56 protein-coding genes and 1 tRNA gene (1 of these 57 only partly in view) are annotated in these 54,174 nt (G+C 71.4%); 29 read left to right on the top strand and 28 right to left on the bottom strand.

The annotated features are described in order from the left end of the window. On the bottom strand, positions 1-239 hold the 5' portion of the coding sequence (locus ACZ5XS_RS31585; RefSeq protein WP_468657056.1) for an ABC transporter permease. Its footprint begins 2,290 nt before the window's first position; only the first 239 of its 2,529 coding nucleotides appear in the window; it begins with the start codon at positions 237-239; its stop codon lies off the left edge, out of view. Further along, entirely contained in the window at positions 239-1,009 is a 771-nt protein-coding gene (locus ACZ5XS_RS31580; protein ID WP_468657054.1) for an ABC transporter ATP-binding protein, read from the bottom strand. Before ACZ5XS_RS31580 ends, ACZ5XS_RS31585 begins: the two co-directional genes overlap by 1 nt. A 386-nt stretch (positions 1,010-1,395) precedes the next feature. Here ACZ5XS_RS31580 and ACZ5XS_RS31575 point away from each other — a divergent pair. From ACZ5XS_RS31575 to ACZ5XS_RS31565, 3 genes are all read left to right on the top strand, one after another. After that, a tRNA-Leu gene (locus tag ACZ5XS_RS31575) sits at positions 1,396-1,479 on the top strand. Positions 1,480-1,627: 148 nt separating this feature from the next. Continuing rightward, entirely contained in the window at positions 1,628-2,803 is a 1,176-nt protein-coding gene (locus tag ACZ5XS_RS31570; RefSeq protein ID WP_468657052.1) for a 4-hydroxybenzoate 3-monooxygenase, read from the top strand. Positions 2,804-2,962: 159 nt separating this feature from the next. Further along, positions 2,963-3,859 (top strand): Bax inhibitor-1/YccA family protein, encoded by an 897-nt coding sequence (locus ACZ5XS_RS31565; RefSeq protein WP_468657050.1) that lies wholly within the window; start codon positions 2,963-2,965, stop codon positions 3,857-3,859. Between the two features lie 84 nt (positions 3,860-3,943). Here ACZ5XS_RS31565 and ACZ5XS_RS31560 read toward each other — a convergent pair whose 3' ends face one another. Further along, on the bottom strand, positions 3,944-4,174 hold the full coding sequence (locus ACZ5XS_RS31560; protein WP_217242374.1) for a DUF4287 domain-containing protein: 231 nt from the start codon (positions 4,172-4,174) through the stop codon (positions 3,944-3,946). Positions 4,175-4,278: 104 nt separating this feature from the next. Between ACZ5XS_RS31560 and ACZ5XS_RS31555 the strand changes: the two genes are divergently transcribed. Further along, positions 4,279-4,590: a hypothetical protein gene (locus ACZ5XS_RS31555; protein WP_468657048.1), complete on the top strand. Its 312-nt coding sequence runs from the start codon at positions 4,279-4,281 to the stop codon at positions 4,588-4,590. Between the two features lie 13 nt (positions 4,591-4,603). Here ACZ5XS_RS31555 and ACZ5XS_RS31550 read toward each other — a convergent pair whose 3' ends face one another. From ACZ5XS_RS31550 to ACZ5XS_RS31540, 3 genes are all read right to left on the bottom strand, one after another. After that, positions 4,604-5,404 carry a hypothetical protein gene (locus tag ACZ5XS_RS31550; RefSeq protein ID WP_468657046.1) on the bottom strand — a complete coding sequence of 267 codons (801 nt, stop codon included), beginning with the start codon at positions 5,402-5,404 and terminating at the stop codon, positions 4,604-4,606. A 274-nt stretch (positions 5,405-5,678) separates the two neighbouring features. Next, on the bottom strand, positions 5,679-6,899 hold the full coding sequence (locus ACZ5XS_RS31545; protein ID WP_468657044.1) for an acetyl-CoA C-acetyltransferase: 1,221 nt from the start codon (positions 6,897-6,899) through the stop codon (positions 5,679-5,681). A gap of 159 nt (positions 6,900-7,058) precedes the next feature. Beyond that, a complete protein-coding gene (locus ACZ5XS_RS31540; protein WP_468657042.1) occupies positions 7,059-8,081 on the bottom strand; it encodes an SGNH/GDSL hydrolase family protein in 1,023 nt (340 codons plus the stop codon). A 160-nt stretch (positions 8,082-8,241) separates the two neighbouring features. Between ACZ5XS_RS31540 and ACZ5XS_RS31535 the strand changes: the two genes are divergently transcribed. Continuing rightward, positions 8,242-9,630 carry a cystathionine beta-synthase gene (locus ACZ5XS_RS31535; protein WP_468657040.1) on the top strand — a complete coding sequence of 463 codons (1,389 nt, stop codon included), beginning with the start codon at positions 8,242-8,244 and terminating at the stop codon, positions 9,628-9,630. 413 nt (positions 9,631-10,043) lie between these two features. Here ACZ5XS_RS31535 and ACZ5XS_RS31530 read toward each other — a convergent pair whose 3' ends face one another. Further along, complete coding sequence (locus ACZ5XS_RS31530; protein ID WP_468657038.1) at positions 10,044-10,874, bottom strand: helix-turn-helix transcriptional regulator; 831 nt, start codon at positions 10,872-10,874, stop codon at positions 10,044-10,046. A 148-nt stretch (positions 10,875-11,022) separates the two neighbouring features. Between ACZ5XS_RS31530 and ACZ5XS_RS31525 the strand changes: the two genes are divergently transcribed. Beyond that, the gene (locus tag ACZ5XS_RS31525; RefSeq protein WP_468657036.1) at positions 11,023-11,784 is read left to right on the top strand and encodes an SDR family oxidoreductase; all 762 of its coding nucleotides are present in this window, start codon (positions 11,023-11,025) and stop codon (positions 11,782-11,784) included. Between the two features lie 15 nt (positions 11,785-11,799). Here the strand turns inward: ACZ5XS_RS31525 and ACZ5XS_RS31520 are convergent, their stop codons facing one another. The 5 genes from ACZ5XS_RS31520 to ACZ5XS_RS31500 form a co-directional block, all read right to left on the bottom strand. After that, entirely contained in the window at positions 11,800-12,228 is a 429-nt protein-coding gene (locus ACZ5XS_RS31520) for a hypothetical protein (RefSeq protein ID WP_468657093.1), read from the bottom strand. A 77-nt stretch (positions 12,229-12,305) separates the two neighbouring features. Further along, complete coding sequence (locus ACZ5XS_RS31515) at positions 12,306-13,244, bottom strand: ABC transporter substrate-binding protein (RefSeq protein WP_468657034.1); 939 nt, start codon at positions 13,242-13,244, stop codon at positions 12,306-12,308. A gap of 10 nt (positions 13,245-13,254) precedes the next feature. Beyond that, complete coding sequence (locus tag ACZ5XS_RS31510) at positions 13,255-13,926, bottom strand: ABC transporter permease (RefSeq protein ID WP_468657032.1); 672 nt, start codon at positions 13,924-13,926, stop codon at positions 13,255-13,257. A 1-nt stretch (position 13,927) separates the two neighbouring features. Then, the gene (locus ACZ5XS_RS31505; protein WP_468657030.1) at positions 13,928-14,569 is read right to left on the bottom strand and encodes an ABC transporter permease; all 642 of its coding nucleotides are present in this window, start codon (positions 14,567-14,569) and stop codon (positions 13,928-13,930) included. After that, the gene (locus ACZ5XS_RS31500) at positions 14,566-15,612 is read right to left on the bottom strand and encodes an ABC transporter ATP-binding protein (RefSeq protein ID WP_468657028.1); all 1,047 of its coding nucleotides are present in this window, start codon (positions 15,610-15,612) and stop codon (positions 14,566-14,568) included. Before ACZ5XS_RS31500 ends, ACZ5XS_RS31505 begins: the two co-directional genes overlap by 4 nt. Before the next feature lie 141 nt (positions 15,613-15,753). Between ACZ5XS_RS31500 and ACZ5XS_RS31495 the strand changes: the two genes are divergently transcribed. The 3 genes from ACZ5XS_RS31495 to ACZ5XS_RS31485 all read left to right on the top strand — a co-directional run bounded on the left by ACZ5XS_RS31495 (position 15,754) and on the right by ACZ5XS_RS31485 (position 18,924). Beyond that, positions 15,754-17,262 (top strand): aromatic amino acid ammonia-lyase, encoded by a 1,509-nt coding sequence (locus ACZ5XS_RS31495; RefSeq protein ID WP_468657026.1) that lies wholly within the window; start codon positions 15,754-15,756, stop codon positions 17,260-17,262. Continuing rightward, on the top strand, positions 17,259-18,182 hold the full coding sequence (locus tag ACZ5XS_RS31490) for a MurR/RpiR family transcriptional regulator (protein ID WP_468657024.1): 924 nt from the start codon (positions 17,259-17,261) through the stop codon (positions 18,180-18,182). The genes ACZ5XS_RS31495 and ACZ5XS_RS31490 overlap by 4 nt, the downstream gene beginning before the upstream one ends. 220 nt (positions 18,183-18,402) lie before the next feature. After that, positions 18,403-18,924 carry a hypothetical protein gene (locus ACZ5XS_RS31485; protein ID WP_468657091.1) on the top strand — a complete coding sequence of 174 codons (522 nt, stop codon included), beginning with the start codon at positions 18,403-18,405 and terminating at the stop codon, positions 18,922-18,924. A gap of 10 nt (positions 18,925-18,934) precedes the next feature. Here ACZ5XS_RS31485 and ACZ5XS_RS31480 read toward each other — a convergent pair whose 3' ends face one another. The 5 genes from ACZ5XS_RS31480 to ACZ5XS_RS31460 form a co-directional block, all read right to left on the bottom strand. Continuing rightward, complete coding sequence (locus ACZ5XS_RS31480) at positions 18,935-19,309, bottom strand: roadblock/LC7 domain-containing protein (protein WP_217242361.1); 375 nt, start codon at positions 19,307-19,309, stop codon at positions 18,935-18,937. Between the two features lie 19 nt (positions 19,310-19,328). Beyond that, positions 19,329-19,892, bottom strand: coding sequence for a roadblock/LC7 domain-containing protein (locus ACZ5XS_RS31475; RefSeq protein WP_468657022.1), 564 nt, complete (start codon positions 19,890-19,892; stop codon positions 19,329-19,331). Positions 19,893-19,938: 46 nt separating this feature from the next. Next, positions 19,939-20,883 carry a hypothetical protein gene (locus tag ACZ5XS_RS31470; RefSeq protein ID WP_468657020.1) on the bottom strand — a complete coding sequence of 315 codons (945 nt, stop codon included), beginning with the start codon at positions 20,881-20,883 and terminating at the stop codon, positions 19,939-19,941. Then, positions 20,880-21,311 (bottom strand): hypothetical protein, encoded by a 432-nt coding sequence (locus ACZ5XS_RS31465; protein WP_468657018.1) that lies wholly within the window; start codon positions 21,309-21,311, stop codon positions 20,880-20,882. The genes ACZ5XS_RS31470 and ACZ5XS_RS31465 overlap by 4 nt, the downstream gene beginning before the upstream one ends. A 170-nt stretch (positions 21,312-21,481) precedes the next feature. After that, the gene (locus tag ACZ5XS_RS31460; RefSeq protein WP_468657016.1) at positions 21,482-22,876 is read right to left on the bottom strand and encodes a type III PLP-dependent enzyme domain-containing protein; all 1,395 of its coding nucleotides are present in this window, start codon (positions 22,874-22,876) and stop codon (positions 21,482-21,484) included. Positions 22,877-23,111: 235 nt separating this feature from the next. On the opposite strand from ACZ5XS_RS31460, the gene hutU reads away from it, so the two are divergent. The 5 genes from hutU to ACZ5XS_RS31435 all read left to right on the top strand — a co-directional run bounded on the left by hutU (position 23,112) and on the right by ACZ5XS_RS31435 (position 28,997). Further along, positions 23,112-24,776 carry a urocanate hydratase gene (gene hutU / locus ACZ5XS_RS31455; RefSeq protein ID WP_468657014.1) on the top strand — a complete coding sequence of 555 codons (1,665 nt, stop codon included), beginning with the start codon at positions 23,112-23,114 and terminating at the stop codon, positions 24,774-24,776. Between the two features lie 179 nt (positions 24,777-24,955). Beyond that, on the top strand, positions 24,956-26,170 hold the full coding sequence (locus ACZ5XS_RS31450; protein WP_468657012.1) for an allantoate amidohydrolase: 1,215 nt from the start codon (positions 24,956-24,958) through the stop codon (positions 26,168-26,170). Continuing rightward, the gene (locus ACZ5XS_RS31445) at positions 26,167-27,516 is read left to right on the top strand and encodes a formimidoylglutamate deiminase (protein WP_468657010.1); all 1,350 of its coding nucleotides are present in this window, start codon (positions 26,167-26,169) and stop codon (positions 27,514-27,516) included. Before ACZ5XS_RS31450 ends, ACZ5XS_RS31445 begins: the two co-directional genes overlap by 4 nt. A gap of 32 nt (positions 27,517-27,548) precedes the next feature. Then, positions 27,549-28,721, top strand: a complete 1,173-nt coding sequence (gene hutI, locus ACZ5XS_RS31440) for an imidazolonepropionase (protein ID WP_468657008.1) — start codon at positions 27,549-27,551, stop codon at positions 28,719-28,721. Positions 28,722-28,781: 60 nt separating this feature from the next. Continuing rightward, a complete protein-coding gene (locus tag ACZ5XS_RS31435; protein WP_468657006.1) occupies positions 28,782-28,997 on the top strand; it encodes a hypothetical protein in 216 nt (71 codons plus the stop codon). 27 nt (positions 28,998-29,024) lie between these two features. Here ACZ5XS_RS31435 and ACZ5XS_RS31430 read toward each other — a convergent pair whose 3' ends face one another. Both ACZ5XS_RS31430 and ACZ5XS_RS31425 read right to left on the bottom strand, forming a co-directional pair. Then, complete coding sequence (locus ACZ5XS_RS31430; RefSeq protein ID WP_468657004.1) at positions 29,025-30,563, bottom strand: ricin-type beta-trefoil lectin domain protein; 1,539 nt, start codon at positions 30,561-30,563, stop codon at positions 29,025-29,027. A 275-nt stretch (positions 30,564-30,838) separates the two neighbouring features. Further along, the gene (locus tag ACZ5XS_RS31425) at positions 30,839-31,744 is read right to left on the bottom strand and encodes an RNA polymerase sigma factor SigF (protein WP_468657002.1); all 906 of its coding nucleotides are present in this window, start codon (positions 31,742-31,744) and stop codon (positions 30,839-30,841) included. Positions 31,745-31,983: 239 nt separating this feature from the next. On the opposite strand from ACZ5XS_RS31425, the gene ACZ5XS_RS31420 reads away from it, so the two are divergent. The 4 genes from ACZ5XS_RS31420 to ACZ5XS_RS31405 all read left to right on the top strand — a co-directional run bounded on the left by ACZ5XS_RS31420 (position 31,984) and on the right by ACZ5XS_RS31405 (position 35,379). Continuing rightward, the gene (locus tag ACZ5XS_RS31420) at positions 31,984-32,370 is read left to right on the top strand and encodes an STAS domain-containing protein (RefSeq protein ID WP_383858610.1); all 387 of its coding nucleotides are present in this window, start codon (positions 31,984-31,986) and stop codon (positions 32,368-32,370) included. A 218-nt stretch (positions 32,371-32,588) separates the two neighbouring features. Continuing rightward, the gene (locus ACZ5XS_RS31415) at positions 32,589-33,131 is read left to right on the top strand and encodes an ATP-binding protein (RefSeq protein WP_217242347.1); all 543 of its coding nucleotides are present in this window, start codon (positions 32,589-32,591) and stop codon (positions 33,129-33,131) included. Between the two features lie 171 nt (positions 33,132-33,302). Further along, positions 33,303-34,010, top strand: coding sequence for an LPXTG cell wall anchor domain-containing protein (locus ACZ5XS_RS31410; protein WP_468656999.1), 708 nt, complete (start codon positions 33,303-33,305; stop codon positions 34,008-34,010). Between the two features lie 286 nt (positions 34,011-34,296). Further along, a complete protein-coding gene (locus ACZ5XS_RS31405) occupies positions 34,297-35,379 on the top strand; it encodes a hypothetical protein (RefSeq protein ID WP_468657090.1) in 1,083 nt (360 codons plus the stop codon). A gap of 327 nt (positions 35,380-35,706) precedes the next feature. On the opposite strand, the gene ACZ5XS_RS31400 is transcribed toward ACZ5XS_RS31405, so the two are convergent. Further along, the gene (locus tag ACZ5XS_RS31400; protein WP_468656998.1) at positions 35,707-37,203 is read right to left on the bottom strand and encodes an oligopeptide:H+ symporter; all 1,497 of its coding nucleotides are present in this window, start codon (positions 37,201-37,203) and stop codon (positions 35,707-35,709) included. A 309-nt stretch (positions 37,204-37,512) separates the two neighbouring features. Here ACZ5XS_RS31400 and ACZ5XS_RS31395 point away from each other — a divergent pair, with 309 nt between their 5' ends. After that, positions 37,513-38,190 carry a response regulator transcription factor gene (locus ACZ5XS_RS31395; protein WP_217242344.1) on the top strand — a complete coding sequence of 226 codons (678 nt, stop codon included), beginning with the start codon at positions 37,513-37,515 and terminating at the stop codon, positions 38,188-38,190. 40 nt (positions 38,191-38,230) lie between these two features. After that, complete coding sequence (locus ACZ5XS_RS31390) at positions 38,231-39,505, top strand: ATP-binding protein (RefSeq protein WP_468656996.1); 1,275 nt, start codon at positions 38,231-38,233, stop codon at positions 39,503-39,505. Between the two features lie 51 nt (positions 39,506-39,556). Here ACZ5XS_RS31390 and ACZ5XS_RS31385 read toward each other — a convergent pair whose 3' ends face one another. After that, positions 39,557-40,099: a GtrA family protein gene (locus ACZ5XS_RS31385; protein WP_468656994.1), complete on the bottom strand. Its 543-nt coding sequence runs from the start codon at positions 40,097-40,099 to the stop codon at positions 39,557-39,559. A 152-nt stretch (positions 40,100-40,251) separates the two neighbouring features. On the opposite strand from ACZ5XS_RS31385, the gene ACZ5XS_RS31380 reads away from it, so the two are divergent. Genes ACZ5XS_RS31380 through ACZ5XS_RS31365 form a run of 4 tightly spaced genes read left to right on the top strand, consistent with a single transcriptional unit; the run spans position 40,252 to position 43,527 of the window. Beyond that, positions 40,252-41,403, top strand: a complete 1,152-nt coding sequence (locus tag ACZ5XS_RS31380; protein WP_468656992.1) for a 5-(carboxyamino)imidazole ribonucleotide synthase — start codon at positions 40,252-40,254, stop codon at positions 41,401-41,403. Then, positions 41,400-41,924 carry a 5-(carboxyamino)imidazole ribonucleotide mutase gene (gene purE / locus ACZ5XS_RS31375; RefSeq protein WP_217242340.1) on the top strand — a complete coding sequence of 175 codons (525 nt, stop codon included), beginning with the start codon at positions 41,400-41,402 and terminating at the stop codon, positions 41,922-41,924. The genes ACZ5XS_RS31380 and purE overlap by 4 nt, the downstream gene beginning before the upstream one ends. Positions 41,925-41,929: 5 nt before the next feature. Next, the gene (locus ACZ5XS_RS31370) at positions 41,930-43,108 is read left to right on the top strand and encodes a dipeptidase (RefSeq protein ID WP_468656990.1); all 1,179 of its coding nucleotides are present in this window, start codon (positions 41,930-41,932) and stop codon (positions 43,106-43,108) included. Between the two features lie 59 nt (positions 43,109-43,167). Further along, positions 43,168-43,527 carry a MerR family transcriptional regulator gene (locus ACZ5XS_RS31365; RefSeq protein ID WP_468656988.1) on the top strand — a complete coding sequence of 120 codons (360 nt, stop codon included), beginning with the start codon at positions 43,168-43,170 and terminating at the stop codon, positions 43,525-43,527. An 8-nt stretch (positions 43,528-43,535) separates the two neighbouring features. Here the strand turns inward: ACZ5XS_RS31365 and ACZ5XS_RS31360 are convergent, their stop codons facing one another. Further along, positions 43,536-44,219, bottom strand: coding sequence for a response regulator transcription factor (locus ACZ5XS_RS31360; RefSeq protein WP_468656986.1), 684 nt, complete (start codon positions 44,217-44,219; stop codon positions 43,536-43,538). 161 nt (positions 44,220-44,380) lie between these two features. Between ACZ5XS_RS31360 and ACZ5XS_RS31355 the strand changes: the two genes are divergently transcribed. Further along, a complete protein-coding gene (locus ACZ5XS_RS31355) occupies positions 44,381-45,511 on the top strand; it encodes a dipeptidase (RefSeq protein ID WP_468656984.1) in 1,131 nt (376 codons plus the stop codon). Between the two features lie 45 nt (positions 45,512-45,556). Here ACZ5XS_RS31355 and ACZ5XS_RS31350 read toward each other — a convergent pair whose 3' ends face one another. Together ACZ5XS_RS31350 and ACZ5XS_RS31345 are read right to left on the bottom strand one after the other, a co-directional pair. Beyond that, the gene (locus tag ACZ5XS_RS31350; RefSeq protein WP_468656983.1) at positions 45,557-45,949 is read right to left on the bottom strand and encodes a VOC family protein; all 393 of its coding nucleotides are present in this window, start codon (positions 45,947-45,949) and stop codon (positions 45,557-45,559) included. A gap of 45 nt (positions 45,950-45,994) precedes the next feature. Next, entirely contained in the window at positions 45,995-46,354 is a 360-nt protein-coding gene (locus ACZ5XS_RS31345) for a VOC family protein (protein ID WP_217242334.1), read from the bottom strand. A 119-nt stretch (positions 46,355-46,473) separates the two neighbouring features. Here ACZ5XS_RS31345 and ACZ5XS_RS31340 point away from each other — a divergent pair, with 119 nt between their 5' ends. Continuing rightward, positions 46,474-46,965: a CGNR zinc finger domain-containing protein gene (locus tag ACZ5XS_RS31340; RefSeq protein ID WP_468656981.1), complete on the top strand. Its 492-nt coding sequence runs from the start codon at positions 46,474-46,476 to the stop codon at positions 46,963-46,965. A gap of 136 nt (positions 46,966-47,101) precedes the next feature. On the opposite strand, the gene ACZ5XS_RS31335 is transcribed toward ACZ5XS_RS31340, so the two are convergent. The 3 genes from ACZ5XS_RS31335 to ACZ5XS_RS31325 form a co-directional block, all read right to left on the bottom strand. Further along, complete coding sequence (locus ACZ5XS_RS31335) at positions 47,102-47,935, bottom strand: cupredoxin domain-containing protein (protein WP_468656979.1); 834 nt, start codon at positions 47,933-47,935, stop codon at positions 47,102-47,104. 297 nt (positions 47,936-48,232) lie between these two features. Beyond that, complete coding sequence (locus ACZ5XS_RS31330; RefSeq protein ID WP_468656977.1) at positions 48,233-48,409, bottom strand: hypothetical protein; 177 nt, start codon at positions 48,407-48,409, stop codon at positions 48,233-48,235. A 116-nt stretch (positions 48,410-48,525) separates the two neighbouring features. Continuing rightward, on the bottom strand, positions 48,526-49,869 hold the full coding sequence (locus ACZ5XS_RS31325; protein ID WP_468656975.1) for a UDP-glucose dehydrogenase family protein: 1,344 nt from the start codon (positions 49,867-49,869) through the stop codon (positions 48,526-48,528). Positions 49,870-50,070: 201 nt separating this feature from the next. On the opposite strand from ACZ5XS_RS31325, the gene ACZ5XS_RS31320 reads away from it, so the two are divergent. Further along, complete coding sequence (locus tag ACZ5XS_RS31320) at positions 50,071-51,228, top strand: acyl-CoA dehydrogenase (protein WP_468656973.1); 1,158 nt, start codon at positions 50,071-50,073, stop codon at positions 51,226-51,228. Between the two features lie 177 nt (positions 51,229-51,405). Next, positions 51,406-51,768: a four-helix bundle copper-binding protein gene (locus ACZ5XS_RS31315; protein WP_468656971.1), complete on the top strand. Its 363-nt coding sequence runs from the start codon at positions 51,406-51,408 to the stop codon at positions 51,766-51,768. Positions 51,769-51,831: 63 nt separating this feature from the next. Here ACZ5XS_RS31315 and ACZ5XS_RS31310 read toward each other — a convergent pair whose 3' ends face one another. Then, positions 51,832-53,136: an LCP family protein gene (locus ACZ5XS_RS31310; protein WP_468656969.1), complete on the bottom strand. Its 1,305-nt coding sequence runs from the start codon at positions 53,134-53,136 to the stop codon at positions 51,832-51,834. Positions 53,137-53,255: 119 nt separating this feature from the next. Here ACZ5XS_RS31310 and ACZ5XS_RS31305 point away from each other — a divergent pair, with 119 nt between their 5' ends. After that, positions 53,256-53,813, top strand: coding sequence for an acyl-CoA thioesterase (locus ACZ5XS_RS31305; protein WP_468656967.1), 558 nt, complete (start codon positions 53,256-53,258; stop codon positions 53,811-53,813). Positions 53,814-54,174 lie beyond the last annotated feature (361 nt).

Here is a 54,174-nt window from a genome sequence, read left to right as displayed (position 1 = left end):
GCCTCGGTCAGCTCGGCCCGCTTGCCGACGGTGTCGCCCTTGTCCTCCTGGAGCTCTGCCTCCACGGCCACGTCGACCTGGCCGAAGCCCTTGGCCGAACTCTTCTGGTAGGCCTCGGAGATGGTGTTGGTGAAGACCAGGGTCCCCGACACGAAGGCCACGCCGAGCATCACGGCGAGCACGGTCATGAGCAGTCTGGCCTTGTGCGCGAGTACGTTGCGCAGGGCGGTGCGGAACATCAGCTGGTACGGCCCTTCGCGTCGAACTGCTTCATGAAGTCGAGGACCGACTCCGCAGTGGGGCCGTACATCTCGTCGACGATCCGCCCGTCCGCCAGGAACACCACCCGGTCCGCGTACGCCGCCGCCACCGGGTCGTGGGTCACCATCACCACCGTCTGCCCGAGCTCCCGTACGGAGTTGCGCAGGAAGCCCAGCACCTCGGCGCCTGAGCGCGAGTCGAGGTTTCCGGTCGGCTCGTCACCGAAGACGATGTCGGGCCGGGACGCCAGGGCACGGGCCACGGCGACGCGCTGCTGCTGGCCGCCGGACAGCTGGGAGGGGCGGTGGCTGAGACGGTCGGCCAGGCCGACCATCCCGATCACCTTCTCCAGCCACTGCTTGTCCGGCTTGCGGCCCGCGATGTCCATCGGGAGGGTGATGTTCTCCAGGGCCGTCAGGGTCGGCAGCAGGTTGAACGCCTGGAAGATGAAGCCGATCTTGTCCCGGCGCAGCTTGGTCAGCTGCTTGTCCTTCAGCGAGCCCAGCTCGGTCTCGCCGATGCGCACCGAACCGGAGGAGAAGGTGTCCAGGCCGGCCACGCAGTGCATCAGCGTGGACTTGCCGGACCCGGAGGGACCCATGATCGCGGTGAGCTCGGCCTGCCGGAAGTCGACGGAGACCCGGTCGAGGGCGACCACCTGGGTCTCGCCCTGTCCGTAGATCTTCGACAGATCCGTGGCGCGCGCGGCCACGGTGGTGGCCCGGCCGGCGATGGATGCGGTGGTCACGAGTGGGCACTCCTGAAGGACGAGGGGTTGTCGGAGGGACGACATCCATCGTCCGTGCCGCCCGCCGCCGTGGAGTCACCCCCTGTTCCGGTTCTGAAGGCAGCCTCGGGTCGGACCAGGGGCCGGCGTGTCATACCTGGGGATGACGGCCACCCCTGACGGATGCAGAGAACAGGTGGAGCCCCCTCGTTCGAGCGGTGAAATTCCGTCATTCCGCATGCGAGGTCCGGGGGCACGCGCAAGGCTGTTGGCAAGTGCGGATGGCCTGTACCGGGTGCTGATGCACCCTCAGGCATCAATAAAATAAGACAACATGGGGCCGCCCTCCCGATGGCGGGGGGAAGGAGCCCGATAGGCTCGGAACCTCGATGCGGAGCCCATGGCCTGCCCGGATGGTGGAATGCAGACACGGCGAGCTTAAACCTCGCTGCCCCTTCGCGGGCGTGCCGGTTCAAGTCCGGCTCCGGGCACTTCCGAGACCTGTGCACCCTCCATTGAAGAGTTCACCGCTCGACCGTTGACAGCGGGCGCATGCGGTCGGAAACTCATGTCGCGGAGTAAGTGAAGAAAACTTCACCACGCGAACAAGCGAACAGGGATCGAAAGGAAGGCTGGTCGATGCGCACCACCGTCGGCATCATCGGAGCGGGCCCCGCCGGCCTCCTCCTCGCCCGGCTGCTCCACAACGCCGGCATCGGCTCGGTCGTCCTGGAGAGCCGTGACCGCGCCTACGTCGAGCAGCGGCAGCGGGCCGGAATCCTGGAGCAGGGCACGGTGGACGTGCTGCGCGCGGCCGGCGCCGGGGAACGCATGGACCGCGAGGGCCTGCGCCACGACGGCATAGAGCTGCGGTACGCCACGAAGCGCCACCGCGTCGACTTCCCCGCCCTCACCGGCGGCCGGTCGGTGATGGTCTACGCCCAGACCGAGGTCTGCAAGGACCTCATCGCCCTCCAGCTCAAGGAGGGCGGCCCGCTGCTGTTCGAGGCGGAGGCGCTGGCCGTCGAGGGCGCCGACACCGGCAGCCCGCGCGTCCGGTTCCGGCACGAGGGCGTCGAGGACGTCCTGGAGTGCGACTACGTCGTCGGCTGCGACGGCTTCTGGGGAGTCGCGCGCCAGGCGGTCCCCGCCCCGCTGTCCCGGACCTTCGAACGGACGTACCCCTTCGGCTGGCTCGGCATCCTCGCCGACGTCCCGCCCTCACACGACGAGCTGGTCTACGCCCACCACGAGCGCGGGTTCGCCCTGCTGTCCATGCGCTCCCCGTCCGTCTCCCGGCTCTACCTCCAGGTGCCGGAGGGCACCGACGCCGAGGCGTGGCGCGACGACGACATCTGGGCGGAACTGGAGCGCCGCTTCGAGACCGCCGACGGCTGGCGCCTGGAGCGCGGCCCGATCACCCAGAAGTCGGTCACCCCGATGCGCTCCTACGTGCACGAGCCGATGCGGCACGGCCGCCTCTTCCTGGCCGGGGACGCGGCCCACATCGTGCCGCCCACGGGAGCCAAGGGCCTCAACCTCGCCGTCGGCGACGTCGTCACCTTCGCGAGGGCCCTGGCGTACGAGCAGGAGACCGGGTCGGCCGAGCTGCTCGACGCCTACTCCGAGACCTGCCTGCGCCGCGTCTGGCAGGCCGAACGGTTCTCCTACGACATGACCACCCTCCTGCACCGGTTCCCCGACGCCACTGCCTTCGAGGACCGCCTCCAGCTGGCCCGGCTGGAGCGGCTCGCGTCCTCCCGGGCCGCCGAGACCGACCTGGCCGAGGGGTACACGGGTTTCCCGTTCGGGTGAGCCAAGAGTGAGGACCGCCGTGGCCGGGAATCATGGGGCCGCGTAGCGTGTTGCGCAGCACGACAAGGGAAAGATCCTCCCCAAGCACTAGGGTCATTCCTTTGCCTACCTATTACTCTTGAGCCCAAGGCCCACACACGGTGGCCATGGAGGAGTGAAATGAGGAGCAGCAACCCGGTCTTCTCGCGACGGGGGTTCAGCCGCGACAACGGCTACGCGGGCTTCAACACCGCGCCGCAGGCCGGGGGCGCAGCTGTAGGCACCCAGGGCAACCCGTACGCGCAGCCGCAGGCCGGCAACCCGTACGCGCAGAACCCCTACGCGCAGCAGGACCTTCAGCACGGCGCACCGCCGCAGGCCCCGGTCACCACCGGCCGCATGACGATCGACGACGTCGTCCTGCGTACCGGCACCACACTCGGCGTCCTGATCGTCACGGCCGCGCTCGCCTGGGCGCTGCTGCCGATCGACGACGCCAACATCGGCCGTTCGTACGGCATCGGTATCGGTGCCGCGCTGGTCGGCATGGTCCTGGCCTTCGTCCAGTCCTTCAAGCGCAAGGCCTCGCCCGCGCTGATCGTGATGTACGCCGCGTTCGAGGGTGTCTTCCTCGGCGTCCTGTCCAACATCGTCGACAACCGCATCGCGGACGGCGCGGCCATGCAGGCCGTGATCGGCACCATGGCGGTCTTCACCGGTGTGCTGGTGGCGTACAAGGCGGGCTGGATCCGCGTCAACCGCCGGTTCGTCGGCTTCGTGATGGCGGCCGCGCTCGGCTTCGTCCTGCTGATGATGGTGAACCTGCTGTTCGCCGTCTTCGGCGGCGGTGACGGCCTCGGCTTCCGCAGCGGCCCGCTCGGCGTGATCTTCGGCGTCGTCGGCATCCTGCTCGGCGCCTGCTTCCTCGCCCTGGACTTCAAGCAGGTCGAGGACGGCATCGCGTACGGCGCGCCGCGCGAGGAGGCGTGGCTGGCGGCCTTCGGGCTGACGCTGACGCTGGTCTGGATCTACATGGAGTTCCTGAGGATCATCGCGATCCTCAACAGCAGCGACTAGTGGCAGCGACTGGTAGCGACCAGCACGCACCGCGTGCGTGAAAGGGCCCCGGGTTCCGTCCCGGGGCCCTTTTCGTGTGCGCGCCTACAGGAGTTTGCGCGCCGCCCTCCTCAGGTCGTACTCGTGGACGATCGCCTTCGCGTGGCCGTACGCGAGGTCGTGTTCGTGGCGAAGCCAGCTGACCTTCTCCTCGAAGCGGAAGAGAGAAGGGCCTTCTTCGACAGTGCGCAGCCAGTCGGAGACTTCACGACCGGTGCAGTGGGGGATGCGGGCGAGCATGTTGCGGTGGGTCTCCTCGGAGAGGACGTGGGACATCGGCGCCTCCGGACGCAAAGGGGATGTAAGCCGGTCCTTCAGGTCACCGTGCCTGAGCGTTCGCCCGTTGGCAACAGTCCCGGTCGGGCGCGTACTCTCGCGGCGTGGTGGATACGACGCGTCTGTGCCGTGCGGTGGATCACTTTGCCGATCGTCTCCGGGCCGCCCCGCAGAGCCGGCTGCAGCGGGGCGCTGCCGCTGAGGCTCTGGGCCTGGCCAGGGAGTTCGCCCGGTGGGCGCAGGAAGTGGAGGAGCCCGGGACCGGGCCCCGGGAGATGCCCGACGCGGGGATGTTCGCCGCCGCCGATCAAATCACCGTCGCCGTCCATGACTTGGCCCTCGTACTTACGGACGAGGGCCAGGTCGATGATGCGGTGCGGCTGGTGGAGGAAGCGCAGAAGAGGGCGGGCGTGTGAGCCCGGGTGAGCCCTAGAGGGACGCTATGACCCGGTCGGCCAGGATGTAGACGTTCTCCTCGCCGCACGCGAAGGTCAGGGTGTAGGCCCCGGAGACGCCCGAGCCGCCCAGCAGGGTCGGCGTCTCACCGGCGTGCAGGGCCGAGGCCAGGCGCTCCGCCGTCTCGCGGTGCCCCGGCGTCATGCAGAGGGTGGTGCCGTCGGCGAAGACGTAGACGTCGAGGGTGCCCAGGGGGCCCGGCCGGACGTCGGCGAGTTCGACCTGGGCCGAGGCCAGTTCCTCCAGCGTCGCCACCGTGCGCTCGTGGTCGTTGACCACCGGTGACGAGACCGGCACGAAGTCCGGGTGGGAGGGGTGGCGGCGGCGGGCCGCGGCCAGTTCCGCGGACTCTCCCCCGAAGGAGGGGGCCCCGGCGGACTCGTCGGCATCGGCGCCGTGCTCGGCGACCGGCTCCAGGCCCACGAAATCGGCCTGCCGGGGCAGGAACAGCTCGCTGTCGGGCAGACCCAGCAGCGAGGGCGCGTCGGAGGCGTCACGGGCCTCCTGCGCGGCCCAGAAGGCGCGGGCCTCGGCGAGCTCGCGCTCACGCTCCTCGGCGAGGGCCTCGGCCACGGCGGCGCGTATCTCGTCGACGTCGGCGGGGTGGCGGGCGGCCGGCACGCGGCCCCGCGCCGCGGCGGCGTTACCCGCGGCGAGTTCGGCGTGCAGGGCGGCGACCTGCCGGCGCAGCACCATGAGGGTGCGCAGGACGGCGACGCCCACGGCGCCCGTGGCGACCGTGGTGACCAGCAAGGCGATCGGCATGGCGCTCACTGACGTACTCCCGGTTCAAAGTCGACCCCCGACTTCCTACATCAGCTTGAAGGGCGGACTAACCCGCTGTCAGTGCGTAACGTCACGAAACGGACATGATTTTGGGGCTGTTGTTCGGGGGTGAAGTAGCTCTGACCTGCGCACCTCCCTCTTGGAAGGGAGATAGGTCACATCCTGAGGGAGATTGGATCACAAATCGGCCCAGAACCCTGGCGGTTCAAGGGTTCTGGGCCTGACGGTGACGGTGGGTCCCCGTGTGACTACGGCAGGTCGGTCAGCTCAGGCGCTCGATGACCATCGCCATGCCCTGGCCGCCGCCGACGCACATCGTCTCCAGGCCGAACTGCTTGTCGTGGAACTGGAGGGAGTTGATGAGCGTGCCGGTGATGCGGGCGCCGGTCATGCCGAAGGGGTGGCCGACCGCGATGGCGCCGCCGTTGACGTTCAGCTTCTCCGGGTCGATGCCGAGGTCGCGGTAGGAGGGGATCACCTGCGCGGCGAACGCCTCGTTGATCTCGACCAGGTCGATGTCGCCGATGCCGAGACCGGCGCGGCGCAGCGCCTGCTGGGACGCGTCGACCGGGCCGAGGCCCATGATCTCGGGGGAGAGGCCGGAGACGCCGGTCGACACGATGCGGGCGAGCGGGGTCAGGCCGAGCTCGCGGGCCTTGGTGTCGCTCATGATGACGAGGGCGGCGGCGCCGTCGTTCAGCGGGCAGCAGTTGGCGGCGGTGACCATGCCGTCGGGGCGGAAGACCGGCTTGAGGCCCTGGACGCCCTCCAGGGTGACGCCGGCGCGCGGGCCGTCGTCCTTGGAGACGACCGAGCCGTCGGGGAGGGTCACCGGGGTGATCTCGCGCTCCCAGAAGCCGTTCTTGATGGCTTCCTCGGCGAGGTTCTGGGAGCGGACGCCGAACTCGTCCATGTCCTGGCGGGTGACGCCCTTCCAGCGGGCCAGGTTCTCGGCGGTCTGCCCCATCGCGATGTAGGCGTCCGGGACGAGACCGTCCTCGCGCGGGTCGTGCCAGGTGGTGCCCTCCTGCTGCGCGACGGCCTCGGTGCGGGCCTCGGCCTCGGCGAAGAAGGGGTTGTGCGTGTCGGGAAGGCTGTCGGAGTTGCCCTTCACGAAGCGGGAGACCATCTCGACACCGGCCGAGATGAACACGTCGCCCTCGCCGGCCTTGATGGCGTGCAGGGCCATGCGGCTCGTCTGGAGCGAGGAGGAGCAGTAGCGGGTGACCGTGCAGCCGGGGAGGTGGTCCATCCCCATCTGTACGGCGACGATGCGGCCCAGGTTGTTGCCCTGCTCGCCGCCGGGCAGGCCGCAGCCGAGCATCAGGTCGTCGATGTCCCTCGGGTCCAGCTCGGAAACCTTGGCCAGGGCGGCCTGGATGATCGTGGCGGTCAGGTCGTCGGGGCGCAGGTCCTTCAGGGAGCCCTTGAAAGCGCGGCCGATGGGGGAGCGGGCGGTCGAGACGATCACGGCTTCGGGCATGACGGCTCCAGTCAAGAAGGGGCGGCGCGCAGCGCCTCGTTGAGGGGCGGTGGTCGGGCGACGGGTGGGAGTACGAGGGTTGTGCAGGGCTGTGTGGGAAGTTACCCGTACGTATGGTCAGGGTCACGCTTAGAGCAGTGTGACCCTGACCGCAATTTACTAAGCGCTTGCTTGGGTCTCCGGTTCGACTGCCGAGACCCGCCGCCTACGGCGCCGCTTGAGCAGTGCCCACGGCCCCTTCGGCCCGGTCGGCATCGCGGCCGCGACCTCCGTGCCCGGCTCCGACGCCGCCTCGGCGGCCGCGCGCGCGACCGGCAGGAAGCCCTCGCGGCGGGAGGCGTCCGGACGCTCCTCCTCGGCCGGCCACAGGCCCAGCGCGGCGCACACCGTCGGCAGGACGGCCATCGCCGCGGTGGCGTAGCCCTCCGCCGAGGGGTGATAGTTGTCCGGGCCGAACAGCTCACGCGGATTCGCCGCGAACTCGGGACCCAGCAGGTCGCCGAGCGAGACGGTACGGCCGCCCTGCTCGACCGCGCCGATCGTCTGGGCGGCCGCCAGTTGCCGGGACGCCCGGCGGGCCAGCCAGCGCAGCGGCTGCTGCACGGGCGCGATCGTGCCCAGGTCGGGACAGGTGCCGACCACCACCTCGGCGCCGGCCGTGCGCAGCCGTCGTACCGCCGACGCCAGATGGCGTACCGAACGGGTCGGCGGCATCCGGGTGGTCACGTCGTTCGCGCCGATCATGATCACGCAGATGTCCGGGATCCGGGCCGGGTCCGCCAGGGTCAGCGCCACCTGGCGGTCCAGGTCGTCGGAGGTCGCCCCGGGAAGGGCGACGTTACGCAGGACCACCGGGCGTTCGGCCACCGCCGCGAGCCCCGACGCCAGCAGCGCGCCCGGCGTCTGGCCGCTGCGGCGGACCCCCTGGCCGGCGGCCGTGGAGTCGCCCAGCATCACCAGGCGCAGGGGCGGCTCTCCGGGGGCGGTGTAGGAACTGCCGTACCGGCCCTCCGCCTGCGGGACGTGCGGCGCCGTCCCGTTGCCCACCTGGCGCTTGGCCAGCTGCACCTCCGCCAGCACCAGTCCCATGGCCGCCGCGCCGACCAGACCGACCCCACCGCCGCCGTACGCGGCGCCGGCCGCGATCCGCCGGGCCACCCTCGCCCTCGACATGCTCGTCATGCGTCGCCGCCACCTCCTCGTGTCCGTACATCCACTCCTTGCCCCGTACGGACGGTCGCCCAATCTCAACGGGGAGTGAACGACCGTCACGGATCCCTGGGAGGCCATAGGCTGGCGGAACCAAACAGGATCACTTTTTTGCAAGCATCCGGAGACAACGGTGCAATTCCACGACTCGATGATCAGCCTCGTCGGCAACACCCCGCTGGTGAGGCTCAACAGCGTGACCAAGGGCATTCGGGCGACCGTCCTGGCCAAGGTGGAGTACTTCAACCCCGGCGGTTCCGTGAAGGACCGCATCGCCCTGCGCATGATCGAGGCGGCCGAGGAGAGCGGAGCGCTCGAGCCCGGCGGCACGATCGTCGAGCCGACCAGCGGCAACACGGGTGTCGGGCTGGCCATCGTGGCCCAGCAGAAGGGGTACAAGTGCATCTTCGTGTGCCCCGACAAGGTGAGCACCGACAAGATCAACGTGCTGCGGGCGTACGGCGCCGAGGTCGTCGTCTGCCCGACCGCCGTGGACCCGGAGCACCCCGACTCCTACTACAACGTCTCCGACCGGCTGGTCCGTGAGACGCCCGGCGCGTGGAAGCCCGACCAGTACTCCAACCCGAACAACCCGCTCTCCCACTACCACTCGACCGGCCCCGAGCTGTGGGAACAGACGGAGGGGAAGATCACCCACTTCGTGACGGGCGTGGGCACGGGCGGCACCATCTCCGGCACCGGCCGCTACCTGAAGGACGCCAGCGACGGCAGGGTCAAGGTCGTCGGCGCCGACCCCGAGGGCTCCGTCTACTCCGGCGGTTCCGGACGGCCGTACCTCGTCGAGGGCGTCGGTGAGGACTTCTGGCCCACCGCCTACGACCGGACCGTCGCCGACGAGATCGTGGCGGTGTCGGACAAGGACTCCTTCCAGATGACCCGCCGGCTGGCCAAGGAGGAGGGCCTGCTGGTGGGCGGCTCCTGCGGGATGGCCGTCGTCGCCGCGCTGAAGGTCGCCGAGCGGCTCGGGCCCGACGACGTCGTGGTCGTCCTGCTGCCCGACAGCGGACGCGGCTACCTCAGCAAGATCTTCAACGACGAGTGGATGGCCGACTACGGCTTCCTGGAGGACGAGGGCCCCAGCGCCCGGGTCGCGGACGTCCTCAACGACAAGGTGCACGGTGCCATCCCGTCCCTCGTCCACATGCACCCGGACGAGACCGTCGGCCAGGCCATCGAGGTGCTGCGCGAGTACGGCGTCTCGCAGATGCCGATCGTCAAGCCCGGCGCCGGTCACCCGGACGTGATGGCCGCCGAGGTCGTCGGCTCCGTCGTGGAACGTGAGCTGCTCGACGCCCTGTTCACCCAGCGGGCCTCGCTCGACGACCCGCTGGAGAAGCACATGTCCGCCCCGCTGCCCCAGGTCGGCTCCGGCGAACCGGTCGCCGACCTGATGTCCGTACTGGGGGTGGCCGACGCGGCGATCGTCCTCGTCGAGGGCAAGCCGACCGGCGTCATCAGCCGGCAGGACCTGCTGGCCTTCCTCGCCAAGGCCGGGAAGTAGGACCCCGCGTTCACGGCAGGATCCGCCGGGCGGGGCCTGCGCGGAAACGCCCGGTGAACTGCGCGTGTCCAGGACGAAGTTGCGGTTCGCCGGCCGAGGAGCGGACTTCGCAGAAGTGGTACGAGGGCGTCACGTCCACGCAGCACACGCTTAACACGGGTCCGGCACATTAGTGGTTGTCGGCAGGGCGGGAGCGGCTCCCCGCCCCGGCCGACACCAAAACGGCGTCACGGACCTCCGGAGCGGCTCCCGGACCTCCACAGACGCCTAGGACGCGGAGTCTGGCCCTGACCCGGCCCGCGTCCCTCGCGGGGACCGCCGTCGTCCCGCCCCCCGGCAACGGGGGTGCGGCGGTCCCCGCGCATAGCTTTTTCCAGCGGGTCTTCCTCAGCGGGTTCCTCAGTGAGTTTTCCTCAGCGGGCCCGACTGGTCGACCAACTTCCCAGGAGTGCCAGCCGCTCCGCCGTCTCCGAACCGGCTTCCGGCGTGTAGACGACGATCGTCTGCTCCGGGTCCGCCGGAACCGTGAGCGTCTCGTACGGGAGGGTGAGCAGGCCCGCCACCGGGTGGCGGACGCGTTTCACCCCGAACCTGCACTCCCGGATCTCGTGGTCCGCCCACAGCCGGCGGAAGTCCTCGCTCCTGAGGGAGAGTTCACCGATCAGGGCGGCCATCCCGGGTTCGTCGGGGTGGTGGCCGGCGTTCAGATGCAGCTGGGCGACGGTCTGCGCGGCCACCGCGGACCAGTCCGGGAACAGGTCGCGGGCGGCGGGATCGAGGAAGACCTGACGGGCGACGTTGCGCTCGCCGGCCGTCATCAGACCAAAACCGCTCAGGGCGTCGGCGAGGGCGTTCCAGGCGAGGACGTCCAGGCGGCGGCCGACCACGAACGCCGGGACCCGTTCCATGCCGTCCAGGATCAGCTGGACGCCGGCGCGGACGCGGGGCGCCGCGGGACGGCGGCTTCCGGTCCGGGACGGCCGGGCCACCGTACGCAGGTAGGCGTGCTCCGTCTCGTCCATGTGCAGGACGCGCGCGATCGCGTCCAGGACGGCGTCCGACACGGACGGTCCCCGCCCCTGTTCCAGCCGGATGTAGTAGTCGACGCTCACTCCGGCCAGTTGCGCCACCTCCTCGCGGCGCAGTCCCGGGACCCGGCGGCGCCCGTACGAGGGCAGCCCCACTTCCTCGGGCTGGATGCGGGCCCGACGTGAGCGCAGGAAGTCTCCGAGTTCGCCGTCCATGGGGGCGAGCCTAGGCGAGGGCGGGACCGGGAGCCTGGTACTGGCAGACCCAGGACAAGCTCATCCCTGGGTGGCCCGGGCGGGGCGGACGAGGGTGGGTGGCGTCGCCGGACGGACCGGCGGCGAGCGAACCCCCGAGGAGTCCTTCATGTCGTACGAGAACCTGGCCGGACGTACTGCCGTCGTCACCGGTGCCGCCAGCGGGATCGGCGAGGCCGTCGCCGTGCTGCTGGCCGGGCAGGGGGCGCGGGTCGCGCTGCTCGCCCGGCGCGCGGAGCGGCTGGAGGCGATCGCGGAGAAGATCCGGGCCGACGGGGGACAGGCGCTGGCCGTGGTCGCGGACGTCACCGACGACGCGTCGGTGGAGGCGGCCGCGGCCCGGATCCACGAGGCGTACGGGCCCGTCGACCTGGTCGTCAACTCCGCCGGGGTCATGCTGCCCAACCCGGTCGAGGCGGGCCGCATCGACGAGTGGCGGCGGATGCTCGACACGAACGTCACCGGCGTCCTCCGGGTCGTCCGCGCCTTCACCGGCGACCTGGTGGCGACGGCCGCGGAGGGCCGTACCGCGGACCTGGTGAACATCTCGTCCGTCGGCGCGCACCTCTTGTTCCCCCACTACGCGGTGTACTGCGCCACCAAGGCCGCGCTGACCCACCTCTCCCAGTCGCTGCGCACCGAGTTCGGGCCGCGTGACGTCCGGGTCACCAACGTCGAGCCGGGGCTGACGGACACCGAGCTGAAGACCCACATCGACAACGCGGAGCTGTCCGGGCAGCTGGACGGGATGTTCGACACGCTGGGCGGGCTGGCCTCGGAGGAGGTCGCCGATGTGGTGGCCTACGCGGCGAGCCGGCCGCGGCGGGTCAACCTGCGGCAGATCATGGTGCTGCCCACCCGGCAGGCCTGAACCCAGGCCGCCAGGTCAGTCCTCCCAGTCGCTGTCCTGGGACGATCCGCGCCTGCGGGGACGGAACAGGTCCGGGTTGGAGCGGGCGGCCTGGACGGCGTTCACCCCGACGATGCCGATCCAGGCGACGATCAGACCCGGGAGGTGGGCGACGCCGCCGCCGATCGCGGACAGCGGGATCGCCAGCACCAGCGAGACGAGGCCGAAGCCGAAGCGCTCGCCCCAGGAGTCGGTCGGCTTCGGCGACCGCGAACCCCGGGCCACCACCATCTGCTGCTCGGCCATCTGCCGGCGCACCCGGCGCTCCACGGCGCCGTCGATCCGCTGGTCGACCTTCTCCAGGAACGAGTCGACCAGCGCGGACTCGTACTCCACGCCCAGTTCCCTGCGCGCCTGCAGGGTGGCGTCGAGTTCCTTCTTGAGTTCCGTGTCCTGCGCGTCCATTCCGGTCATGCGATCCACGGTAAGGAGCCGGAACGGCTGCCGCACTGGGGTTATCCCCCCGGTTCGGCGGGGGGTCTTCAGGCCCGCCGGGTCAGTCCGTGTTGCTCGGCGTACGCGTTCGCCACGTCCTCGGGGTCCTTCTTGTCCTTGTCGACCTGGCGGTTGAGCTCGGTGAGGTCGTCCGTGGTCAGGACGTTGCCGAGCTCGGCGAGGGCCTTGCGGACCGCGGAGTCGGCCTTGCGGTCGGCGATGAGGGGGACGACGTGCTGGCCGGGGATGAGGTTCTTCGGGTCGGTCAGCACGACCCAGTCGTTGGCCACGATGTCGGTGTCCGTGGTGAAGAGGTTCGCCACGTCCACGTCGCCCTTCTTCAGGGCTCCCTTGACCAGCGGGCCGGAGGAGTCGAGGGACTTGAACTCCTTGAACTCCACCCCGTAGACGTCCTTCAGGCCGATCACGCCGACCTCGCGCTTCTTGACCTCGGGCGCGGCGCCGATGACCAGCTTGCCGTTCTGCTTCCTGAGGTCGGCGAGGGAGGTCAGGCCGTACTTCTCGGCGGTCTCCTGGGTGACGGCGAAGGCGTCCGAGTCCTCGGCCATGCCGTACGGCAGCACCTGGAGGCCGGCGGGCAGGGCGACGGCGAGGGCGTTCTGCATCTCGCCCTCCTCGGTCGCCGTCGCCTTCGGGGCGAGGTAGTGCAGGAGGGCGCCCTGGTACTCGGGGAGGAGGTCGATGTCGCCGCCCTTGAGGGCGGGGATGAGGATCTCGCGGGTGCCGAGGTTGGGACGGACGGTGGTCTTCACACCGGCCGCCTGCAGCACGGCGGCGTACAGGTGTCCGAGGACCTGGTTCTCGGTGAAGTTGGCGGTGCCGATGGTGATCCCGCCCTTGCTGGAGCCGCTGCCACCGGAGGTGGAGCCCTGGCTGTCGAGGGACGTGATGCCGCTCGCGCAGGAGGAGAGGGCGGGGACGGAGGCGGCCGCGAAGAGGCCGCCGAGGAGCGTACGACGATTCATTCGGGGTTCCCTAGGCGGTGCGGTGGGTGCGGTGGCGGAAGAGGAAGCGCTGGAGGCCGGCGAGGCAGAGGTCCAGGGCGACGGCCACCGCGGCTACCAGCACCGCGCCGCCGAGCACCTGCACGAGGTCGCGCTGGGCGAGGCCGTCGAAGACGTAGCGGCCCAGGCCGCCGAAGGAGACGTACGCGGCGATCGTGGCCGTGGCCACCACCTGGATGAGGGCCAGGCGCAGGCCCGTCATGATCAGGGGCAGGGCGAGCGGGAACTCCACCTGGAGCAGGACCTGGTGGCCGCGCATGCCCTGGCCGCGCGCCGCGTCCTTCACGTCCGGGTCGACGGCGGTCATCCCGGCGTAGGTGTTGGTGACGATCGCCGGGACCGCGAGGGCGACCAGGGCGACGTACACGGGCAGCATCGACAGACCGCCGGCCAGGAAGACCAGGACGACCAGGCCCACGGTCGGCAGGGCGCGGCCGAAGGACGCGAGGTTGATCGCGAGGAACGCGCCGCGGCCGGTGTGGCCGATCAGCAGGCCCAGCGGGAGGCCGATGACGGTCGCGATGAGAGTGGCCAGGAGCGAGTACTGGAGGTGTTCGGCGAGGCGGTGGCCGATGCCGTCCGAGCCGGACCACTGGGTGCCGCTGGTCAGCCAGCCGCCGAGGTTGGAGAAGAGTTCGTACATCTCAGGCTCGCCGCCTCTTCCACGGGGTGAGGACGTACTGGAGGGCGACCAGCAGGGCGTCCGCGACGACGGCGAGGAGGAGGGTGAGGACCACTCCCACGATCACCGGGGTCGGGTAGTTGCGCTGGAAGCCGTCGGTGAACAGCTGGCCCAGGCCGCCGTCGCCGATGTAGGTCGCGACGGAGACCAGGGAGATCGACATGACCGTCGCGATCCGGACGCCCGCCATGATCACGGGGAGCGCGAGCGGGAGCTCGACGGTGAGGAGCGTGCGCAGGGGGCGCGTGCCCATCGCCTTCGCGGCCTCCTTCGTCTTCGCGGGGACCGAGTCGAGGCCCTCGACGGTGTTCCGGAGCAGGACGACCAGGGTGTAGACCGTCAGGCCGATCACGGTCGTGGTGCGGGTGAGGCCGCTGACCGGCAGCAGCAGCACGAAGATCGCGATCGACGGGATCGTGAACAGGACGTTCGACGCGCCGAGCAGGAACCCGCGCAGGAAGCGGACCCGGTGGGCGACCACCGCGAGCGGGAGCGAGATCAGCAGGCCGAAGAAGACCGCGCTCAGGGCCGCCTGGAGGTGGGAGACCGTGAGGGTGGTGAGGTCGTCGGTGTGGCCGGATATCCACGACCAGTCGATGGTCACGCGGCCGCACCCGTCTCCGCGCGGGCCTCGGTGTGGGCCTGGCCGGCGTGGGTGTGGATGTCGTCGCGGGACGAGACTCCGGTGAGGACGCCGTGCGCGTCGACCCGGGCGATCAGGCCGCCGGGGGAGGCGACGGACTCGTTGAGCGCCGCGAGCAGGGAGTCGCCGTCCTTGAGCGGCCGTACGGGGATCTCGGCGTCCTTCGACGCCCAGTGCAGCGGCCTGCTCGCCTCGTCGACGACGAGGGCCCAGGGACCGCCCTCCGGGGCCGGGCCCTGCGGGACGTTCGCGAGGGTCTTGAGCGAGAGCAGCTTGAGGCCGCGCTCGGCGCCGAGGAAGTCGGCGACGAAGTCGTCGGCCGGGCGGGCCAGGAGCTCGGAGGGGGTGGCGCACTGCACCAGGTGACCGCCGGTGCGGAAGATCGCGATCTGGTCGCCGAGCCGTACCGCCTCGTCGATGTCGTGCGTGACGAAGACGATGGTCTTGTTCAGCTCCTTCTGGAGCCTGAGCAGTTCGTCCTGTAGCTGGGTGCGCACCACCGGGTCGACCGCGCCGAACGGCTCGTCCATGAGGAGGACCGGCGGGTCGGCGGCGAGCGCGCGGGCGACGCCGACGCGCTGCTGCTGGCCGCCGGAGAGCTGGTGCGGGTAGCGGCGGCCGGCCTCGGCGGTGAGGCCGACGGTCTCGAGGAGTCCGGCCGCCCGGGCCCGTGCCCTGCGGCGGCCGTGGCCGAGCAGCAGCGGCACGGTCGCGATGTTGTCGAGCACCGTGCGGTGCGGGAAGAGGCCCGACTGCTGGATGACGTACCCGATGGAGCGGCGCAGTTCGGCCGCGTCCTGCCGGGTGACGTCCTTGCCGCCGACGCGGATGGTGCCGGAGGTCGGTTCGACCATCCGGTTGATCATCCGCAGGGTGGTCGTCTTGCCGCAACCGGAGGATCCGACGAGGACGGTCACGCCGCCTTCCGGCATGTCGAGGGTGAGGTCGTGGACTGCTGTCGTGCCGTTGGGGAAGCGCTTGTGGACCGCGTCGAACTGGATCATGAGTTGTCCCTTGCCCGGCTGTATAACGTCATGCAGAGTTCTCGGTAGGTGAATAGGTTGTCAACGGCCCGGTGTAAATCCGAGGTAACGGATGACCGAGAAGCAAGATTAGGTGTCCGTATCGAGGAGGTTTTGGGCTTGATGTCGTCTCGAATCGTGGACACGCCGTGGATTGCGGGCCCGGGGCTCGTCGTCCTCGACGGGGTCGGTCTCGGCGTCACCGACGTCGTGCGCCTCGCGGACGGGGCCGCCCGGCCGATCCCGGGCAGCGAAGCGGTGCGGCGCGTCGAGGATTCCTGGGACGCCGCCCGCCGGATCGCCGCCACCGGACGCGTCTACGGCCGCTCCACCGGCGTCGGCGCCAACCGGAACGAGGACGTGCCCACCGACGCGGCCGCCGAGCACGGTCTGCGACTGCTGCGCAGCCACGCCGGCGCCATCGGCGAGGAACTCCCGGCCCGGCAGGTGCGCGCCATGCTCGCCGTCCGCACCAACCAACTGCTGGCCGGCGGCGCGGGCCTGAGGCCCACCGTCGTCACGGCCCTGTGCGAGGCGCTGGAGAGCGGGGCGTACCCGGTCGTGAACGAGTTCGGCTCGGTCGGCACCGGCGACATCGCCGCCCTCGCCCAGGCCGGCCTCGCCCTGGCCGGCGAACACCCCTGGCGGGGCACGGGCGCGCCCGACGCCCAGCCGCTCGACAACAACGACGCCCTGGCCTTCATCAGCAGCAACGCCCTCACCCTCGGCCAGTCCGCCCTCGCCCTGCACGAACTGCGCGGGCTGCTGGAGGCCACCCAGGTCGTCGGCGCCCTCTCCCTGCTGGCCGTGGACGGCTCGCACGAGGCGTACGCCGCCCCCGTGCACGCCGCCCGCCCGCACCGCGGCTCCAGCGAGGTCGCCCGCCGGATGCGCGAGCTGATCGGCGCCGCCGACCGGCCGACCCCGCCGCTCGGCCGCATCCAGGACCCGTACGGCTTCCGCTGCCTGCCCCAGATCCACGGCCCGGCCCACGACGCGGCCGACGCTCTGGAGCAGGTCCTCGCGATCGAGATCAACGCGGCCGCCGAGAACCCCCTGATCTGTCCCGAGGACCTGGCCGCCTACCACCACGGCGGCTTCTACCAGGCCCAACTCGCCCTCTCCCTGGACCACTTCAGGCTGGCGATGACACAGGTGGCGCGGCTGTCCACGTCCCGCCTGTCGTCCCTGAACGAGCCCGCCTTCACGCGGCTGCGGCCCTTCCTCGCCGGCCAGGAGGCCGCCTCCTCCGGCGTGATGATCCTCGAGTACGCCGCCGGAGCCGCCCTCGGCGATCTGCGGGCCTTCTCCGCGCCCGCCTCCCTGGGTCACGCTGTACTCTCCCGGGGCGTCGAGGAACAGGCCAGTTTCGCCTCGCTCGCCGCACGTCAGACACTGCGCGCGTGCGGCGCGTACCGTCTCGTCGTCGGCTGCGAACTCGTCGCCGCCGTACGGGCGCTGCGCCAGCGCGACCTCAGGCCCGACCCGGACCTTCCGGTGGGCCGCGCGCAGGAGCTCGCCGAGTCGGTGCTCGACGAGGACCCGGCCGACCGGCCGCTCACACACGACGTGACGACCGCGGCCGCACTGCTCGACCGGTTCACGGACATCTGGAGGGGGAGCGAGGCATGAGCGCGGAGACGGGTGCGGGCGGACCGGAGTCGGGTGCGGTGGGCGCGGGGTCGGGTGCCGGTGGGGCGGGTGTGGGTGTGGCCGTGCCGGACAGTCCCGCCGCCCGGCTGCAGGCCCTGTTCGAGGGGCACCGGCTGACACCGACCCAGCGGCGCATCGCGCACAGCATGGTGCGGCGGGCCGCCGACGTGCCGTTCCTGTCCAGCGTGGAGCTGGCCGAGCTGGCCGGGGTCAGCCAGCCCTCCGTCACCCGCTTCGCGGTCGCCCTCGGCTTCGACGGCTACCCCGCTCTGCGCAAGCACCTGCGCGAGGTCGCGCCCACCGAACAGACGGCCGCCTCGGCGTCGTACAACGAGTACCAGCAGGCCGTCGAGGCCGAGATCGAGAACCTGCGGCACCTCGCGGAGGTGCTGGCCGACCCGCGGCCCGTGCAGAGGGCGGGGCGGCTCCTCGCGGCCTCGCGTCCGCTTCCCGTGCTCGGGCTGCGGGCGGCGGCCTCGCAGGCATACGGCTTCGCGTACTTCGCCGCCAAGGTCCACCCGGACGTACGGCTGCTCAACGAGGGCGGCACGATGATCCACGACCGGATCGACGCCGCCGTACGCGCGGGCGCCTCGACCCTGCTGTGCTTCGCGCTGCCCCGGCATCCGCGCGAGGTCGTGGACACCCTGGCGTACGCCAGGGAGGCGGGCCTGACGGTCGTCAGCGTCGCCGACTCGGCCTTCGCGCCGGTCGCCAAGGTGTCCGACCTGCTGCTGCCGGCCGCCGTCGGCACCGGGCTGGCGTTCGACACGGTCTGTGCGCCGATGCTGCTGGGCCGCGTCCTGCTGGAGGCGATGTGCGACGACCTGCCGGACGCGCAGGCGCGGCTGGAGGAGTTCGACGCCAGGGCGGCGTCTCGGGGGCTGTTCGTGGAGTGACGGGGACCGTGTGACCGGCGCAGCCCCGGTTGTCCCACGACTCGCCGAGCGTCTTGGCCCGTCTCTCAGACTCGTCTCACGTTCACTCGCTAATCTGTGCGACCAGAAAATCGTGCTGAGGCGACGAGGAGGCGGGATCGTGTCACGCGGAGTTCGCGAGGGGCGCGGAGGGCAGGGACTGGCTCGGGTGGCCGTCGTGGTACGGGCGGGAGCAGCACCGATGTGGTGGCTCGGCGTGTTCGCGGCGGGCATCGGCCTGCTGGTGCCGGGCATCACCGGCCGGCGGATCGGGGTGATGGCCGGGGCCGTCCTGTTCGTCGTCGCCGCGGCCGTCGTGTCGTACCGCGGCCGCAAGCGGTACGCCGGGCTGGCGAGTTCCGCCGTCCGCGCCGGGAAGCACGACGTGCTCCAGGACCGTGCGGTGAGCGCGCGCAACTGGCGCCGGGGCCACCTCTGGTGGCTTTCGCTCGCCTTCCTCGCCGCGCTGGGCAGCGCGTTCGCCATGCCCGCCGCGGGCGGCATGCTGCTCGCCGGATGCGGTACGGGGCTGTGGCTGAAGGCCGCCTGGCTGGGGCGGCGCGAGCAGGCCGGGGACGCGCTGCTGTGGGTGCGTGTCGACTGGCTCGCGGCGAACGGCGGCCGTCCGGCCGGCAAGACGGTCAAGGCCTATCGCAGTACGGGCATCGCGGCCGGCGACGCGGCCCCGGGTGGAGCGCGCCGCCGCACCGCGGCCCTGGTCTAGTCGGGCCTGGTCAGACCTCCAGGTCCTCTTCGATCCTCTTCAGCTGGTGGCGGGCCATCGCCAGGTTGGCCCGCTTGGCGTCCAGCACCAGGTAGAGGAAGAGACCGTTGCCGCCGCGTCCGCTGATCAGCCGGATCAGGTGGTACTGGTCGGAGAGGGTGATCAGGATGTCCTCGATCTGGGCCTTGAGCCCGAGGTGTTCCATGGTGCGCATCTTCGAGCGGACGACGTCGGTGTTGCCGGCGGCGGCGACGTTGAGGTCGAAGCCCTTGCTTCCCCCCAGCGTCCCCAGCGCCATGCCGCTGGTGTAGTCGACGAGCGCGACGCCGGTGGCGCCCTCGATCGAGGCGAGTGCTTCTTTGAGTGTGGTTTCGGTGTTGGCCATGACTGTTCCTCGGTTCCTTTCAACTTTCGCTTGTGGTGCGTGCGTTGGTGGTCGTGGCGGTCGTGGTGGCCCGTGGTGTGCGCGGGGCTCTGGTCCGGGCGGCGGTCGCGGCCTTCGCGGGTGCCTTCGTAGGTGCCTTGGCGGGTGCCTTGGCGGGAGGCTTGGCAGGAGTGGCCGGGTCGGCCGGGTCGGCCCGAGGCGCCGGGGGTGCCGTCGCGGTGTCGACGAGTTCGCCGATACGGGCGCCCGACCGCCGGCCCTCCAGGTGCAGGCGGCCGACGTTGACGCGGTCCTGGGCGAGCAGCGTCAGCAGGGCGCCGTGGCCCGCCGCGTAGGTGGCCACATAGCCGTAGACCCCGCGCACGAGCAGCTCGCGGAAGTCCCCCTGACCGGTCACGTCGGCCAGCTGTGCGGCGAGGCCCCGGGCCGTCGTGACGAGCGCGGCCACGTCCGCCGGGGCGACGCCGGGGGTGTCCTGGGCCAGGACGAGACCGTCGGCGCCGGTCGCGAGGGCGCCGGTGAGCTGGGGCACGCGGGCTCTGAGCCGGCGCAACTCGTCCAGGATGTCGGCCTCCGCTGCCATCAGATCGCTCCTCTCGGCGCGGGTCCGCTGCTGCTGCCGTTGCCGTTCAAAGGGCCTCCAGCGCATCCCTGAGCCTCTTCAGCAGCGTGATGTGGGGGTCGGTGACGTCGACGGGGATTCCGGCGAGCGGGTCCGGTGCCGCGGGTGGCTCCGGTGTGACGGGCGCCTCGCACGGCCCGGGCACCTCGTACGTGCCCGGTGTCCCGTACGTGCCGGGTGTCTCGGCGGCGGGCGCAGGTGGGCGGGGTCGGGGTCTGACCACTCCGGCCGCCGCCAGGCGCCGCAGGTCCACGAGTGTGTGGAAGGCCGGACGGCCCAGCTCCCGCGCGATGTCCGTCGCCGTGCGTACGTCGTCCAGCTCGGCCAGGACCGCCCGCTGGCGGGAGGTGGGTGCCGGGGGCGCGGCGCGGTGCGTCCGGGCCAGCGGGGCCTCGTCGGTCGTCGGGTCGGGCCAGATGCGGTGCAGCATGTCCCGGCGGCGCAGGGTCTCGCGCTCCAGGGCGGCCACGGGCACCGGGCACCCGCAGGCGGGCGCGGGCCCCGCGTCCTCGCCGTCCTCGCCGTCCTCGGGGCCGTAGCGGAAGCGGCCCGGCGTGCTGCTGGGCGCGAGGGCGAAGTACGCGGCGTCGTACAGCGCGGTCAGCCGGCACAGCTCCAGCGCGCCCGGGGTGAGGTGCCCGTCGTCGACCAGGAGGTGGCCGGCGCGATGCCGGTCACCGGTCTCGGCCAGCGCCTGCCGCCAGGCGCCGGCGTCCAGGGTGCCGCGGGCGGTGAGCAGGACGTCGAGGCCGGGGGCGGACGGGCTGTCGGCGTGCACCACCCGGCCCTCGGCGAGGTGGAGCGTGCCGCGCTCGCGGACCAGGACGCCGGTGGCCCGTTCGGCGGCCAGCCGGGTCAGCATGGGCGAGACACCGCCCCAGCCCCGGTCCCGGACCGCCGCTCTTTCCCGCACCGGCAGCCGGGGTGGCGGGGTGGTCTGTACGGCGGTCATCCCAGCACCAGCCGTCCGGCCATCTCGCCGAGCCGGATGCGGGCCAGCGCGAGGTTGCCCTCCGAGCGGGCCAGCCACAGGTGCAGACACACGCTGCTGTCGAAGGGCGTCCGCACGAACCGCAGCACGTGATAGCTGTCCCGGTTGCTGATGATCAGGTCCTCGACCGGCGGATCGATGCCGTCGTCGTGTCGTGGCTCGCCGGTCCTGCCGACCTCTCCGTCCTCACCGGTGTCGGGTGCGAAGGCGTGCTGCTCGGCGGCGAGCCGGGCGAGCTCCGCGGCCTCCACCGCGGCCGTCTCCTGGTCGCCGCCCGGGGATTCCCCGACGACGCCCAGGGCCAGGCCGCTCGTCCAGTCGACCAGTGCGGCGCCCCGGGCACCGGGCAGTCGCATGGCTTCGAGCAGGCACTCGTCGATTCCGGGCACCGTTGTTCCCCTCCCGCCTGGGGTTCGGCTGAGTGACGCCGAAGCTACGCAACGTGTGCGTGCGGGGTGAGGATTCTGGCATTTTCCGGTGGAACATGCGGCGAGTGACTAAGGTGGGTCAACTGACCTTTTTTCCTTGGACAGTTGATCACCAGATCCCCCGGAGCGCGTCAACGGCGTCCCGGTGTACGGAGTGTGGTGAGTGCGCCCGCGTGCGCCCCTCCCGACTCGGCCACGATCTCCTCGACGGTCTGCGCCTCCCGCACGGTCGCGAAGGCGGTGCCCCCGGCCCCGTCCGGCGCGAAGCCGTAAACCCCCGGCCGGGCCAGGGAGTTGTACGCGTAGTGGTGCGCGAAGTAGTAGGCCCCCGTGTCCAGCGCCGCCGCGTAGTCGCCCTGTTCGAGGAGCGGCAGCGCATACCCCTGGGCGAGCAGGTCGCCCGCGAAGCACGCCGGCCCGGCGACGTCCTGCACGACCTCGGGCCCCTCCTTCGGCCGCCCCTTGCCGTCGTACGCGGCGATCCTCAGCGGCCACGCCCCCGGCGCGTACACCGTCCGCGTCGCCACCTGCACGCCCGCGTGCGTCACCGCGACCGGCCGGCCGCCCGCGCTCTTGGCGTACTCGACGCGCGCCACCACCGTCCCGTGCTTGGCCAGCAGTGACCGCCCGAACTCGGTCACCAGCCCGTACCGCCCGTCGAACAGCCCCGGCACCGCCTCCTTCAGCACCCGCGCGTAGTCCGCGTACGTCGGTGTCGTCACGTCCGACGTGAAGTTGACCGGCAGCCCGCCGCCGATGTCGATCGTGTCGATCCGCGGGCGCCCGATCCGCCGGTTGATCTCCTCCGCGAGCGCGTACGTCGCCGCCACGCCCTCGGCCATCAGCGACAGCGGGACGCCCTGTGACCCGGAGTGCGCGTGCAGCCGGGACAGCCAGGGGCGCTCGGCGTAGGCCCGCACCACCCACTCGCGCGCCCCCTCGTCCCGCAGCGCCACCCCGAACTTCGAGGTCGCCGTGGCAGTGGAGAGCGCTTCGATGGCCCCGGCCCCGACCTGCGGGTTCACCCGGATCCCGAGGGGGGAGCGACTGGCCGCCGACCTCATCAGAGCGTCGATGCGGTCCAGCTCCTGCGGGTTGTCGGCGTTGACGGCGATTCCCAACGCCAGCGCCTCCCTCAGCTCGGCCGGCGTCTTGGCGGGCGAGTCGAGAACCGTCCGGTCCGGCGGCAGCCCCGCCGCCCGCGCCAGGGCCAGTTCGCCCGGGCTCGCCACCTCGACGCCGATGCCCTCCTCGCGCAGCAGCCGCAGCACCGGCACCAGTGGGGTCGCCTTCACCGCGAAGGCGTGCAGTACGGGCGTGCCCGGCGCCGTGACCTCGTCGAACGCCGTCCGCAGGGCCGCGGCCGACTCGCGGATCCCGGTGACGTCGAGCAGGCCGACGATGGGCGCGTCCGGCCGGAGCAGCCCCTGCTCCACGGCCGCGCGGACCGCCTCGTCCCGGCGGACGACCCGTTCCCCGTCGGTGTCGCCGCTCGGGTCACCGGCGTTGCTGTTGTCCTGGTCCACGACGTCCCCGTCCTGTCGCTGCCTGCGCCCGCGTGCCGGGCCGGCCGCCCATGTGTGTGTCCCTTGTGCGTCCCTGCGTCCCTCTGTCCCTGTGTCCTCTGTTCAGCGAAACATCCATGCCTCACCCATGCCGACGCAAGAACGTATTGACTAGTTCTATTCAGAGAGCCAGGATGTGAATATCGACAGTAAGAACCCCGTCGGGAGCAATCCACCAGGAGCCAGGAGGCAGACCATGTCAGGACCCCGCCCCGTACGAGCACCGCGCGGTACGGAACTGAGCGCCCTGGGATGGCAGCAGGAAGCCGCCCTGCGGATGCTGCAGAACAACCTCGACCCGGAGGTCGCCGAGCACCCCGACAAGCTCGTCGTCTACGGCGGCACCGGCAAGGCGGCCCGCGACTGGCGCTCCTTCGACGCCATGGTCCGCACCCTGCGGACCCTCAAGCAGGACGAGACGATGCTCGTCCAGTCCGGCCGCCCGGTCGGCGTCATGCAGACCCACGAGTGGGCCCCGCGCGTCCTCATCGCCAACTCGAACCTCGTGGGGGACTGGGCGAACTGGGAGGAGTTCCGGCGCCTGGAGCAGCTGGGCCTGACCATGTACGGGCAGATGACCGCCGGTTCCTGGATCTACATCGGCACCCAGGGCATCCTCCAGGGCACCTACGAGACCTTCGCCGCCGTCGCCGCGAAGAAGTTCGGCGGCACCCTCGCCGGGACGATCACCCTCACCGCCGGCCTCGGCGGCATGGGCGGCGCCCAGCCGCTCGCCGTGACCATGAACGACGGCGTCGCGATCTGCATCGACTGCGACCCGCGTGCCATCGAGCGCCGCATCGAGCACCGCTACCTCGATGTGCAGGCCGACTCCCTGGAGCACGCCCTCCAGCTCGCCGTCGAAGCCCGCGACGCCCGCCGCCCCCTCTCCATCGGCCTGCTGGGCAACGCCGCCGAACTGCTGCCGCGCATGCTCGCCGAGGGCGCCCCCGTCGACATTGTCACCGACCAGACCTCGGCCCACGACCCGCTGGCCTATCTGCCGACGGGCGTCGACTTCGACGACATGGCGTCCGCCGCGGCCAAGGACCCGGCCGGTTTCACCACCCGCGCCCGCGAGTCGATGGCCCGCCACGTCGAGGCCATGGTCGGTTTCATGGACGCCGGCGCCGAGGTCTTCGACTACGGCAACTCGATCCGCGGCGAGGCCCAACTCGCCGGGTACGACCGTGCCTTCGCCTTCCCCGGCTTCGTCCCCGCCTACATCCGCCCCCTGTTCTGCGAGGGCAAGGGCCCCTTCCGCTGGGCGGCGCTGTCCGGAGAGGCCTCCGACATCGCCAAGACCGACAAGGCGATCCTCGACCTGTTCCCCGAGAACGAGTCCCTCGCCCGCTGGATCAAACTGGCGGGGGAGCGGGTCCACTTCCAGGGCCTGCCCGCCCGCATCTGCTGGCTCGGCTACGGCGAGCGCGACAAGGCCGGTGAGCGGTTCAACGACATGGTCGCGAGCGGCGAGCTGGCGGCGCCGCTGGCGATCGGCCGCGACCACCTCGACGCCGGGTCCGTGGCGTCGCCGTACCGCGAGACCGAGGCGATGCTCGACGGCTCGGACGCGATCGCCGACTGGCCGCTGCTGAACGCCATGGTGAACGTGGCGTCGGGAGCGTCCTGGGTGTCCATCCACCACGGCGGCGGCGTCGGCATGGGGCGGTCCATCCACGCGGGCCAGGTCTCCGTCGCCGACGGCACCAAGCTCGCCGGCGAGAAGATCCGCCGGGTCCTGACCAACGACCCCGGCATGGGTGTCATCCGGCACGTCGACGCGGGCTACGACATCGCGGAGTCGGCGGCGGCGGAGCGAGGTGTGCGGGTTCCTATGCGCGAAGGTGACGAGGCGTGATCCAGCGTGATGGTGGGCGTGGCGGCAACTCCCCGGCGGGGGCTGAGGCTTCGTCGCCGGGCGCGGGTTCGGCTGTGCCCACCCTCCCCCACTCTCCACTTCGTTCGAGCGGGGGGACCCCCATCGCCCCGCGGAACGACCGCCCACAGCCTGGTGCGGGCGGTGGTTCCTTCCTGGAGATGTGGCGCGAGCTGCGCCCCATCGGTCGGCATCCGGACTCCGGCGGCTACCGCCGCTTCGCCTGGACCGGTGCCGATGCCGAGTGCCGGGCCTGGTTCCGGGCGCAGGCCGAGGCGCGCGGGCTGACGTACGAACTGGACCGGAACGGGAACCAGTGGGCCTGGCTCGGGGATCCCGCTGCCGGGGACGCCGTCGTCACCGGGTCGCATCTCGACTCCGTGCCGGACGGCGGAGCCTTCGACGGGCCCCTCGGGGTCGTGTCCTCCTTCGCCGCGCTGGATGAACTGCGCGCACGGCGGGCCGAGTTCACCAAGCCCTTCGCGATCGTCAACTTCGGTGACGAGGAGGGCGCCCGGTTCGGGCTGGCCTGTGTCGGGTCGCGGCTGGCCGCCGGGGAGCTCGGCGCCGAGCAGGCGCACCGGCTGACCGACGGGGACGGGGTGAGCTTGCCGCGTGCCATGGAGGCCGCCGGGTACGACCCCGACGCCATCGGCCCGGACCCGGAGCGCCTCGGCCGTATCGGTGCCTTCGTCGAGCTGCACGTGGAGCAGGGGCGGGCGCTCGACCTGAGCGGCGACCGGGTCGGCATCGCCGGCGCCATCTGGCCGCACGGACGGTGGCGGTTCGACTTCCGGGGCGAGGCCAACCACGCCGGGACGACCCGGCTGGTCGACCGGCGCGACCCCATGCTGTCGTACGCCGAGACCGTGCTCGCCGCCCGCCGTGAGGCGCAACTCGCCGGTGCCGTGGCCACCTTCGGCAAGATCACCGTCGAGCCGAACGGCGTCAACGCCATCCCCTCCCTGGTGCGCGGCTGGCTCGACTCCCGGGCCGCCGACCAGGAGACCCTGGACACGGTCGTGGCCGGGGTCGAGAAGGCCGCCCGTGAGTACGCGGCCGCTCACGGCGTCGACCTCGACGTCGTCCGTGAGTCCTTCACACCGGTCGTCGAGTTCGACCACGCCCTGCGCGACGAACTCGCCCGCATCCTGGGCAGGGACAGCGGCAGGGACACCGACCTCAAGGTCCCCGTCCTGGGCACCGGTGCCGGACACGACGCCGGAATCCTCTCCGGGAGCATCCCGACCGCCATGCTGTTCGTGCGCAACCCCACCGGCGTCTCGCACTCCCCGGCCGAGTACGCGGCGGAGGACGACTGCGTGGCGGGTGTTGTCGCTCTCGCCGACGTACTGGAAGGGCTGGCCTGCACGTGACCCCGACGGAGCGGACTCGTACGTACTGGCTGGAGCACGCCTGGCTCGACACCCATGTCGAGCCGGGGGTCGCCGTCGAGGTCACGGACGGCCGCATCACCGCCGTCCGCACCGACACCCCCACCCCGCCCCCCGGCGCCGAAACCCTCCGCGGCCTGACCCTGCCGGGCCTGGCGAACGCCCACTCGCACGCCTTCCACCGCGCCCTGCGCGGCACCGTCCAGGTCGGCTCCGGCACCTTCTGGACCTGGCGCGAGGTCATGTACTCCGTGGCCGACCGGCTCACCCCGGAGACCTACCACGCGCTGGCCCGCGCGGTGTACGCGGAGATGGCCCTGGCCGGCGTGACGGCCGTCGGCGAGTTCCACTACCTGCACCACGCCCCGGGCGGCACCCCGTACGCCGACCCGAACGCCATGGGCGAGGCCCTTGTCGACGCCGCCTCCGAAGCCGGTGTCCGCATCACCCTCCTCGACACCGCCTACCTTTCCTCCGGCTTCGGACAGCCGCCCAACACCCACCAGCTCCGCTTCTCGGACGGGAGCGCGGACGCCTGGGCGGAACGCTGTTCAGTTCTCAAGGACCGGGATCACGCGCGGATCGGGGCCGCCATCCACTCCGTACGGGCCGTGCCCGCAGGGCAGTTGGCGACGGTGGCCCGCTGGGCCGAGGAGCGGCGGGCCCCGCTCCACGTGCACCTGTCCGAGCAGACCGCCGAGAACGACGCCTGCCGGGAGGCGCACGGCTGCACGCCGACGCGGCTCCTGGCCGAGCACGGGGTGCTGGGCCCGCGCACCACCGGTGTCCACAACACGCACCTCACCGACGAGGACATCGCCCTGCTCGGCGACTCGGGAACCGGCACCTGCATGTGCCCCACCACCGAGCGCGACCTGGCCGACGGCATCGGCCCCGCAGCCGCCCTCCAGAAAGCCGGCTCCCCGCTCTCCCTCGGCTCCGACAGCCACGCCGTCATCGACCTGCTCGAAGAGGCACGCGCGATGGAGCTCGACGAGCGCCTGCGCACCCGCACCCGCGGTCACTGGACGGCAGCCGCCCTGCTGCGGGCCGCTTCCGCCGACGGCCACGCCGCCCTCGGCTGGGGCGAGGCGGGCACCATCGAACCCGGCGCGCTCGCCGACCTCACGACGATCGCGCTCGACTCGGTCAGAACGGCGGGCCCGCTGCCCAGGCTCGGCGCCGAGACGGCCGTATTCGCGGCGACGGCAGCGGACGTACGGCACACGATCGTGGGCGGACGGCACGTCGTACGCGACGGGGCACACTCCCTCGTACCGGATGTGCCGCGGGCGCTGTCGGCCGCGATCGACGCCCTGCGCTCCTGAACCCCACCGAAGCCCACGCCCACGAGGACACGATGAGCAGCACTGTCATCACCAACATCGCCACGCTGGTCACCAACGACCCCTCCCTCGGTGACGGCTCTCCCCTCGGTCTGATCCAGGACGCGGCCGTCGTCATCGACGGCGACCGCATCGCGTGGACCGGTGAATCAAGCAAAGCACCCGCCACCGACAGTCACGTCGACGCCGCCGGCCGCGCGGTCCTCCCGGGCTTCGTCGACTCCCACTCGCACCTGCTCTTCGCGGGCGACCGGACGGCGGAGTTCAACGCCCGCATGTCGGGGCGCTCGTACACAGCCGGAGGCATCCGTACGACGGTCGCGGCCACCCGCGCCGCGAGCGACGACGACCTCGAACGCAACCTCACCCGCTACCTCGCCGAGGCCCTCCGCCAGGGCACGACCACCTTCGAGACCAAGTCCGGCTACGGCCTGACCGTCGCCGACGAGTCCCGCGCCCTGCGCATCGCCGCCGCCCACACCGACGAGGTCACCTACCTCGGCGCCCACATCGTCGCCCCCGACCACGCCGACGACCCCGCCGCGTACGTCGCCCTCGTCACCGGCGAGATGCTCGACGCCTGCGCCCCGTACGCCCGTTGGATCGACGTCTTCTGCGAGAAGGGCGCCTTCGACGGCGACCAGGCCCGCGCGATCCTCACGGCGGGCAGGGCGAAGGGGCTCCATCCGCGCATCCACGCCAACCAGCTGTCCTACGGCCCCGGCGTGCAACTGGCGGTCGAACTGGACGCCGCCAGCGCGGACCACTGCACGCACCTCACGGACGCGGACGTCGACGCGCTGGCCGGCGGCAACACGGTGGCGACCCTCCTCCCCGGCGCCGAGTTCTCCACCCGCGCCGAGTGGCCGAACGCCCGCCGCCTCCTGGACGCCGGCGTCACGGTCGCCCTCTCCACCGACTGCAACCCGGGCTCGTCCTTCACCTCCTCCGTGCCCTTCTGCATCGCGCTCGCGGTACGGGACATGGGAATGACGCCGGACGAGGCGGTGTGGTCCGCGACGGCGGGCGGCGCGCAGGCGTTGCGCAGAGAGGACGTCGGCCGCCTCACACCGGGGGCGTACGCCGACCTGACGCTCCTCGACGCACCGAGCCACGTGCATCTGGCGTACCGGCCGGGGGTGCCGCTGGTGAGCGGGGTGTGGCGGCGGGGCGTGCGCGAGGTCTGAGCTTCGCTCGCGTACCGCCTGCCTGCGCCCCTGCTTTCGCGGGTAACCCCGAAGTGCTCGGTGCGTGAGGAAGGCCGGGAGGAAGGTCGTGAGGAGGGGCGCGCTCAGGAGCGAGCGGCGGTCGTCCCGCGCACTCTCCAGTGGCGCCGGATCGACGTTCCCGCCCAGGTCCGCGACCGTGTCCTGTCCTCCACCGACATGGACGAGCTCGACACCCGGCTCGATCGCTCCCACCGGGTCACCGGCGCGTGGGAGCCGTTCCCTGACCGCTCTTGAGTCATACGGCTGCGCGGAGTGGGTGGCTCACCCCGCCCCCGCCCGCCAACGCTGCCCCGCAGCCCCGCTCAACGGCTCGAGCGACAGCCCCTCGCCCACCGGCGTGAGCGCCGTCGCGATGGCGATGTCCGGGCGGATCACGCCGTCCTCGTCCACCGTGAACCTGAGGTTGTCGCCGTTGCGGCCCTCCACGGACTCGCACTCCCAGATGCCCACGCCCTTGTCCACGCCACCCCGGCTGTCGAGGCAGAAGTCGGGGTCGGCGGACGACTGAAGGACACCGCGGCCGGTGTCGACGCGCCAGCGTTGGGTGGCCGAGGCGTCGCACGGGGCCGTGACGACGTCCGTGCGGTTCTCGAAGGGGCCGGAGACGTCCAGGCAGCGACCCGAGGCGAGGTTCACCACTTGGGCGTAGGTCCCTCCCGGCGGGCGGAACGGCGGCTGGGTCCGCGACGGCGACGGTGTCGGACTCGTCGTCCTCGTCGGGGTCGGACTCCTCGTCGGTGAGGGTGACGTGCTCGTCGCCGACGGCGAGGGTGTCGTCGAGACCGTGGCCGTCACCGTCACGGGAGGAGGGCCCGACGGCGTCGTCACCGTCGCGCCCGCCGACTCCCGCGGCGCCGGACCACCGCCCTGCGACAGCAGGAACATGACCAGCGGGGCCACCGCCACCCCGAGTGCCGCCGAGGTCAGCACCAGGCGACGGGACGGCTGCCGGGCGCCGGGCGGCGGCGTACGGGGCTTGTCGCCTCGTGCCCCTGCCTCACGCGCCGCGTACGCCGTCCCCGCCCACGGCAGCAGCCCTTCCGCCAGCGCCGTGCGCGGTGTGTCCCGCAGGGCGGACAGTTCCTCGTGCGCCGTCGTGCAGTGGGCGCAGTGCGCCATGTGGGCGTGCAGGTCGGGACTCTCACGCGGGCTGTCCGGTCGTACGGACTCCTCGATGAGCCGGCGGAAGTCGCCGCACCGGGGATCGTCGGAGGCGGCGAGGCGGGAGCGCAGGCAGGACCGGGCCAGCAACTGGAGGGCCTGGTCCGTGCCGTACGTCACGTCCTCGCGCGTCAGGTCCAGGTATCCGGCCGTGACGACCGGGCTCTCCCGCTCCACCACGCCGTACCAGATGAGCCCCTGCGCCCGCGACGGCAGCGACTGGAACGGGCCGAGGAGGGGCGCGGCCGGGCCGTCCGCCCCCGCCGTGTTCAGGACCAGGAGCAGGCTCGCGTCGAGGCCGGCCGAGCGGTCGTCCCTCGCCCAGGACGCGGCCACCCGTCCGGTCAGCAGCAGGAGCCGGTGCCGCCAGGGGACGCCGGGGTCGATGCCGCGTGCCGTCTCGCGGGCCGCGAGCGTGAAGGCCTGCGCGGCCAGCTGGCGGGCGGCGGAGTCGCCGGTGGCGCACAGGCGGGCGTAGGCGAGGACCGGGGTGCGGTGGCGGGCGCGGAGTGCCTGGAGGGCCAGGTACGCGGTGCCGGGGTCGGCGCGCAGCAGTTCGGTGAGGCGTGCGTCGGACGCGCCTGTGTACGGGCCGCCCCCGACCGCGTCGCCGTCGTCGACCCCGTCGGCCCCAGCCATCCACCCGCCTCCTCGCCCCCGCGAAGCCAGCCAACCCGGACATCCTGACGTACCGGCCAGTCTGTGAAGGGTGCCCATAGTGATGGACGGGGTCCCGCGAGGAAAGGGGTTCCTCGGGGTAACAGCAAGCTTTCGGCCGCGCCCCGCTGTCGTCGCACAAGCGCCGCGAGTGCCGCTACCGCCACAATCGCCGCTAACCGCCGCAACCGCCGCAACCCGGCCCATACGGGCCGGGTCGCTCAGTCACCGTCGGCAGCGCGTGGCGGCGCCCGCCGTCACTCCTCGACCGTCAGACCCTTCCGCAGCCGCACCAGCGTCCGCGACAGCAGTCGGGACACGTGCATCTGCGAGATGCCGAGTTCGTCGCCGATCTCGGACTGGGTCAGGCCTGCGACGAAGCGCAGCGAGAGGATCTTGCGGTCGCGGGAGGGGAGTTCGGCGATGAGCGGCTTCAGCGACTCCACGTACTCGATGCCTTCGAGCCCGTGGTCCTCGTAACCGATGCGGTCCGCGAGGGCACCCTCGGAGTCGTCCTCCTCGGGCTGGGCGTCGAGCGACGCGGCGGTGTACGCGTTCGACGCCGCCATGCCCTCGACGACCTCGTCCCTGGACAGGCCGAGGCGCTCGGCGAGTTCGCCCACCGTGGGGGCGCGGTCGAGCTTCTGGGCCAGCTCGTCGCCCGCCTTGGCCAGGTCGAGCCGGAGCTCCTGAAGCCGGCGCGGTACGCGCACGGACCACGACGTGTCGCGGAAGAAACGCTTGATCTCACCGACGATGGTTGGCATCGCGAAGGTGGGGAACTCCACACCACGGCTGAGTTCGAAGCGGTCGATCGCCTTGATCAGGCCGATGGTGCCGACCTGGATGATGTCCTCCATCGGCTCACTGCGGGAGCGAAAACGGGAGGCGGCGAACTTGACCAGGGCGAGGTTGAGTTCGACGAGCGTGTTGCGGACGTACGAGTACTCGTGGGTGCCCTCCTCCAGCGACTCGAGGCGCGCGAAGAGGGTTTTGGACAGGGCCCGTGCGTCCATCGGCCCCACCTCGTCGAAGGGGGGGATGTCCGGGAGTCCTGCGAGTGGGTCGTCCTGCCCGATGGGATCCAGATGTTCCGGGAGGGATGCCGACGTCGCCTGCTGGGTATGCGATGCGTCGAGCCGGGGTGACATGATGTCCTCCATCGTTCTCGGCATATGGCTGCCGAAGCCAGTTCGTGCACTGCGGTGTGCGGCGCCTCCAAAGCCGGCCGTGTCGAGTACGTGTCTCTACTAGCCCTACCCGGTTCCCCGAGGACACCGCAAGTGCGTTATGTGCGGTTGTGTCCGTTTGTGGGTGATTGTTCGGGTGTCGGAGAATGTGGAGAAGGCGTAGTGTTCGGGGGCGTCAGTCAGCAGCCACGGACGTCGGGAGAGAAGACGGCATGGACCGCGGGACAGTCGGCAGCGCACAGTCGGGCCGGCTTCTGGTCGAGGTTCGCGAAACGGGCTCCAGTGCCGTCGTGACCCCGGCGGGTGAGTTGGATCACCACACCGCCGATTTGTTGCGCGAGCCACTCGAGGACTGCCTCGACAAGGGATTCAGTCGACTGGTGGTCGACTGCTCACGTCTGGAGTTCTGTGACTCCACGGGGCTGAACGTGCTGCTGGGCGCACGACTGAAGGCAGAGGCGGCCGGAGGTGGCGTACATCTGGCCGGGATGCTGCCCGTGGTCGCGCGGGTTTTCGAGATCACGGGGGCCGAAGCTGTGTTCACTGTCCATGACACTGTCGAAGCCGCCCTGGCCGACGAGCCGGGCGAGACCGGCTGAGCCGGCGGGTCCCGCCTGACCATGGTGACCGTGCCCCCCTCGCCCCCCTGTGACCGGCGTTTTTCAGGCGCCACGGCTTTCGTGCCGAATACAGGGGTGTTCTGCCGGTCCGGTCGGGCAGGAGACTCCCGTACCGAGTGTTCGGTGACCGGCTGCGCAGAAACGGACTGGGCAGGATTTTGAATCGTGAACTGGTGAATCGGTGAGGTGAAGCGCTGATGAGCACCACCCGGCCTTACCCGCCGGGCGACCGCCGCCCGGAGCCCAGCGGCGCTTCCGGGGCGTCCGAGGGGGGCGCGCCCACGACCGGCGCGCCCGACGGGGGCGCTGCCGTGTCGTCGGAGGGGCGCGGGCGTCAGGTCCGCAGACTGGACTTCGACGGCCAGAGCGGTGTCGTGCCGCTCGCCCGCGACTTCACCCGCCAGGCGCTGTACGCGTGGGGCTGGCTGCCCGCCGCGACCGCCGACCAGCGGGCCGCCGCCGAGGACGTGCTGCTCGTCGTCTCCGAGCTGGTCACCAACGCCTGCCTGCACGCCGAGGGCCCGGACGAGATGTGGATCACCTGCGACAACAAGGTGATCAGGATCGAGGTCTCCGACAAGGGCACGGGCCAGCCGGCCCCGCGCACCCCGCACCGCGCCGGACGCCCCGGCGGACACGGCATGTTCATCGTGCAGCGGCTGTGCCTGGACTGGGGGGTCGTCCGCACCCCCGGCGCCTCGGGCAAGAAGGTCTGGGCGGAGCTGGGCGCTCCCGCGTAACCCGCGCGTCCTGACCGTGCTGGGCGCACCCGCGTGCCGGGCCGAGGTGAGCGCACCCGCGTAACCCGTACGGCAGATCCGGTGCGCACTTTGTCTTCCCTCTCCACGACCCCGGGCGTACCTTGACGGCCGATCTGATGTGCCGTCAGGAATGAGGGGACAGTGGGCACCGTGTCGAACCGGACGTACCAGAAACGAACCGCCGCCCTCGCTTCCGCCGCGGCCCTGGCCGGCTCGGCGGTGCTGATGGCCGCCCCCACGGCCCATGCCGAGGTCGTCGACGTCAGCTACCAGTGCAAGACGCCGATCGGCGACAAGAGCGCCGTCTCGCCCATCGACATCAAGGCCGTCAAGAGCGGCAGCGGCTACAAGGTGACGATGTCGTGGCAGAAGGGCGTCTCCTCCAGCCCCGTCGAACTGGGCAAGGGCGCGATGAATCCCAGCGCCACCATCAAGCTCGGCGGCGCCGACAGCGGGACCCTCACGGTGACCGGCCCCGCCAACCAGGCCGCGCTCCCCGCCAACACGCCCATCAAGATCAACGACCTGTCGGGCACGTACACGCCGAAGAAGACCGGCGAGGTCACCTTGACCGCGGGCGTGCTCACCATCAAGGCGCTGGGTACGACGACGACCTGCACACCGGCGAACAGTCCCGGGCCGTCGCTGAGCCTGGACGTCACGGCGGCCGGCGGGGGCGCTCCCCAGAGCGGCTCCGACTCGGGCGGCGACTCCGGTGCCGACTCCGGCGCCGGCCTCCCGCAGACCGGCCCCGAGGACTCCGCGATCGCCCTCGGCACCCTCGGCGGCACGGTACTGCTCGCGGGCGCGGCGGGAACGCTGTGGCTGACCAGGAGGAACCAGGCGGCACGCCGCTGACGGATCGACGCCGTACGCCTGCTGGAGCCGCCGATGCCGTCCGCCACGCGTGTCCGGTCCCTGACCCTGCTTCGGCTGCCGGTTCCGCCGGGGGGCAGGCGCGTGGGCCTGCGACCTCCCGGCCGGCCCGCCCTGGACGCGGGGGTGCGCGGGCGGCTCTGGGGGGCTTCCTCCTCGTCGTACGACGACCTGGGCGCCGTGGCGGCGAGGTGGCCGAACCTCCGCGTACGGACGTCGATCCGCGTACGGACGTCGAGATGACGGGAGCCATGACGTGAGCGGCACGATGCGGATTCCGGCGCTGGTGGTGGCGCTCGCGCTGGTCCTGCTGCCCTTCGCGGGGACCGCGACGCCGGCCGACCGGCCGAGCGTGGAACTGTCCGAGTCGCAGGCGGGGACCGGGGGTTCGGTCACCGTCACCGGGGACGGCTGGCGGGCGCGGGCGCTGTTGATGATCCTGATCTGCGGGCAGTCCGTGCCCTCGCGGGGGGTGGCCGGCGGCACCGACTCCTGCGCCAACGCGGACGGCAGGGCCGTGACCACCGACGCCGAGGGGCGTTTCCGCCGGGAGCTGCCGGTCGCCGAGCCGCCGGTGCCGTGTCCGTGCGTGGTCCACGTGGCGACGGTGGAGGGGGCGAAGGCGGCGGCCGACGCGGTCTTCCAGGTCGCCGGGCACGCGGTCGAACCGCTGCCCGCCGAGCCCTCGGGCGGACGTCTGTCGGTGCTCACCGACACCCGGCTCGACGGGTCGAGCGGGCTGCTGACCTGGTTCGGGGCGCCGCCCGCGCGCACCCTCGTCCTCACCGTCGGCAATGCCGGCACCTCCGCCGTCAGGAACCCCGTCTTCCAGGTCGGCACCTTCCACGGTGTGTTCGCCCCGCGCTGGGAGGAACAGCAGTGGCGCGGCACGATCCGGCCGGGGAAGAAGGCGCGGATCGAACTGCCCGTCGAGCTTCCCGGCGGCGCGCACGGCGACTACACGGTGTCGCTGAAGTACGGCGGGAAGGTCCTCGCCGAACAGCCCTGGGGCGTGGGGCGGCCCTGGGGCGTGACCCTGTTCTGGGTCCTGGTCTTCCTGGTCGTGCCGGCCGCGGTGTTCCGCGCCGGGATGGCGGTGGTGGACCGGGTACGGCCACGGCGCCCGAGCGGCACGCGTGGCGGTCGGCGTGGGCTGCCGATGGCCGAACTCTCCTTGCGTCTGCCGGGGTTGCCGGGGCCGAAGTCCTCCCCGGCCCAGCCGCCCCCCTCCGCTTCGACCCTGCCGTGGTTCGCCCCGGACGCCGATCCGGGGACGGCCGGTCGGCTCTCCACACCGCACCACGACAGCCCGACGCGTCCTGCGACTCCCACCAGGAAGGGACCCGACTGAGCAGGTGAAGGGGAGTCGCCGGCGGTGGCCCTGGGCGGCGCCGACATGGGCACGGTGCGCGTGGGAGGACCCCACGAGCGGCGCGCCCGGCGGCTTCGTGGCGTCGGGCACGGCGGGCGGCGGATCGTCGACGAGCGGCGGCCTGGCCGAGACCGGCGCCGCAGACGACGGGGCCCTCAAGGCCGGGACCGGTCGCCTCGCCGGTACGGCCGTCCTGCTGGGCGGCGCGGTGTTCACGTTCCTGCCGGGCAGGCAGACGCGGCAGCGGAGGGCCACCGCACCCCGTGGTGCGGTGGCCCTCCGTCGGTCACGTGCGGTCCGCCGGCCTCAGCGGACGCTGCCCATGAGGTCCTTGACCTTGTTGCGGTACATCCAGACCGCCACACCGGCGATCACCGCGAGGGTGGCCTCCAGGGCCACGACGCCGGTCTTGTTGAGGTCGACGCCGGCGATGGACAGGAGGCCGGTCGTGGCGTCGCCCGCGGTGACGGCGAGGAACCAGACGCCCATCATCTGGGAGGCGTACTTGGCGGGAGCCATCTTCGTGGTGACGGACAGGCCCACCGGGGAGAGCAGGAGCTCGCCGACGGTCTGGACGAAGTAGATCGCCACCAGCCACATCGCGGCCGCCTTGTGACCGCCCCCGGCGATCGACAGCGGGGCCAGGAAGAGGAAGAAGGACGCACCCACCAGGACCAGGCCCGAGGAGAACTTCACGATCGTGCTGGGCTCCTTGCCGCGCCGGTTCAGCGCGAGCCAGAACCAGGCGAAGACCGGGGCCAGCGCCATGATCAGGACCGGGTTGACCGACTGGTACCAGGAGACCGGGAAGTCCCAGCCGAGGACGGAGTTCTCGGCGGAGGAGTCGGCGAAGATCGACAGGGTCGAGCCGCCCTGGTCGTAGATCATCCAGAACACGGCCGCGGCCACGAAGAACCAGATGTACGCGGACATCGACCGCTGCTCGGTGCTGTCCAGGTCCTTGTCGCGCTTGATGCGGGTGAGGACCATCACCGGGATGATCACGCCGAGCAGGGTCAGCGGGACCAGGAGCCAGTTCAGCGTGTAGTGGCCGGTGAAGCCGACGATCCCGTAGAAGACGACGGCGATGCCGGCCCAGATCGCGGCCTTGCGGAGGGTGGCGGCCTTCTCCGCTGCCGACAGCGGCGTCGGGACCACGCTGGAGCGCTCCGCGAGGTGGCGGCTGCCGATCAGGAACTGGGCGAGCCCCAGCGCCATGCCGAGTGCGGCGAGCGCGAAGCCGAAGTGCCAGTTGACGTTCTCACCGATGGTGCCGATGACCAGCGGTGCCGCGAAGGCACCGAGGTTGATGCCCATGTAGAAGACCGTGAAGCCGCCGTCGCGGCGCGGGTCGTCCGGGCCGGAGTACAGGTGGCCGACCATCGTGGAGATGTTGGCCTTCAGCAGACCCGAGCCGATCGCGACCAGACCGAGGCCGGCGTAGAAGGTCCCGGAGGACGGCAGGGCCAGCGTGAGGTGGCCGAGCATGATGACCGCGCCGGCGACGGCGACGGTTCTGCGCGGACCCCAGACGCGGTCGCCGAACCAGCCGCCCGGCATGGCGAGCAGGTACACCAGCGACACGTACACGGAGTAGATCGCGGTCGCCGTCGCCGCGTTGAGGTGCAGGCCGCCCGGAGCGACGAGGTACAGCGGGAGGAGGGCCCTCATGCCGTAGTAGGAGAAGCGCTCCCACATCTCGGTCATGAAGAGAGTGGCCAGTCCGCGGGGGTGGCCGAAGAAGGTCGTGTCGGAACCGGGGGTGCCCGGAGTCACCGAGTCCTTCGTCAGGCTGGACGCCATGGTCGTTCCTTGCTGGTCGGGACGCGCCTGGGGTGGGGGCACACACAAAAGAGACCTTCAGCGTCAAATACTCGCCAAAGGTCCCCGCGGTGCTACAGGCGTCCATTCACCATACGGCAGGACAGAGCCGGAAATGGAAGGACTTGAGACGCGGATCACAGGTGACCGGGGAACCGTACACACCTTTTCCAAGGTCCTTACGCAGTTGCTCCCCCACACACAGAGGTTCGTGCCGATACGCCCAAAGGTAAGAATCACTCACCGCCGATCACACCCCAGCTGTGGTCACGGGCGGTCTACCATCACCTCATGACCCGTGTACTGCTGGCCGAGGACGACGCGTCCATCTCGGAACCGCTGGCCCGCGCACTGCGCCGGGAAGGCTACGAGGTCGAGGTGCGCGAGGACGGCCCCACCGCGCTCGACGCCGGCATCCAGGGCGGCATCGACCTGGTCGTCCTGGACCTCGGTCTGCCCGGTATGGACGGCCTGGAAGTGGCCCGGCGGCTGCGCGCCGAAGGCCTCGCCGTCCCGATCCTCATCCTGACCGCGCGCGCCGACGAGGTGGACACCGTCGTCGGTCTCGACGCGGGCGCCGACGACTACGTCACCAAGCCCTTCCGGCTCGCCGAACTGCTCGCCCGCGTCCGGGCGCTGCTGCGGCGCGGTGCCTCGGAGCCCGCGCAGCCGCCCGCCACGCACGGCGTGCGCATCGACGTGGAGTCGCACCGGGCGTGGATGGGGGACGACGAGCTCCAGCTCACCGCGAAGGAGTTCGACCTGCTGCGGGTCCTGGTGCGGGACGCGGGGCGGGTCGTCACGCGCGACCAGCTGATGCGGGAGGTCTGGGACACGACCTGGTGGTCGTCGACCAAGACGCTCGACATGCACATCTCCTGGCTGCGCAAGAAGCTCGGGGACGACGCGGCGAACCCCCGGTACATCGCGACGGTGCGTGGCGTGGGCTTCCGCTTCGAGAAGAGTTGAGCTCCCGCCCGCCCGGCGGGCGTCCGACAGGTAAGAGAACATGCGCCGTCGCCTGATCCAGTCCACCCTCGCCGTCGTGCTCGTGGTCATCGCCGTTTTCGGGGTGTCCCTCGTCATCGTCGAGACCCGCACCATCAGCAACAGCGCCCAGGAGCGGGTGGAGCTGGAGGCGGCACGGCTGGCCAGCATCGTGGACAGCCGCCTGCTGGGAGCCGGCAACGTCAACGCTGCGGTCCTCAAGGACCAGGTCACCGCGGACCGGTACGCCGTGATCCGGATCCCGGGGGAGCCGGTCATCGAGGTCGGCACCAAGCCCACCGGTGACGTGATCCGGGGCGAGGCCACGGGCGAGGAGGGCGAGACGGTCGTCGTCCAGGAGCCGCGCTCGTCGGTGACCCGTGAGGTCGGCCGGACGCTCCTGATCATCGGGCTGGTGGCGCTGCTCGCGGTGATCGCCGCGGTGCTCCTCGCGATCCGGCAGGCCAACAAGCTCGCCTCCCCGCTCACCGACCTCGCGGAGACCGCCGAACGCCTCGGCTCGGGCGACCCGCGGCCCCGGCACAAGCGGTACGGCGTCCCCGAACTGGACCGGGTCGCCGACGTCCTGGACTCCTCCGCCGAGCGCATCGCCCGCATGCTGACCGCGGAACGCCGGCTCGCCGCCGACGCCTCCCACCAGCTGCGTACGCCGCTGACCGCGCTGTCCATGCGCCTGGAGGAGATCACTCTCACCGACGACCCGGACACGGTCAAGGAGGAGGCCAACGTCGCGCTCACGCAGGTGGAACGCCTCACGGACGTGGTCGAGCGGCTGCTGACGAACTCCCGCGACCCGCGCACCGGCTCCGCCGTCACCTTCGACCTCGACGAGGTCATCCAGCAGCAGCTCGCCGAGTGGCGGCCCGCCTACCGCGGCGTGGGCCGGGCGATCGTCAGCTCCGGCAAGCGGCACTTGACAGCGGTCGGTACGCCGGGGGCGGTCGCCCAGGTGCTGGCCGCGCTGATCGAGAACTCCCTCATGCACGGCGGCGGCACGGTCGCGCTGCGGACCCGCGTCACCGGCAACCAGGCCGTCATCGAGGTCACCGACGAGGGGCCCGGCGTCCCCGCCGACCTGGGCGCCCGCATCTTCGAGCGCGCGATCAGCGGCCGCAACTCCACGGGCATCGGCCTGGCGGTCGCCCGGGACCTCGCGGAGGCCGACGGGGGCCGTCTGGAGATGCTCCAGACGCTGCCGCCGGTGTTCGCACTGTTCCTGTCGCGTACGCCGCTGCGGAAGACGACCGCGCAGGAGGACGAGCCGACGGTCCGCTAGGACGCGTCCGCTGCCCGGTGTACTGCCCGGCTGTCCGCGGCTGTGGCGGGTCTACGGCACGTGCTGCCCGGAGCGCGGCTTCTTCGCCTCGGTGGCCACGATCGACTCCGCGTCGGCCACCGCTTCCTCGGCCGGAAGTGCGCGGAACACCCAGCTGCGGTACGCCCAGAAACGGAAGAGCGTGGCTATGCCGATGCCGACGAACTTGAAGATGTTGCTCTGCAGCGGGCTGTCCCAGCCGAAGCCGTAGGTCGCCGCGTAGAGCACGCCGTTCTCGATGACCAGGCCGGCCATGCTGAACAGCAGGAACCGGGTGAGTTCCCTGGTGCGGCCTGACTTGTCGCGGTCACGATAGGTGAAGTACCGGAACCCGACGTAGTTGAAGGCGATCGCCACGACCGTGGCTATGACACTGGCCCGCACGACCTGGAGGTCGGTCGTGTGCCGCATCAGGTTGAACACGAGGAGGTTGACCAGCACACCGGCCCCGCCGACCGCACCGAACTTGGCGGCCTCGCGCACAAGCCGGTCGACGCGCTGCCGCGCCGCGGAGCGAGGTGTGGCCGTTCGAGACCCTGAGGAACCACGTTCCATGGCTGTTCAGGCCCCCGTCCGTTGGATTCGTCAACCCAGCCATGCTATCCACCCCCCTTCGTGATCGCCTGTGGATGAGCCCACAGCCGGGCAAAGGACCCGCTCGCGGGACGTGAAATCGGCCACCGTCGCGTGGCCGATACCCTAGGCACGTGACGTTCCCGGTAGTCGGCATGGTCGGCGGGGGTCAGCTCGCTCGTATGACGCACGAAGCAGGCATCCCGCTCGGCATCAGGTTCAAGCTCCTCAGTGACACCCCTCAGGATTCAGCGGCGCAGGTGGTGAGCGATGTCGTCATCGGCGACTACCGCGACCTCGACACGCTGCGTGACTTCGCGCGGGGCTGTGACGTGATCACCTTCGATCACGAACACGTCCCCACCGAGCACCTCAGAGCCCTGGAGGCAGACGGCATCCCCGTCCGCCCGGGCCCCGACGCGCTCGTGCACGCCCAGGACAAGGGCGTGATGCGGGCGAAGCTCGACGCGATCGGGGTGCCGTGCCCACGGCACCGGATCGTGAGCGACCCGCAGGACGTGGTGGCCTTCGCTCAGGAGGGCGACGGCTTCCCGGTCGTCCTCAAGACCGTCCGCGGCGGCTACGACGGCAAGGGCGTGTGGGTCGTCGACAACGCGGCGGAGGCCGAGGACCCGTTCCGCGCGGGCGTTCCCGTCCTCGCCGAGGAGAAGGTCGACTTCGTCCGGGAGCTCGCCGCGAACGTCGTACGGTCGCCGCACGGCCAGGCCGTCGCCTACCCGGTCGTCGAGTCCCAGCAGGTGAACGGCGTCTGCGACACCGTCATCGCGCCCGCCCCCGCCCTGGACCGGGCGCTGGCCCTGCGCGCCGAGGAGATGGCGCTGCGGATCGCCAAGGAGCTGGACGTCGTCGGCCACCTCGCCGTCGAGCTGTTCGAGACCCGCAATGACGACGGGTCCTCCGGTGTCCTCGTCAACGAGCTCGCGATGCGCCCGCACAACTCCGGCCACTGGTCGATGGACGGCGCGATCACGTCCCAGTTCGCCAACCACGTCCGGGCGGTGCTCGACCTCCCCCTCGGCGACCCGCGCCCGCGCGCCGAATGGACGGTCATGGTCAACGTCCTCGGCGGCGACTACCCGGACATGTACTCCGCGTACCTGCACTGCATGGCCCGCGACCCCCAGCTCAAGATCCACATGTACGGCAAGGACGTGAAGCCCGGCCGCAAGGTCGGCCACGTCAACACCTACGGCGACGACCTCGACGACGTGCTGGAGCGCGCCCGTCACGCTGCCGGCTACCTGAGAGGCACGATCACCGAATGAGCCCTGTTGTTGGCATCGTGATGGGTTCGGACTCCGACTGGCCCGTCATGGAGGCCGCCGCCCAGGCCCTCGACGAGTTCGAGATCGCGTACGAGGTCGACGTCGTCTCCGCGCACCGCATGCCGCGCGAGATGGTCGCGTACGGCGAGCAGGCCGCCGAGCGCGGTCTGAAGGTGATCATCGCGGGCGCCGGGGGCGCCGCCCACCTCCCGGGCATGCTCGCCTCGGTCACCCCGCTGCCGGTGATCGGCGTGCCCGTGCCGCTGAAGTACCTCGACGGCATGGACTCGCTGCTGTCGATCGTGCAGATGCCGGCCGGTGTGCCCGTCGCGACCGTCTCCGTCGCCGGTGCCCGCAACGCCGGACTGCTCGCCGCCCGCATCCTCGCCACGCACGACGAGGAACTCCTCGGCCGGATGCGGGAGTTCCAGCAGGAGCTGAACGACCAGGCCACCGAGAAGGGCAAGCGGCTGCGCGCCAAGGTCGACGGAGCGGGCAACGGCTTCGGCTTCGGGAAGTGACGGCGATGACCTCGCTGGAGGCGGCCCGGGAACTCCTCGCCGAGTTCCCGGTCGCGGACGGGCACAACGACCTCCCCTGGGCGCTGCGCGAACAGGTCCGCTACGACCTCGACGCCCGCGACATCGCCACCCACCAGGGCGCCCACCTGCACACCGACATCCCCCGCCTGCGCGAGGGCGGGGTCGGCGCGCAGTTCTGGTCGGTGTACGTCCGCTCGGACCTGCCCGACGCGGTCCCGGCGACGCTGGAACAGATCGACTGCGTACGGCAGTTGCTGGCGCGCTACCCGCGGGACCTGGCCCCGGCCCGGACGGCCGCGGACATGGAGGCGGCGCGCGCGGAAGGCCGTATCGCCTCGCTGATGGGTGCGGAGGGCGGCCACTCCATCGCCGACTCCCTCGCCACGCTGCGGGGGTTGTACGCCCTCGGTGTCCGCTACCTGACCCTCACCCACAACGACAACGTGGCGTGGGCGGACTCCGCGACCGACAAGCCGGGCGTCGGCGGGCTGTCGGCCTTCGGCCGTGAGGTCGTGCGGGAGATGAACCGGGAGGGCATGCTCGTCGACCTGTCGCACGTGGCGGCCACGACGATGCGGGACGCGCTGGACACCACGTCCGCGCCGGTGATCTTCTCCCACTCCTCCTCGCGGGCCGTCTGCGACCACCCGCGCAACATCCCGGACGACGTCCTGGAGCGGCTGCCCGCCAACGGCGGTGTGGCGATGGTGACGTTCGTACCGAAGTTCGTGCTCCAGGCGGCCGTCGACTGGACCGCCGCGGCCGACGAGAACATGCGGGCGCACGGCTTCCACCACCTCGCCACCACCCCCGAGGCGATGACGGTGCACCGCGCCTTCGAGGAGCGCACCCCGCGCCCCGTCGCGACGGTCTCGACGGTGGCCGACCACCTGGACCACATGCGCGAGGTCGCGGGCGTCGACCACCTCGGCATCGGCGGCGACTACGACGGCACCGCCTTCACCCCGGACGGCCTCAGCGACGTCTCCGGCTATCCGAACCTCATCGCCGAACTGCTCGACCGCGGCTGGTCCAAGCCCGACCTGGCCAAGCTGACCTGGCAGAACGCGGTACGGGTGCTGGGCGCGGCGGAGGACGTGGCGCGTGACCTCCAGGCCACGCGCGGGCCGTCCAACGCGACGATCGACTCGCTCGACGGCTGACCGGGCCGGCCGGATCCAGGTGCCCGCGAACCCACGTCACCCGAGGCCCGGAGGCAGTCGTGCGCATCGGTGAACTGGCCCGGCGTACCGGGGTGAGCGAGCGGTCGCTGCGGTACTACGAGCAGCAGGGGCTGCTGGCCGCCGGGCGCACGGCCGGCGGCCACCGCGACTTCGCCGAGGCGGCCGTCGACCGGGTCATCCGGATCCAGGAGCTGTTCGCGGCCGGACTGCACAGCGCGAAGATCGCGCGGCTGCTGCCCTGTATGCGGGACGCGGACGGCGGCCCCTCCGTCGTCGCCACCCCGAGACTCGTCGCCGACCTCACCGAGGAACGTGACCGCATCGACCGGATGATCGCCGACCTGGTCCGGTCCCGGGAGACGCTCGACGAGGTGATCGACGCGGCTCGGGAGCCCTGAGCGGTGCGTCAGCCGCGCGGCATGGTGTAGCCGACGCCACGCACCGTTCTGATCAGCGACTGGTCCTCGTCCTTCAGCTTGCGGCGCAGGTAGTAGACGTACGTCTCGACGGTCCCGGTGCGGAACGGCACGCCCCAGACGCGGTCCAGGATCTGCTTCTTCGTGACGACATGGCCCGCGTTGTCCAGCAGGTAGCCGAGGAGCGCGAACTCGCGGGCCGACAGCTCGATGCGGGCCTCGCCCCGCCGGACCTCGCGGCGCCCCGGGTCGACCGCCAGGTCCCCGTGCCGCAGCAGCCGGCTCTCGTCGGCCCGGTCGCGGGCCAGGAGTTCCCGCACGCTCGCGATCGCCCGGGGGAGCTCGAAGGGCTTGGTGACATGGCCGTCCGCGTCCGTCATCAGGCGCCGCACCCGCGCCCCGGCCGCGCCGTCGTCGTGGGCGGAGAGGAACAGCAGCGGCGCGTGGACGCCGACGGAGCGCAGCCCGTCGTACGTCTCGACGGCGTCGCCGTCCGGCAGGGCCATGTCGAGGACGACGAGGTCGGGCCGTACGGAGCGGCCGACGGGGGTCGCGAAGCGGCCGCGGCCGGCCGCGTACGTCTCGAAGCCGAGTTCGCCGAGCGCTGCTATCAGGGGCCGGGTGCCGGGGTCGGCGTCCACGACGAGGACACGGACCGGTCTAGGAACGTTCACAACCTGAAGGACGAAGATCCATGGCCAAAGGTGCCCGTCCTCATACCCCGAACGCCCCGCCCACCAGGAAGGCCCCCCGCCTCCGTGCGACGGTGACCGTACGGCGATCAGGACGATCACGACGTACTTCACGACGTATCTCACGACGTACGGAGCCCGCCATGGCAGACCTCCAGGACGAACTGCACACCACCACGGAGGTCGGCGAGTTCGACGACCTGCCGGAGCCCCTTCCCGAGCCCGTCCCGGCGGGGCCGTACGTCCCCGTCGCCGCCGCCCCCGGCGCGACCCGGCTGGAGCGGGCCCGGGCGATCCTCGGGGCGTACCCCGTCGCCGACGGCTACAACGGCCTGCCCTGGGCGCTGCGCCACCTGCCCTGGTACGACCTGGAAATGGGCGAGCGCTCTGTCGACACGGACGTGCCGCGGCTGCGCGAGGGCCATGTCGGCTCGCTGCTGTGGTCGCTGCACCTGCCCGAGGGCCTCGACGGCGACCGGGCCGTCGGCGCCACCCTGGACCAGTTGGACCTGGTCGAAACGGTCGTGCGCAACCACCCCGAGGGCCTGCGCCTCGCCTGCACCGCCGGCCAGATGGCCGACGTACGCAACTGCGGCCGCGTCTCCGTCCTGCTGGGCCCCGCCGGAGCCGCCGCGCTCGGCGACTCCCTCGGCATCCTGCGCGCCCTGCGCACCCTGGGCCTGCGCTTTCTCACCCTGACGGGGGTGTCCTGGGCGAGCGAGCCCGGCCTCACCCGGTTCGGCGAGGAGGTGCTGCGCGAGATGAACCGGCTCGGCGTCATCGCCGACCTCTCGGGCGCCTCCGCGGACACCGTCCGCCGCGTGCTGGCGGTGTCCAAGGCGTCGGCGGTGTGGACCCGGTCCGCCGCCCGCGCCCTGCGCCCGCACCCGGCGAACCTCCCCGACGACCTGCTCGCCGAGCTGGGCGAGGCCAAGGGCCTGTGCATGGTGCCGCTGACCGCCGAGCAGACCGGCCCGACCGTCCGGGACGTCGCCGACCACCTCGACCACGTCCGCAAGGTCGCGGGCCCGGAGTGCGTGGGCCTGTCCGGCACCTTCGACGTCGGCACCGCCCACCCCCAGGAGCTCGGCGACGCCTCCTGCTACCCGCACCTCATCTCGGAACTCCTGCGCCGCGGCTGGCCCGAGGCCGACATCGCCCTGCTGACCTGGGGCAACTTCCAGCGCGTGCTGCGCGGCGCGGACTTCACCGCCCGCGCGGCACAGATGCGCCGGGAACCGTCCACGGCGAAAATCGCCGATCTGGACGGATAGCCGGGACGAATAGCCGGGACGGACGGACGGACCGGGGCCCGGGAGCTACAGAGGGTCGATCCGGCAGAGGCAGAAGGGGTGGCCCGCCGGATCGGCGTACACCCGGAAGTCCTTCTTCTCGAAGTCCTCCCGGTCCACGATCCGCGCCCCCAGGGCCAGCACCTTCTCCTCGGCCGCGTCGATCTCCTCCCAGGTGGTCCCGCCGTCGAAGTCGACGTGGAACTGCTGCGAGTTGCGGTCCGCGCGCGGCCACTCCGGCGGGATGAAGCCGGGCGCCCGCTGGAAGGCGAGCCGCGGCCCGTCCGGGATCCGCAGGACGACCCAGTCGTCGTCCTCGGCCTCCGGCGTGCCGCCGCCGACCTGGGCGTAGAACGCGGCGAGCGCGTGCGGGTCGGGGCAGTCGATCACGACGGAACGGAAGCGGGCCACGGGTGCCATGGAATCCTCCTGGCTCGACGGACGATCAGGGCGGCGATGGGCCGGTCAGCCGGCGCAGAGACAGAACGGGTGCCCCGCCGGATCCGCGTAAACCCGGAAGCTCCGCGAGCGGTCCTCAGCGTCCAGCGGCTTCGCACCCAGCGCCAGCACCTCCTTCTCGGCCGCGTCCAGGTCCGGCACGTCCAGATCGAGGTGGAACTGCTGCGAGTGGTCGGGTGCGGGCCACTGCGGCGGTACGTACCCGGGGGCTGCCTGGAAGGCCAGCGTCTGTCCGTCCGGCAGCTTCAGGTCCACCCACTCTCCCTCGTCCTTGACGGTGCCGCCGAGCACGTCGGCGTAGAAGCCGGCGAGGGCTCGCGGGTCGGGACAGTCCAGGACGACGCAGCCCAGCTTGGCGAGAGCCATGACTTTCTCCTCGAAGTCGGAGTTGTCCCCTCGGAGTTGCCCCCCTCGGGGTTACCTGTAGAGCAGGGTAACCAGTAACGGTTACTGCATGCATCCCTATTGGAGGTAACGTCGCTGGCATGAGTGAGAGATCCCCCGCGCCCGGGGGTCTGGCCCTGATCCAGTCCCTGGTCAACACACTGGACATCGAGTCGGGCGTCGACTCGCTGGGCGGGGCGGAATTCGGGCTGACGGAGGACGGACTCCCCGCCGCCCGCGAACTGCGCGAGTCCCTGCGCGCGGCCCTGCTCGCCCACGCGGGCCACCCGCCGCACCGCACGGTGACCCCGCTGGGCGCGCTGCTCGCGCGGGCGCCCCTGGTGGTGACGGTCGACGCGGGCGACGGCTCCGCCGCCCTCGCCCCGGCCGACGAGGGCCCGCTGCTCTCACGGGTCGCGGCAGCCGTCGCCCACGCCCTCGTCGAGGGCACCTGGACCCGGCTGAAGGCCTGTGAGGCCGTCGACTGCCACTGGGCGTACTACGACCGCAGCCCGGCCGGCCGGGGCCGCTGGTGCTCGATGCAGGTGTGCGGGGCGCGCGCGAAGATGCGCCGCTACCGGGCCAGGGGCTGACCTACGCCCCCGCCTCCTCCTCACCCCGGGGCGCCGCCGCCCGGGACCCGACGACCAGCAGACACAGCACGGGGACGCCGGCATGCTCATCGTCGGCGTCTTGCCACCCGCCGCGGTACGGCCGGGTGAGGGCGCCTCATGCTCCGTGCGACCCGCCGAGGAACCCGAGGAACCCGAGGAACCCGATGTACCGGTCGTACCGGATGAGCCGGATGACCCCGAGTGGTCGTGCGTGGGCGCGGCCGTCGTCGCCGGTGCCGCCGCCTCGACCGTGATCCGGGCCGTCATGTCCGGATGGACCGTGCGGTAGTAGCCGTAGGACCCGGCCGTGCCGAAGGTGAAGCTCCAGCTCTGCCCCCTTGTTCAGCATGGGGGAGTGGATCGGGACCGGGCCCGAGGTGGTCTTCACGTCGTGCGGTGCCGTGTCCTGGTTGGTCCAGGTCACCGTGGACCCGACGGGGACGCTCAGGCTCGCGGGCGAGAAGGCGTACCCCTTCATCGCCACGCTGTACGAGGCCGCCGACGCCTGCCCGGACTGAAGCAGCGGCAGGGCGAGGAGGGCGAGGGCGGCGGACGCGGCGGCACCAAGGGCCGTACGCCGTGTCATGCGCGGGGCCGCCCTCACGACGAACTCCGCCGCGACGAGCAGCCGCAGCCGGGTGGCCGGCAGCCGCCACGGCAGCCGGAAGCCGGTGGCCCGGCGCAGCAGCCGGTACGGCAGCCGGGCGGTGCCCACGACGAGCAGCCGGTCGTCGGCCCGCTCGACCACGCGCAGCCGCAGCAGGACCGGGAAGGCGACGCCGTCGATGTCGAGGTCGCCGGTGACCTGGAGACGGCCGTCGGACTCGTCGGCCCGTTCCGAGGCGAACGCGGCCTTGAGGTGCGGGCCGTCGAACCCGAAGCGGAAGAGGGGGGTGCCGGCTTCGGTGAGGACGGTCTGCGGGTCGCTGCCGGACCCGGGGCCGGACACGGTGAGGGAGGCCCCGGCGAGCGGGACACGCCGGCGCAGGTCGGCAACGGGCCGTACCAGGCGGTGAGTTCGCCGAGCGAGCGGCCGGGGGCGACCGTGTACCGGCCGGGCGGGGGCAGCACCGGCCGGTGCCGGCGCGCGCTTCCGGCGGGGGAGGGACGGTGGGCAGGGTGACGGTCGTCATCCCGGACTCCTGGGAAAGCGGTTCCCGAAGCGTGGTGAAGGCGTGGAGAATGGGAGGGCGCCGCTCCGGCCGGCTGAGCCCCGGCCGGAGCGGCGTCCCCGTGTCACGGATCGTCAGCAGCTGGTGGTGAGGAAGTCCGTGATGGGCGTGAGCATCTGCCCGGCCCGGACGGTGTGCATCTTCACGTAGCTGTCGGCATCGAGCAGGTCGGCGACCTGCTGTCCGAGCGATTCCTCCAGGTGCGCCTTGTTGACGTGGTTCAGCAGCACGCCGAGCGTGTCGTCGAGCACCGAGCCGCCGCCTTCGAGGGCCGGCTCGAGCTTTCACCGAACCTGCGGGAATTCCCGGAATTCCATCGAACCCGTCAGGAATTCATGGAACCGGCCTTCCGGGGCCCGAATTCCTTTCAGGCGGTCGGCCGGCCCATCGCCCGGTACCGCCACCCGGCCCGCCGCCACACCTCGGGGTCGAGCGCGTTGCGCCCGTCCAGGATCACCCGGTCCGTCGCGACCTCGCCGAGCGCCGCCGGGTCCAGTTCGCGGAACTCGCGCCACTCGGTGAGGTGGAGGACGACATCGGCGCCCCGCACGGCGTCGACGGCCGAGTCGGCGTACCCGAGGGTCGGGAAGAGGCGGCGGGCGTTGCCCATGCCCTTCGGGTCGTACACCGTGACCTGGCCGCCCTGGAGGTGGATCTGCCCGGCGACGTTCAGCGCGGGCGAGTCCCGGACGTCGTCCGAGTCGGGCTTGAAGGTGGCGCCGAGCACGGCGACCCGCTTGCCCAGGAAGGAGCCGCCGCCCAGCGCCTGCCGGGTCAGCTCCACCATCTGCCCGCGCTGGCGCATGTTGATCGAGTCGATCTCGCGCAGGAAGGTCAGCGCCTGGTCGGCGCCCAGCTCACCCGCGCGGGCCATGAAGGCGCGGATGTCCTTCGGCAGACACCCGCCACCGAACCCGATGCCCGCCCGCAGGAACTTCTTCCCGATCCGGTCGTCGTACCCGATCGCCTCGGCCAGCTTGGCGACGTCGCCGTCGGCGGCCTCGCACACCTCCGCCATCGCGTTGATGAAGGAGATCTTGGTGGCCAGGAAGGAGTTCGCGGACGTCTTCACCAGCTCGGCGGTCGGGAAGTCGGTGACCACGAAGGGCGTGCCGTCGCAGAGCGGTGTCGCGTACACCTCGCGCAGCAGCTTCTCCGCCCGCTCGCTGCGCACGCCCGCCACGATCCGGTCCGGGTGCAGCGTGTCCTGCACGGCGAAGCCCTCGCGCAGGAACTCCGGGTTCCAGGCCAGTTCGGCGTCCTCGCCGGCCGGGGAGTTCGCGGCCAGGTAGCGGGCCAGCCGGTCGGCGGAGCCGACCGGGACGGTCGACTTGCCGACGACCAGCGCGGGACCGGTGAGATGCGGTGCGAGCGAGGCGATGGCCGATTCCACGTACGACATGTCGGCGGCGTACTCGCCGTGCCGCTGCGGAGTGTTCACACAGACGAAGTGGATGTCGCCGAACGCCGCCACCTCGGCGAAGTCCATCGTGAACCGCAGCCGCCCGCTGGACCCCTCGATCCCGGCGACATGCTTGCGCAGCAGATCCTCCAGCCCCGGCTCGTACATCGGGACCTCACCCCGCTGGAGCTTCTCGATCTTCTCCGGTACGACGTCCAGCCCCAGCACCTCGAACCCCAGTTCGGCCATGGCGGCGGCGTGCGTGGCGCCGAGATAGCCGGTGCCGATCACGGTGATCTTGAGGCTCATGTGGTGCTCCAGGGGGACGGCCGTGGGGGTGCGTCGGGTGCGCGGGAAGAGCATAGTCGGGGCATGACGCGGCCTCTCGACGGGCAACTTTCCCCTTGTCGCCAAGCTCACGTATCACTCCGGTGGGCGGGCCCTTAAAATTTGAGTTACTTAACGGTAATTAGCGCCAGCACCGCAGCGTTTTTTTGGAGCGTGAGCACCTTGGCCGGATCGGCTGACTTCGACCTGTACCGCCCGTCCGAGGAGCACGACATGCTCCGTGACGCGATCCGTTCGCTGGCCGAGGCGAAGATCTTGCCGTACGCCGCAGTGGTGGACGAGGAGTCCCGCTTTCCCCGGGAGGCGCTGGAGGCCCTGGTGGCCGGCGACCTGCACGCGATCCACGTACCCGAGGAATACGGCGGCGCGGGCGCGGACGCGCTGGCCACCGTGATCGTGATCGAGGAGGTGGCGCGGGTGTGCGCCTCCTCCTCCCTGATCCCGGCCGTGAACAAGCTGGGCTCGCTCCCCGTGATCCTCTCCGGCTCCGAGGACCTGAAGAAGAAGTACATGACCCCGCTCGCCAAGGGCGACGCGATGTTCTCGTACGCCCTCTCCGAGCCGGACGCGGGCTCGGACGCGGCCGGCATGAAGACGAAGGCGGTCCGCGACGGCGACCACTACGTCCTGAACGGCGTGAAGCGCTGGATCACCAACGCGGGCGAGAGCGAGTACTACACGGTCATGGCGGTGACCGACCCCACCAAGCGCTCGAAGGGCATCAGCGCCTTCGTGGTCGAGAAGTCCGACGAGGGCGTCTCCTTCGGCGCCCCGGAGAAGAAGCTCGGCATCAAGGGCTCCCCGACGCGCGAGGTCTACCTCGACAACGTCCGTATCCCCGCCGACCGCATGATCGGCGAGGAGGGCACCGGCTTCGCCACGGCGATGAAGACCCTCGACCACACCCGCATCACCATCGCCGCCCAGGCCCTCGGCATCGCCCAGGGCGCCCTCGACTACGCCAAGGGCTATGTCCAGGAGCGCAAGCAGTTCGGCAAGCCCATCGCCGACTTCCAGGGCATCCAGTTCATGCTCGCCGACATGGCCATGAAGATCGAGGCGGCCCGCGCCCTGACGTACCAGGCCGCGGCGAAGTCCGAGCGCGTCGACGCGGACCTCACCTTCCAGGGCGCGGCGGCGAAGTGCTTCGCCTCGGACGTGGCGATGGAGGTCACCACGGATGCGGTCCAGCTGCTGGGCGGGTACGGCTACACCCGCGACTACCCCGTCGAGCGCATGATGCGCGACGCGAAGATCACCCAGATTTATGAGGGTACGAACCAGGTCCAGCGGATCGTCATGGCCCGCAACCTGCCCTGACGCCCCTCCGTCCGCCGTAGCCCGTCGCCCTCCGCCTCCCACCGAGGCGGAGGGCGACGCGCGTGTGCGGCCCGCGCCGCGGAATTTCCGCGTCCGCCCGATGGCGCGGGCCGGTGGACAGGCGTAGGACGGAAGGGCACGGGGCCCGCCCCGGGCTCCCGCACCCCAGGAGGAGCCATGACCCAGCCCGGAACCACCACGGCCATGAGCAGGCAGATGCAGGACTGCGTCGAGGCGTGCATGTCCTGCCACACCGTCTGCGAGGAGACCATGAGCTCCTGCATGCAGATGGGCGGCCAGGCCCAGATGCAGGTCATGCGCACCCTCATGGACTGCGCCGAGACGACCCGCATGTGCGCGGACATGATGATGCGCCGCTCGCCCATGTCGGCTCAGATGTGCGCCATGTGCGCCGAGGCGTGTGCCATGTGTGCCGAGGCGTGTATGTCCATGCCGGACGATCCCCAGATGATGCGCTGCGCGGAGGCGTGTCGCCGCTGCGAGGCAAGCTGCCGCGCCATGGCGGGCGCCACGATGTGACACCCGCCCGAACGCGTTCAAGGGCACCCGCGGGTGCCCTTGAACAGGTGCGGTCCGGCGATGTCAGTTGCCGGAGACCGTGACCTTCTCGTCGTTGTTCAGCTGGTCGACCAGGGTCTTCACCTTCGCCTTGTCCCAGACGAGGTTGCCGCCCGTCGAGCCGGAGATCGGCATGTTCATCGACGTGCCGTCGCCGCCGTTGACGCCCTTCATCGCCCAGAACATGGAGGCCAGGTCGTACAGGCCCATGTCCTTGTCGACGATCAGCGAGTCCAGGCCCGAGCCCATGGTCGGGTAGAGCTTGAACGGGTTGAGGATCGTGCTCGGGGTGGCGACCTGGTTGGCGAGCGCGTTGAGGAACTTCTGCTGGTTCTTCGTGCGGTCCAGGTCGGAGCCGGCCAGCGCGTACCGGGTGCGGACGAAGGCGAGCGCCTGCTCGCCGTTCAGGGTCTGCTTGCCCGCCTCGAAGTCGGCGCCGGACTTGGTGTCCTTCATGCCGCCCTTCGGGATGTCGATCTCGACGCCGCCGACCGCGTCCACGATGTTCGCGAAGCCGGCGAAGCCGATCTCCACGTAGTGGTCGATGCGCAGACCGGTGTTGAACTCGACGGTGCGGACGAGGAGCTCGGGCCCGTCCTCCGCGTAGGCCGCGTTCAGCTTCACGTGGCGGCCCGTGCCCTTGTACGTCTTGCCGGACTCCGAGCCCACGAACGTCGGGATCTCCACGTCCGAGTCGCGCGGCAGGGAGACCAGCGTGTCGCCGTTGCCGCCGACGTGCAGCAGCATCATGGAGTCGGTGCGCTTGCCCTCGGCGGAGCCGGTGTGCAGCTTCTTCTTCTCCTCGGCGGACATGCCCGCGCGGCTGTCGGAGCCGACGATCAGGTAGTTCGTGCCGTCGCCCGCCTCCGGCCGGTCGATGACCTTGGACAGGTCGACCTCGCGGTTGAGCTTGGAGTCGGCCCAGAAGTACGTGCCGACGGTCGTCACGACCAGCACGCTCAGCACGACGACCGTGGTCAGCTTGATCCGGCGGCGCCAGTTCGGCGCGGGGCGCGGGCCCCGGCCGCCGCCTGCGGGACCGCCGGGGCCACCGCCGCCGTAGACCTGGCCGGTGTTGTAGCCGCTGTTGTACCCGTCGTCGTAGACGGTGTCGTCACCGCCGTTGACGTACGACGGCTGCTGCGGGACCCCGCCGTACGGCGGGGCGGGGGCACCGGGGCCCCCGTACCCGCCCTGCCCGGGCGGAGCCGCCTGGCCGCGGCGGACCTGCCGCATGACGCGGGCGCTCTCGGGCTGCGCGCTCGAGCTGCCGCGTCCGTACCGGCTGCCGCGGTTGTCGTCGGACCATGCCTCGGGCCAATCGTTCATGGGCCCCAGTGTGCAGGGCACTGGTATGTCCCTTACAAGGTTCGTCGGAAAATAAGGGCACTGCTGTTGCGAAGCTGACACAAAATCCCCGGTTGTCACCTCGGCATAAGGTGGAGGCCATGACAGACCAGGCCTCCACAGCGGTATCGGAGACTCCGGATATCCCGGGCAAGCCGACCTCGGCGTCCCGGACCACGCTCAGCCACATCATGACCAACGCCGACACGAACCTCCTGGGCACCGTGCACGGCGGTGTGATCATGAAGCTGGTCGACGACGCGGCCGGTGCCGTGGCCGGCCGGCACAGCGGTGGGCCTGCCGTCACCGCTTCCATGGACGAGATGGCGTTTTTGGAGCCGGTCCGGGTCGGCGACCTCGTCCACGTGAAGGCCCAGGTCAACTGGACCGGCCGGACCTCGATGGAGGTCGGGGTGCGGGTGCTGGCCGAGCGGTGGAACGAGTCCGATCCGGCCACCCAGGTCGGCTCCGCCTACCTCGTCTTCGCCGCCGTCGACGCCGACGGCAAGCCGCGCCGGGTCCCCCCGGTACTCCCGGAGACCGAGCGCGACAAGCGCCGCAACCAGGAGGCCCAGATCCGCCGCACCCACCGTCTGGCCCGCCGCCGGGCGATCCTGGAACTCCGTGAGCGCAGGGCGGCGGACGGCTTCGAGGACTGAGCACCACCCGTCCCCGGCCCTCCGCTGACTCCCGGCCCGTCCCATGACCGCCCGGGCCGCCACCCCATGATCGTCGGCCCCCGCAAGGACCGCCTGCGCCACCATGACTCCCCGGCCCACCTGACGACCGTCCGGGCCACCCGGGCCGCCCGTGACTCCCGGGCATCCGGTCTCCGCCCTGGCCGCGAGTCCAGGCCGCCCTGGGTCACCGCGACGGCCCGAGCCCTCCATGGTCCCTGTGGCCATCAAACGACCGTCCGGGCCGCCCGGGCCGCCCGTGACTCCCGGGCATCCGGTCTCCGCCCTGGCCGCGAGTCCAGGCCGCCCTGGGTCACCGCGACGGCCCGAGCCCTCCATGGTG

It is taken from the genome of Streptomyces sp. NPDC033131 (genome assembly GCF_055578365.1).
This window is presented reverse-complemented; position numbering and strand designations above follow the sequence as displayed.

What these genes read in the sequence shown, in the direction of transcription:
- ACZ5XS_RS31570 (WP_468657052.1), top strand. Translation starts at nt 1,628, where the DNA reads ATGCGCACCACCGTCGGCATCATCGGAGCGGGCCCCGCCGGCCTCCTC.
- ACZ5XS_RS31565 (WP_468657050.1), top strand. Translation starts at nt 2,963, where the DNA reads ATGAGGAGCAGCAACCCGGTCTTCTCGCGACGGGGGTTCAGCCGCGAC.
- ACZ5XS_RS31560 (WP_217242374.1), bottom strand. Translation starts at nt 4,174, where the DNA reads ATGTCCCACGTCCTCTCCGAGGAGACCCACCGCAACATGCTCGCCCGC.
- ACZ5XS_RS31545 (WP_468657044.1), bottom strand. Translation starts at nt 6,899, where the DNA reads ATGCCCGAAGCCGTGATCGTCTCGACCGCCCGCTCCCCCATCGGCCGC.
- ACZ5XS_RS31540 (WP_468657042.1), bottom strand. Translation starts at nt 8,081, where the DNA reads ATGACGAGCATGTCGAGGGCGAGGGTGGCCCGGCGGATCGCGGCCGGC.
- ACZ5XS_RS31530 (WP_468657038.1), bottom strand. Translation starts at nt 10,874, where the DNA reads ATGGACGGCGAACTCGGAGACTTCCTGCGCTCACGTCGGGCCCGCATC.
- ACZ5XS_RS31525 (WP_468657036.1), top strand. Translation starts at nt 11,023, where the DNA reads ATGTCGTACGAGAACCTGGCCGGACGTACTGCCGTCGTCACCGGTGCC.
- ACZ5XS_RS31520 (WP_468657093.1), bottom strand. Translation starts at nt 12,228, where the DNA reads ATGGACGCGCAGGACACGGAACTCAAGAAGGAACTCGACGCCACCCTG.
- ACZ5XS_RS31515 (WP_468657034.1), bottom strand. Translation starts at nt 13,244, where the DNA reads ATGAATCGTCGTACGCTCCTCGGCGGCCTCTTCGCGGCCGCCTCCGTC.
- ACZ5XS_RS31510 (WP_468657032.1), bottom strand. Translation starts at nt 13,926, where the DNA reads ATGTACGAACTCTTCTCCAACCTCGGCGGCTGGCTGACCAGCGGCACC.
- ACZ5XS_RS31500 (WP_468657028.1), bottom strand. Translation starts at nt 15,612, where the DNA reads ATGATCCAGTTCGACGCGGTCCACAAGCGCTTCCCCAACGGCACGACA.
- ACZ5XS_RS31495 (WP_468657026.1), top strand. Translation starts at nt 15,754, where the DNA reads ATGTCGTCTCGAATCGTGGACACGCCGTGGATTGCGGGCCCGGGGCTC.
- ACZ5XS_RS31490 (WP_468657024.1), top strand. Translation starts at nt 17,259, where the DNA reads ATGAGCGCGGAGACGGGTGCGGGCGGACCGGAGTCGGGTGCGGTGGGC.
- ACZ5XS_RS31485 (WP_468657091.1), top strand. Translation starts at nt 18,403, where the DNA reads ATGTGGTGGCTCGGCGTGTTCGCGGCGGGCATCGGCCTGCTGGTGCCG.
- ACZ5XS_RS31480 (WP_217242361.1), bottom strand. Translation starts at nt 19,309, where the DNA reads ATGGCCAACACCGAAACCACACTCAAAGAAGCACTCGCCTCGATCGAG.
- ACZ5XS_RS31475 (WP_468657022.1), bottom strand. Translation starts at nt 19,892, where the DNA reads ATGGCAGCGGAGGCCGACATCCTGGACGAGTTGCGCCGGCTCAGAGCC.
- ACZ5XS_RS31470 (WP_468657020.1), bottom strand. Translation starts at nt 20,883, where the DNA reads ATGACCGCCGTACAGACCACCCCGCCACCCCGGCTGCCGGTGCGGGAA.
- hutU (WP_468657014.1), top strand. Translation starts at nt 23,112, where the DNA reads ATGTCAGGACCCCGCCCCGTACGAGCACCGCGCGGTACGGAACTGAGC.
- ACZ5XS_RS31450 (WP_468657012.1), top strand. Translation starts at nt 24,956, where the DNA reads ATGTGGCGCGAGCTGCGCCCCATCGGTCGGCATCCGGACTCCGGCGGC.
- hutI (WP_468657008.1), top strand. Translation starts at nt 27,549, where the DNA reads ATGAGCAGCACTGTCATCACCAACATCGCCACGCTGGTCACCAACGAC.
- ACZ5XS_RS31430 (WP_468657004.1), bottom strand. Translation starts at nt 30,563, where the DNA reads ATGGCTGGGGCCGACGGGGTCGACGACGGCGACGCGGTCGGGGGCGGC.
- ACZ5XS_RS31425 (WP_468657002.1), bottom strand. Translation starts at nt 31,744, where the DNA reads ATGGAGGACATCATGTCACCCCGGCTCGACGCATCGCATACCCAGCAG.
- ACZ5XS_RS31420 (WP_383858610.1), top strand. Translation starts at nt 31,984, where the DNA reads ATGGACCGCGGGACAGTCGGCAGCGCACAGTCGGGCCGGCTTCTGGTC.
- ACZ5XS_RS31415 (WP_217242347.1), top strand. Translation starts at nt 32,589, where the DNA reads ATGAGCACCACCCGGCCTTACCCGCCGGGCGACCGCCGCCCGGAGCCC.
- ACZ5XS_RS31405 (WP_468657090.1), top strand. Translation starts at nt 34,297, where the DNA reads ATGCGGATTCCGGCGCTGGTGGTGGCGCTCGCGCTGGTCCTGCTGCCC.
- ACZ5XS_RS31400 (WP_468656998.1), bottom strand. Translation starts at nt 37,203, where the DNA reads ATGGCGTCCAGCCTGACGAAGGACTCGGTGACTCCGGGCACCCCCGGT.
- ACZ5XS_RS31395 (WP_217242344.1), top strand. Translation starts at nt 37,513, where the DNA reads ATGACCCGTGTACTGCTGGCCGAGGACGACGCGTCCATCTCGGAACCG.
- ACZ5XS_RS31390 (WP_468656996.1), top strand. Translation starts at nt 38,231, where the DNA reads ATGCGCCGTCGCCTGATCCAGTCCACCCTCGCCGTCGTGCTCGTGGTC.
- ACZ5XS_RS31385 (WP_468656994.1), bottom strand. Translation starts at nt 40,099, where the DNA reads ATGGAACGTGGTTCCTCAGGGTCTCGAACGGCCACACCTCGCTCCGCG.
- purE (WP_217242340.1), top strand. Translation starts at nt 41,400, where the DNA reads ATGAGCCCTGTTGTTGGCATCGTGATGGGTTCGGACTCCGACTGGCCC.
- ACZ5XS_RS31370 (WP_468656990.1), top strand. Translation starts at nt 41,930, where the DNA reads ATGACCTCGCTGGAGGCGGCCCGGGAACTCCTCGCCGAGTTCCCGGTC.
- ACZ5XS_RS31355 (WP_468656984.1), top strand. Translation starts at nt 44,381, where the DNA reads ATGGCAGACCTCCAGGACGAACTGCACACCACCACGGAGGTCGGCGAG.
- ACZ5XS_RS31350 (WP_468656983.1), bottom strand. Translation starts at nt 45,949, where the DNA reads ATGGCACCCGTGGCCCGCTTCCGTTCCGTCGTGATCGACTGCCCCGAC.
- ACZ5XS_RS31345 (WP_217242334.1), bottom strand. Translation starts at nt 46,354, where the DNA reads ATGGCTCTCGCCAAGCTGGGCTGCGTCGTCCTGGACTGTCCCGACCCG.
- ACZ5XS_RS31340 (WP_468656981.1), top strand. Translation starts at nt 46,474, where the DNA reads ATGAGTGAGAGATCCCCCGCGCCCGGGGGTCTGGCCCTGATCCAGTCC.
- ACZ5XS_RS31325 (WP_468656975.1), bottom strand. Translation starts at nt 49,869, where the DNA reads ATGAGCCTCAAGATCACCGTGATCGGCACCGGCTATCTCGGCGCCACG.
- ACZ5XS_RS31315 (WP_468656971.1), top strand. Translation starts at nt 51,406, where the DNA reads ATGACCCAGCCCGGAACCACCACGGCCATGAGCAGGCAGATGCAGGAC.
- ACZ5XS_RS31310 (WP_468656969.1), bottom strand. Translation starts at nt 53,136, where the DNA reads ATGAACGATTGGCCCGAGGCATGGTCCGACGACAACCGCGGCAGCCGG.
- ACZ5XS_RS31305 (WP_468656967.1), top strand. Translation starts at nt 53,256, where the DNA reads ATGACAGACCAGGCCTCCACAGCGGTATCGGAGACTCCGGATATCCCG.